This window comes from Rhodococcus sp. KRD175, from assembly GCF_017168275.1.
Classification (GTDB): Bacteria; Actinomycetota; Actinomycetes; order Mycobacteriales; family Mycobacteriaceae; genus Rhodococcoides; species Rhodococcoides fascians.
In genome coordinates, this window is the sequence record NZ_JABFAQ010000009.1 from 1 (window position 1) to 46,771 (window position 46,771).

Consider the following 46,771-nt stretch of genomic DNA (forward strand, 5'->3'; position numbering starts at 1 on the left):
CAACACTCGTACGATGATTCTTCACTGGGGCCTCCCACATCTGTGGCTCTACCGGCCAGGACCCACTCCTGTCGGCAACCCACGCTTACATGCGGAGGGGCCCCAGCCAAGACCTCCATACCGTCTAGCGGTTCCAGTCTCCCAGGCCGTCGGATCCGCTGAGGGTGCCGCCGTCGGTGTTGACGACGATGACGGGGTCACCCTTCTGGGCGTTCTCGAAGAACCACTTGCCGTCTTCGGTGCTGACGTTGAGGCAGCCGTGCGAGGAGTTGGAGTAGCCCTGCTGCGACTCGGACCACGGCGCGGCGTGGACGAAGATGCCGCTGTAGGAGATACGCGTGGCGTACTCGACGTACGTGCGGTAGCCCTCTTCGGAATCCACCGGCACCCCGTAGGTGGAGGAGTCCATGTACATGTCGCGGAAGCGCTCGCCGACGATGTAGGTGCCGTTCGGGGTTTCGTGGCCGACCTTGCCCATGGAGGTGGGCATCGTGCGAACGACCTCGCCGTTGCGGGTGACGGTGATCTGCTTGGTGTTGTCGTCGGCCGTGGTGATGATCGAGTCGCCGGTGGAGAACTCGGCTTTCGCGCCGCCTGCTTCGACGGTCACCTGGGTGTGCGCCGGGTAGAACTCGTTGGGCAGCCACCGCACCTGGGTGTCGTTGATCCAGTAGAAGTGGCCTTCGACGGACGGGTTCGTGGTGACGCGGATGGCGCGTAGTGCGGCGTCGCGATCTCCGATGGCCTCGTCGAAGCGGATCGCGATGGGTTGCGCCACTCCGACGACCTCGCCGCCGGACGGGCTGATGCTGGGATCGGCGAAGTTCGCGGGTGCCAACGGGGCCACCCGCTGCTGCGGGGCGGGTGCCGGTGCCGCCGGGTCCGAGGATCCGGGCACGCCGGGGATCGACACGTCGGGGCCGCCCGGCCACAGCGGAGCCGCCTGGGCAGACCCGAATGCTGCAGAGGCTGCGAGCGCCGTACCTGCGAGAATTGCCCCGATGCGGGCGAACCTGCGTGTGCGAACCTGTGTTGCCATGTGACCCGACCATCCTTCGTACTGCGTCGTGATGCCCAGTAGCAGTGCTGCCGCGGGGCAACGCCCATTAACACATACCACCCGGACTTTTGCTAATCGGATATTGCCGAAAAACGACGACGGAATCCACGGATACGAGTAGCTTCCCGCCACCCGAGCCCCTTCTTCGAGCCGTAGGTGTCGATCGTCTGCGAACGGGTATGTCGCATGCAACGTACTCCGTCCAGCCACCGGCGGTTCCGCAACGGGCTCGAGGCCCGGTGTCCGAAAGGGTGGCTCGTGACTGTCGATACCAGCACTCCAGTCCGTCGCATCGTCGTCGTCGTGCCCGCACACGACGAACAGGATCTGCTCGACGCCTGCTTGGATGCCCTGGCGAAGGCCGCACGTCGGGTCGCCGACGTCGCCCCGGTGACGGTATCCACGACGGTCGTTCTCGACGCGTGCACGGACGGTTCGGCGCGTGTCGCGGCGCGTCACCCGTCGGTCTCGGTCGTGACGGTGGCCCATCGCAACGTGGGAGCCGCGCGGGCGGCCGGATTCGCAGCGGACCTCAACGGCGGTCTGGGCCGCGCCGACACGTGGTACGCCACCACCGACGCCGACTCGACGGTGGGCGAGCAGTGGCTGGTGGGGCATCTGCGGCACGCCGCCGAGGGTGCCCGGGCCGTGGTCGGGACGGTGTCGGTGCGATTCGAGGACCACATCGTCGACAACGAAGCACTGCGCTCCTCCTATGACGCTCAGTACGTCGACGAGGCGGGCCATCCCCACGTCCACGGCGCCAACCTGGGTGTTGGCGCGACGGACTACTGGGCGGTCGGCGGGTTCGCGCCGCTCGCCACCGGCGAGGATCACGACCTGGTCCGTCGTCTGGAGCTCGGCGGCACCGTGTGCCGCAGGGTGTGTGACATTCCGGTCGATACTTCGGGCCGCCTGCGCGGCAGAGCCCCCGACGGTATGGCCGGCTTCCTTCGTTCTCTGGAGCCTTCTGCATGACCGACACCGGATTCGTCGACACCCCCGATCGCACCACCGATCTCGAGTCGGCGTTGCGCGCGCAGTTTCTCGCGTTCGAGGCGGATGGGCGGTTGGATCTGGCTCTCCCCGGCTCGGGAAACACAGACCACCGGTGGCAGTCGCTGGCTGCGCTGGGTCGGCACGACACCGTTCTGGGCCGCTGGGCCGAGGCACACACCGATGCGATCGCGATTCTGCACGAGCTCGACGGCCCGACGCCCGAGCGCGGCCAGATCTGGGGCGTGTGGGCTGCGGAACCCCCGGCTCCGATTCTCGAAGCGGTACGCAGCGATTCGGGGTGGCTCCTGTCCGGGACCAAGCCGTGGTGTTCGGGGGCGTCCGTCTGCACCCACGCACTCGTGACCGCTCGCGTCGACGGCGAGCCGCGATTGTTCGCAGTGGATCTGACGCATCCGGGTGCTGCCCCGGTGCCGAACACGTGGCATGCCGTCGGAATGCGCGAGAGCGACTCGGGCTCGGTGGCATTCGATCGTGTCCCCGCGGTCGTGGTCGGTGGTCCGACGGACTACCTGACCAGGCCGGGCTTCTGGCATGGCGCGATCGGAGTGTCGGCCGTCTGGTTCGGTAGCGCCTGCGCGGTGGCCGACACCCTGCATGCGGCCGTGCGCTCGCGCCCCGACCCACATCGCGCAGCTCACCTCGGTGCCATCGCATCGGCTCTCGGAGCCGCGTCGAGTGCCCTGACGACCGCGGCGGCCGAGGTCGACGCAGATCCGTTCGACCGCTCCGGCCGCGCTCGGATCCGTGCTCGCATCGTGCGCGCCGTCGTCGAGGATGCCGCAACGCAGTGCATCGACCGCGTCGGGCGAGCGCTCGGTGCCGGCCCGCTGTGCGCAGATGCGGAGCATGCTCGACGCGTTGCCGACCTCACCGTCTATCTGCGACAGAGCCACGCCGAACGCGACCTCGAAGCCCTCGGACACGACATCGCACAGGAAGACAACCCTTGGTAGAGAACGTATTCGACGCCGAAGTCGACCTCGGTACCGCCGAATCGGACTGGCTGTCCGCAGATTGGTCCATTCCCGGTCTGCACTGGAGCGACGTCGTCACCATGGTCGTCGTGGCACCCCATCCCGACGACGAAGTACTGGGCGTCGGCGGGTTGCTGTCGATGGCCGCAGCTGCGGGCGTCGACGTGCGGGTCGTCGCGGTCACCGACGGCGACGGTTCGCATCCGGGATCTCCGACGGTGTCGGCCGAGGACCTGCGCGCCCTGCGGCCCGTCGAGTCCGAGCGTGCCCTCGCCGAACTGGGCATCGTTCAGCCGCCGACGCGGCTGCAGTTCACCGACGGCGAGGTCGAAAAGCACGAGGACGCTCTGGCCCGCGCGCTGGTACCGCTGCTCGACGCCACTCCGGGTACCTGGTGCCTGACGCCGTGGCGCGGGGACGGCCACCCCGATCACGAAGCCACGGCGCGTGCCTGCCTCACCGCGGCCGCCGTCGTGGGGATACCGGTGGTGGAATATCCGATCTGGATGTGGCACTGGGCAACTCCCGAACACCGGGCGGTGCCGTGGTCACGCAGTCGCCGCATCGATCTGCCCGCGCACGCCGTCGAGGCGAAACGGGCGTCGATCGAGCGTTTCGAATCTCAGATTCGACCGCTGTCCGATCACCCGGCGGATCGCGCAGTGTTGCCACCGCACATCCTGACGCGGTTCCGACGTCCGTTCGAAGTCGTCTTCGCATGAGTAGGCTGTCCGCATGAGCTTGAGTCCGGAATACTTCCGCGATGTGTATGCCGCGCACGAGGATCCGTTCATGCTCGACAGCAAGTGGTACGAGCGTCGCAAGTATGCCCTCACCCTGGCATCGCTGCCCAAGCCGCACTATCGACGCGGCCTCGAACCCGGTTGCTCCATCGGTGTGCTCACCGAACAGCTCGCTGCCCGCTGCGAGCATCTGGTGTCGACCGACGTGGTGCAGAGCGCACTGGATACGGCTCGCGCGCGCGTAGGCGAGAGTGCTGCAGTCGATTTCGCACTGTGGTCCCTCTCCGACGACGTATCTGCGTTACCGAATCCCCACGAGAAGTTCGATCTGATCGTCGTCAGCGAGGTGGGCTATTACCTCGACGACGACGACCTGGCGGCCGCCATGAGCCGCATCGTCGGGCAGCTGGAGGCCGGAGGCACACTGGTGGCCGCGCATTGGCGTCACGACGTGGACGACTATCCCATCTCGGGCGACCGGGTTCACGAGATCATCGCTGCCACAACCGGACTGGCTGCACTGAGCCGCTATCTGGACGAGGACGTGCGGATCGAGGTGTTCATCGCCACCGATGTTCCCGCCGTATCGGTTGCCAGCACCGACGGACTCGACGTGCGATGAGGCCCGAGGCTCCGGTCGCTATTCGGTGGACTTCGCCGCGTCGTCGACCAACTGCACGGCGAGATCGGCCAGTTTGACGTTGGTGTCCTGAGAGAGCTTGGCCAGCAACGCGAATGCCGCCTGCGAATTGAGGTTGTAGCGTTCCATCAGCATGCCCTTGGCCTGCCCGATCAGATCCCGGCTGGTCAGCGCGGCCCTGATCTGCTGTTCTTCCCGGGCGCTGGAGAACGCGATGGCCGCGTGCGCAGCGAACAACGAACCAATGGATTCGGCCTCGGCCGAGAACGCGCCGGTTCGCGTCGAATGCAGGTTGAGTGCGCCGAAGTTGAACCCTTCGACGTAGAGCTGAAAGCAGATCATGCTCTTGACCCCGAGCGCAGACGCTGCATCGGTGAACTGTGGCCAGCGGGTCTCGCCGTCCATGTCGTCGATACGGATGGTCGTCTGTTCGATCGCCGACTCGAGGCACGGCCCCTCGCCCAGCTGCTCCTGAATCTTGTCGCAGTGCCCGGCAATTTCTCCCGACAGAGCGGCGCTGTGCACGAACTTGCCCTGCATGACCGTCGTGATGGATGCGTACTCGGCATTGGGGACCTGAGCGACCGCGGCCTCGGTGATCATGGCCAGGACGCGATCGGGATCGGAATGCTGACGCCGCAGCTTCTCGGCCACCTCGGCCAGCCGGCGACTCAGCTGGAAGTCGGTAACCCGCGGGAGGGCGCCCGACGCGTTCAGTGTCTGCTCGCTGATGGTGGTCACCTCGTCCTACTGCTGCACTCTGCCCGCGACTGCACTCTGCCCACTATTGCGCAGGGGGCGTACCCGGTATCGGCGGATGCCGACAACACAGGATACGCCCCTGGGCGCTGAGCTCAACGACCGTAAGCGAGGCTCACAGAGCGCTGGGTGCCACCAGAGAGTGCACGAAGCCGATCTTCTTCACGACGGTCGCCGGCAGCACGAACGGGTACAGGTCCTGGTGACCCATCGATCGGTTGATCTGGTTGAGTGCCCACGACAACGGCAGCCACCAGTCGATGATCTGATCGAAGCCGACCTCGCCGGGCAGCGGGCTTTCGAGGGTCGATCCGGCCGGTGCCATCCCGAATGCCGCGGCCGTGTCGAGGGTGTCGCGGATGTGCAGGTAGTGGGCGAAGGTCTCGGCCCAGTCCTCGGCGGGGTGCATGGTGGCGTAGGACGAGACGTAGGTGTCCTCCCAGCCCTCCGGTGCGCCCTCGCTGTAGTGGCGATCGAGCGCATCCTGGTAGCTCGAATCCGGATCGCCGAACAGTTCCTCGAACGCCGCGCGGTGTTCACCGTCTCCGACCAGCACCATCTGGTAGTAATGGCCGATCTCGTGACGGAAGTGCCCGACCAGCGTGCGGTAGGGCTCCGACATCTCCACGCGGAGCTGCTCGCGGTGCACGTCGTCGCCCTCGGCGAGGTCCAGGGTGATCAGACCGTTGTTGTGCCCGGTCATCACCTGCTGGTTGGCGCTGGAGAGCAGATCGAACATCAGACCCGTGGACGCGTCCTCGTCCCGGCCGACGATCGGGAGGCCCAGCTCGGTGAGCTCGAGGATGACGCGACGCTTGTTGGTCTCCGCGTCCGCGTAGGCGGCCATCGCGTCCAGGTCGTCGTCGGCCGGGCGAGTCCGCGTCAGCCGGCAGGACAGGCAGAGGTCGTCGGAATCGGATGCGTCGACCAGCCAGTTGCAGCGCGCGGTGTTGAGATTGGCACACGTCTTCCAGACGGCACCGTCCACCTCGGCCTCGGAGATGCCGTCTTCCTTGTCCGGGAGCACCAGGAGGGCTCTGCTCGGCAGATGGAAGCCGAGTGCGCTCGAGCAGCTCAGACACAGTGAGTTCTCGAACGACAGCTTCTGTCCGCACTTGCGGCAGATGAAATCACGCATGGATGTTCCTTAGTGGCTGTCAGTTTCAGAAGACGACTGCACAATGTCAGAAGTGCACTGCACTAGCCAACTTTACCCACTGCTCGACCGCGCACAAGGCTAGGCGCAGAGCAAGCGCACGCTTAGAACATTACGAGCCCAACTGCTACGAGGTGGCAGATCGCTGCTAGCACAGTGGCAGCGTGAAAGAACTCATGGTGGCCAAATGTGTTGGGCCATGGGTTGGGCCATTTAGTCGCGTACAGGATTGCGCCCGCGCTATAGAGCATGCCGCTCACGAGAAGTAACAGGAACGGCGCATGGCCAACGTGCTCGATGAGCGTCGGCGCGACGGGGACTACGGCGCTGCCGAGAATCATGTACAGCGGCACGCCGACCCAACTCGGTGACTGCGGCCAGAGCATTTTGAGGGCGACGCCGCCGAGCGCGCCGAGCCAGACGACGATCAGCAGTGTGCGTCCGGTGTCGGAGGGGAGTCCGAGTACCACGAGCGGTGTGTAACTGCCGGCAATGAATAAAAAAATCATCGAATGGTCGGCGCGCTTCATCCATGTGCGGCTTGTCGTCGTGGCCCAGTGGATTCGATGGTATGCAGCGCTCACGCCGAACACCCCGCACACGGAGACGGCATACACGGCGCTTGCCACACCGGCGGTGCCGGACACCAGGCTGAACGCCACTGTGACGAGAATGATTGCGACCACGACCGCGACGCCGAACGCGTAGAGATGGATCCATCCGCGCATGCGAGGCTTGACCGGTAGCTCGTCGATGCCGAACATCGTCATTCGATGACCTCCGTCGCTGGGTAACCTACGTGACCGTAGGTTCACGTATTGTACCGATGAGTAGCTTTCGGCGTGAACCTCGCTGGATCGGTTCGCCGCCAGGTCATGTCGGGTTCGAAAGAAGCCCCGGAGGTCGGTCAGCAGCTTGTGGCGCGCGGGGTCGGGCGTCGAGCACGTCGAGCACGTCGACCACACGCGAGCGATCGTGACCCATGTACGGCTCCGGCAAGGGCGAACCGTGGTCGATGTGGAGCATGCGGATCGAGGGCCTCTTGGTAGGACTATGGACTGGGTAGTGGGCAGTGGGCAGTGGCGGATATCGACGTAGTCGTCTGAATGCAGCAGTGAATCACCAACTCGGTCGACGGTCGACCAGCGAGACACAAGAGCGACAACGGAGACGGTGTCGCTCTTAGACAACGTCTCGCGCCGCCGCGAGTGACGTCGGCCTGCGCCTAGGCTTCCCTGTCGTTACCTCATCCAGCGACTCACAGCCGAGCACGTCCGATTGCTGAACTCGCTCGTGCAAGGTGAGTCGTCGAGGTCAAGCACGCGAGGCCCGGCGCAGGACGGCGCTGACTTCGTCCGGCTGCTCGACGTTCGGCGAATGACCAGCGTTGTCTATGAGGACTGTGTGAGCACCGGCAGTGGAATACCGCGCCAGCGTCGGTTCCCAATCGTAGAATTTGTCGCCGCGACCGTGAATCACCGTTACCGGTTTGTCGATGGTCCGGACAAGGGAGTCGAGTGGCTTGTTCTGCAGGCGTCGGCGGCGATCGATCAACACGGTTCGATACATGGCCGCGCTTGTGGCTGTGAAGTCGTGGAACGATTGTTGTGGGTTGTTGAATCCCGTGCGGGCGTCGAAGCCGTCGGCGAATGCGTGGTGCCCGATCCGGGATACGAGCGCAGGGACCGCGCACACACGTGCAAGTTGCGCGAACCATCGGATGGTCATGACCGCGTTCCCGGCGGGAAAGTGGCCGGATTCCAGGTCGGGGGCCTGGTTGATCAGGACCACCCGAGTGATGCGGGACGACGATTCAGCCGCTTCCAGTGCGACGTCACTGCCGAAGGAGTGCCCCACGATTGTGGCGTCCGTCAGGCCGAGAGCCTCGAGAATGTCGATCACCGCCCGTGCTTGGAAGTTCGCGTCGAGAAATCGATCTCCACCCGTGCAGCCGTGTCCGAACAGATCCACTCGAATGAGGCGGTAGTCGGACGCGAGAGAGGCCACGACGCGGTCGAACCAGTGAACGGATCCGGCGAATCCATGGATCAGAACGATTGCCGGTCCGTGAGTCGGCCCGTCGACTCGAGCGTGCATCGGACCCATGGTCGTCAAAAACATCCGGCCGGAAACTTGACGCGCTCTCACATGACCTCCGTTGTAAATTCGTTCAGTACTGCGCCTGCCGATTAGTTCACGTCCAGGCGGCCGGGCGATCGTAAAAAGTGTCGGAACGCGCTGTCCGACTGGACTGCCGCGCCTTGTTCGACGGCACTTGCCCGGCCCGGGATGGCAGGCGAACGGATTGCAATTAGTCCGGGTCCGCAAGCTCACGCATCGACACGTCAGCGGCAACTCCTCTGCAGCGGTGCAGGTCGTTGCGGCGGCTTGTCAGCGCGATGCGTGTTGTTGAGGTGCCAGTGAGTTTCCGGGGGCGATGCGCCCGCAATTCGTCGGTGCCGGCTTGTCGGAGAAGCGGTCGATCAGCCATTCGACGGCACCCGGGAGCCACAGTGCGGCTCCAAGAATGTGGCTGATGGTGTCGTATTCGTCGTATTGCACGCTCACACCTGCGGCGCAGTACTTGTTCATCAAGGCGCGAACGTCGCCGGCGACCATGATGCCGTCGCCGGGCCCGGTGCCGATCGGGCCCGGTTGGGTGCCTTCGAGAATTCCGTTGGATGCTTGCGCGACGAACATCGGGACGGTCGGGACGGCGGCTTGACCCATGTTGATCTTGTTGACCACGTCGACGTACTCGGGGATTGTGTTCGGGTCAGCGTATTGCGGCTTGACCAGGTCGGTCCACCGCAATCCGGGGTACTGCAGAAGGACGTTGAGGATGGAAGCATCGTTGAGCTTTGCCATGATCTCGCGGCCGTAGTCGTTGATGTACGGGTCGAAGTCGATACCGTATGCACGTCCGATGCCGACGATGGCCATTCCGACCACTCCGCCCCAGCTGATGCTGCCGCTGGCGTATCGAAGATTGTTCGCTGGGTTGACCAGCAAGCCGCCCTGGGCTGCGCCGAGCAAGTTGTCCGCGATTTCGGGTGCGTAGTCGGCCGCCATGATCGACGCCCAATTAGTGGCGATGGCGCCACCCGAGTATCCGAGCAGTCCGATACGGGAATTGTCGGTGACGCCGCTGCCCGGCACCTGTTGGGCGGCTCGCAACGAGTCCAGAGTCATCATTCCGTATTCGGGCCCTGCTGCGAAGTCTGCTGTGGGGCCTTGGGTATCGGCGAGGACGACGGTGTAACCGAGAGCCAGAAAGGGTGCGATGACAGCGCCCTCCCCGGATGCGGCAGCGCCGCCGACGTCTACGTTCCGCCCGCTCGGTGTCAGCGACAGCAGGGGCGTGTTGCCGGCGATAGCTCGGGATGGGCCGTCGTCGGGGTTGAGTGAGTCGTATGCCGATTGGTAGGAGATGACCTTGTCGGGTTGGTCGTTCGGGGGCCGCAGCACCGAGGTGACGTTGGCGGACGGTCGCCCCTGCGCATCGGTGGACCGATACAGGATCTGCATTGCATCAAGAGGCGTAGCTACGTTGAGCAGGTGGTACGGGAGAGTGCGCACACCGAGTACGGAGCCGGGCGGGTAACTCTCGAGTGGGGCCGCACCGGTGTAGCGGAAGAATGCATCATCGACCGGCTGCGCGGACACCGCCGCTGCGCCGTGGGTGAGGGCGGCGGCGGCGAGGCTGACGATCAGGAGCGAACGAGTTCTGCGGAGCACGGTGTCACCTGTCTGTTGAGCTGGTAGTGGACGGCGCACTGCGTTGTCGTGGCCGGGGAGGGTTGTCGAACACACGATGCGGTTCGCGTGCGCCGCTGGATCTATCGAGTGGCCCACGGGTCCGTTCGCCGCCACAGGGTGGGTAGTTCGACGAGGTGTACACCGTCACGCCGGGCGCAATCGGACAGTGTCCTCAACGAGGCGTCGAGGTCATCGAACGTGTACGGAAGCGCCCGCAGTGGTGCGGTCAAGGGTCTGAAGAAGTCGTCCCAGTGGGTGAGGACCACAGTGTGTGCGCCCACTGCTGCGACCGTCTCGGACCAGTATTTTTCGATGAAGTTGCGAGACTGGTGACCGAGTTGCCCGACGGCCAGGTATGCGACGTCGGCTGTGCGACCCGCGAGCATGTTCGACCGGAAGCCTGCACTGCTGTGCACGAGCGCGGTCTGACCGCTTCTGTTGTGGGCGACGAGGATCGACCATGCCGCACCGCACTTGTACGCTTTGACCCGAACGGGTTGAACGAGAGCGCGATCTACCGCCCCGTGCATCCGGTTCGGGGTCGAGTGCTCTGATTCGACGAACGTCAGCGTGTAATGCCCCAGCTCCAGTTCATCGCCTGGTTGAGCCGTTGCTATCCGGCTCGGATGTAGCTCGGCTCCGCGACCGATCAGTGCGGTCGACTCATCCCCGACAAGTACAGCGTCGGTGCGTTGCGCGACGAGGGCCGAATCGAGAGCGTGGTCGTAGTGGCAATGTGCGCAAACCACTGCATCGAGAGTGTCGATACCTGCTCGTCTCAGGGCGTGGTCAATCCGCGCGGGATTTGTTCGCAGCGGTGTCAGCAGCGTCCGCGTCATCGATGGCCGGGAGAAGAATCCGTCGGTCAGGATGGCTGACTCGCCGTCGTCGAAGAGCAGGGTGGTGACGCCGAGGAACGACACGGTGACCGCCGAGGCGGGTGACGCCGATGCCGTCTTCGACATTGCCTCGTGTGCGCGCAGGTTGGGTCGACCCCATCGCAGTCGCATCGTCATGCCTGCTTGGCGAGGGCTCGGCCGGCTTGCCGTCCGCTGAAGATACAGCCGCCGAGAAAGGTGCCTTCGAGGGAGCGGTAGCCGTGTACACCGCCGCCGCCGAAGCCGGCGATTTCCCCTGCTGCCCACAATCCCGGCACTGCCGTACCGCCGGTACTCAACACGCGCCCATCGAGGTCGGTTTGTATGCCGCCCAGTGTTTTTCGGGTGATGATGTTAAGTCGCACCGCGATCAACGGCCCGGACTTGGGGTCGAGGATCTTGTGCAGGGACGCTGTTCGCGCGAGTCGTTCACCACGCGAGCGACGCGAGTTGTGGATTGCAGATATCTGCAAATCCTTGGTGAACGGGTTCTCGGTTTCGCGGTCGCGGGCCACGATCTGACGTTCCAGCTCGACTCGGTCGATCAGATCGTCCCCGGTAATCTTGTTGATCCCGTCGACGAGTTCGGCGAGGGTATCGGCGACGACGAAGTCCTCACCGTGCTTCTTGAACGCCTCCACCGGTCCACTTGCGCCCGGCAGGACCCGCCCGAGCACCAACTTGAGGTTTTTGCCGGTGATGTCAGGGTTCTGCTCAGATCCCGACAGGGCGAACTCTTTCTCGATGATCTTCTGGGTGAGCACGAACCACGAGTAGTCGAATCCACTGTCCTGAATGGCTTTCAAGGTTCCGAGGGTGTCGAATCCTGGGAAGTTCGGTACGGGAAACCGCTGGCCGCGGGCATCGAACCACATTGACGACGGACCGGGAATGATCCGAATCCCGTGATTTTTCCAGATGGAATCCCAATTCTTGATGCCCTCGGTGTAGTGCCACATTCGGTCCTTGTTGACCAGGCGCCCACCGGAGCGTTCGGTGATGCCGAGCATGCGGCCGTCGACGTGCTCGGGGACTCCGGAAATCATCGACGCCGGGGCCGCACCGAGCCGCGCAGGCCAGTTCTCCCGCACCAGATCGTGATTTCCGCCGATACCACCCGCAGTGACCAGCACCGTTCCTGCATGTAGTTCGAAATCGTCGACTCCGGCGCGGCTGCTGCCTGCGCCGCGCTCGGATGCGCTGGGTTCGAGAATTGCGCCCCGGACTCCGTCGACGACGCCATTGGTCGTAGCCAACTCGTCGACGCGGTGACGGAACCCGAACTGCACCACACCCTTGTCTGCGGCCTCGCGAACACGTTTCTCGAAAGGCGCGAGGACACCGGGACCGGTTCCCCAGGTCAGGTGGAATCGTGGAACCGAATTACCATGACCCTCGGCCAAATAACCTCCGCGCTCGGCCCAGCCCACGATCGGAACCCACCGCACGCCTTGGGCGTGCAGCCAGGATCGTTTCTCGCCCGCCGCGAAGTCCACATACGCCCGTGCCCACTGGCCGCCCCAATAGTCTTCACCAGCGGGATCGTCGATACCGCGATCGAACGTGGCACTGCCCATCCAGTCCTGCCACGCCAACTCCGCGGAGTCCTTGATACCCATTCGCCGCTGCTCGGGGGTATCGACCATGAACAGACCTCCGAGGGACCAAAATGCCTGCCCCCCCAGGTTCTGCTCGGGCTCTTGATCGAGTAGCAACACCCGCTTGCCTGCATCGGCTAGTTCCGCTGTCGCCACCAGGCCTGCCAGTCCTGCTCCGACCACGATTACATCGGCGTCCATCATCTGCGTTCTTGTCCTTCTCACGGTCCTGGGATGCGAGTCAGGCAACAACTCGGCTACAACGTTTCGTCCATTACGGGTTGCCCAGCTCGCGCGCAGGCTTCACTCGAAGCCCTCGCCCGTGGGCGTGGTGCTGCGAGCGGCGACCCCGTTCGATACAGTAACGCATTCAATACATGAACGTACGGAAAACAGAGATGCATCGCGTTCGCTACGCTGCCTACATGGCCCTCACCACCGGACCGGTGAAACGACGGCGACCTCAGACCCGCCAGCGGCTACTCGATGCCGCATTGGAGGTGTATGCGGAACGAGGATTCGGTAACAGCAGTGTCGAACATGTGTGCGAGCGTGCTGGCTTCACCCGGGGTGCTTTCTATTCCAATTTCACCTCCCTGGAGGAGCTGTTCCTTGCGATGTGGGAGCAGCGGTCGACTCAAATGCTGGCCGACGTCGAGGCGTTGCTCTCCTCCCCCGGTAAGCAACCACGGGTCGACTCACTAGGCGACATCGTCGAATGCGTTTTAGCGGTGGTGCCAATTGACGACAAGTGGTATCGGGTCAACGCCGAGTTCACCGCCCACGCGCTGCGCAACCCCTCACTCAAACGGGTGATTATCGCGCGGGAGCAAGGGATTCTCGCCACACTGATGCCATTACTCGACCAGTTACTCGACCAGCTCGGGCTCGTGATCACCGACCGAGCGGCGTTGGGACCAGCTTTGGTCGCTGCACACGACGGCACCCTGGTGCAGTGTCTGATCGAAGACGATGCCAAGGCGGCCTGCGTGCGGCGTGCAGAGTTGTTCACCGTACTGGTCGGGCATTACACAGCCCAGGTTCAAGAGGAATAAGTCGGTCAGCGTTTCTGTGGCCGAAAACCGTGCTGCGCGTCCAGAACACACAGATTGTGGACGTCGTTTCACTGCAACTGCAGTCGGCCGTGGTGATGAGAGGCACCACAGCGGGGGCTCCACCTTCGGGTCGACGTATTCGAAGATGAGGGGAGAACGATCGCGGCCAAAACGGACCTGAGATCGGTCGATTCGGCGATTATGCTGAGCAATACGCCGCAGGCACGTACCGTGGCCCCTGCCTCGCACCCGATCAGGGTCCGGCATTCCAGTTCCGACCAGGAACAGCCATTCCACAACAGCCGCGCCGCGCCCCGCCCCGCCGAGGGCGGCCACGCAGCGGGCCGCATACCGAACAAGGACACACAGTGATCATTCGAATTGTGCGGACGTCGAACGTAAGTCGCCGCCTCATGATATTCGGCCTAACGATACTCATGGCACTTGCCTCGACCGCGCTGTGGGGGACCGCCCATGCCGGTGCCGATGCGCCGCCGCCGGAATTCTACGTTCCGCCTGCAGGTTTCGAAGACTCAGCGCCCGGAACAGTGCTCCGATCCAGAGCAACCCCGGTCGCCCTGTTCGGACTCCCCGTACCGGTGGGGGTCACGGCGTGGCAGCTTCTGTACCGCACCACCGACGAACAGGGGGCACCCAGCACCACGGTCACCACCGTCCTGGCTCCGCCCGAAGGGACCTCGACGCATCGACTGTTGTCCTACCAGGTGTTCGAGGACGCCACCGCACCGCAGTGTGCACCGTCGAGGAACCTGTCCACTAACCCCGCCCTGGACGGGGTCACGGCGATCTCGGCGGGCCTCGCCCTGGTGCAGTCCGCTCTGTATCGGGGCTGGACGGTGTCGATACCCGACCACGGCGGGCCACTGTCCGAATTCGGAGCCGCGGTCGAGCCGGGTCGTGCAGTGCTCGACGGTATTCGAGCAGCGCGGGACTTCGCCCCACTGGGTCTCCCCGAATCGGTACCCGTGGGCGCCGCCGGATACTCCGGCGGCGCGCTCGCCACAGGATGGGCCACTGAGGAACACGCGACGTACGCCCCGGAGATCAACCTCGTCGGCGCAGCAATGGGCGGTACACCAGTCGATCTCGCCGAATCGCCGTACAACCTCGACGGTTCCGCCCAGGCAGGAACGGGACTGTTCATCGTCTCCGGACTTCGCAACACCTACCCCGATCTGAAAGCACGACTGGACCCGTACCTCACACCGCTGGGCCGCACGACCCTCGATGCCATGGCCACTGCATGCTCGACATCGAACCAGCTCACGAACATCGCCCGACAGTACGACACCTTGTTCACCGAACCTTTCGCATCGGTGTGGGGCAAACCTGAGATTCGCACCGTACTGGACCGCGCCCGCCTCGGTACCACGGCCACTGATGTCCCCCGTCTGCTCTATCACAGCGTGAACGACGAAGCGGTACCCGTGACCGACCTCGACTCGTACGTGCGCGCCGAGTGCGAACGCAGTGCGCGTCTGACCGTCCGACGAGAAGAGCTGGGGCTGCATCTCACCACCGCCGTGTCCGGGCTCGCGCTGAGCATGGACTGGCTCGACACCGTGTCGAGCGAACCCGCACCCGAGCGACCGTATTGCGACATCAGCACTGTTCCCAGTTTCGTGGGAGCTGACCCGGCCGCGACTGTGCAAAGCGTCGACGAGACCGTGCGGAGCCTGCTAGGACTTCCCCGAAAGTGAGCAGACGCCGTACGGCGGTGACGACGATTGGCGCGCTACATCTTCTGCACTGAGAATGCCGGAAGACGACTGCACCGGAGGTCAAACCCCAGAAAAATCATGACGCCCACGTCTGAAATCGATAGGCAGTCCGCGCCGTCACCACCGCAACCCGGGCGCACTGGCATCATTGAGACTGGACGCCTTCGCCCCGTGTCATGTCCGCGAAGCCCTCCCATGAACATGCACAGCAGGCAGCGTAGTCATTGGTAACCTGTTCGTGGTTGGACAGAGTGCGCCGGACCCTTTCTGCGGTGCATTTATTGCCGCAGGCCGGGCATCGTCTCCAGAAGTCGCTGGTTGGAATCGTCCAGTACTCGAGCACGGCACTTCACCTCCACTGTCAATCAAAACGTTTGCGTACAGCAGTACGGCTCATGCTCAGCCGCTGGCAGGCGCGCTGATGTGGGCCTCGAATGCTGCGAACCGGAGGCGTGCGGCCACTCAGGCCCGATCGGCGAGCCAAAGAACGTGCCACACGAGCCGGAAGATTCGACGGGTCGGCGGCGCGCACGACCCCCGAAACGACGGGCCCGTCGGCCGAGGTGTGACAACGGGGCCCGTCGATTCGGGTGCGCTCTCGATGCTTGCTACTCGACTACCTCCGAACGCGCCGCTTCCCGCTCGATATCTTCCTGCTCGCGTTCGCGAATTGTTTTGTCTGCGTTGCCTTTGCTGTAGGTGAAGTAGATGACCACACCGATTGCCATCCAGATCACGAACCGCAGCCAGGTCTCGACGGACAGGTTGACCATCAACCACAGGCACGCGATGACAGCAACGATAGGAATCCACGGCATCAGCGGTACTTTGAACCCGCGCTTCAAGTCGGGGCGGGTTCGCCGGAGGACGATGACGCCGATCGAGACCAGCACGAAGGCGAACAGCGTTCCGATGTTGACCATCTCTTCGAGTACGCCGATCGGGAAGAACGCGGACAGAACTGCGATAACGAATCCCACGATCAGCGTGATGCGTAGCGGCGTGCCGCGCTTGCCGGTACGGGCCAGACTGCGGGGCGCCAAGCCGTCGCGCGACATCGCGAACAACACGCGAGTCTGGCCCAGCATCATCACCATCACCACGGTCGTCAGGCCGGCCAGTGCGCCGAACGAAATGACGTTCTTCACCCACGTCAAGCCGTTCAGCTCGAACGCCGTCGCCAATGTGGAGTCGTCTCCGGCCAGTTCGGTGTAGTTCACCATTCCGGTCAGCACGAGGGTGACGGCGACGTAGGGGACCGTCACGATCGCCAGCGAGCCCAGGATCGCGCGGGGTAGAGCCTTTTGCGGCTCCTTGGTTTCTTCGGCCGTGGTCGCCACGACATCGAACCCGATGAACGCGAAGAACACCAGGCTCGCTGCGGCTAGGAGGCCGTACCACCCGAATGTGCTGCCGCCTGCACCTGTAACGAAGGAAAAGAGCGACTGGTGAACGCCTTCCGTCGTCGTCCCCCCCTCAGCGGGCGGAATATACGGGGAGTAGTTCTCGGCTTTGATGTAGAACGCGCCGACGACGACGACCAGTATCACTACCGCGACCTTGATGGCGGTGATGATCAGCGACACGCGGGAGGACAGTTTGGTACCGCTGGCCAGAAGGCCGGTGATGATGACGACGATGAGTAAGGCACCCCAGTCGATGTCGACACCACCGATCGTCACGATCGGCGACGCGGAGCCGAGAACTTCACCGAGATACAACGACCAACCCTTCGCCACGACGGACGACGCGAGGGCGAACTCCAGAATGAGATCCCATCCGATGATCCAGGCGACGAACTCACCGAATGTCGCGTAGGAGAACGTGTATGCGCTGCCGGCCACCGGAACGGTGGAAGCGAACTCGGCATAGCACAACGCGGCGAGTCCGCACGCTATCGCGGCAAGGACGAATGCGAGAGATACCGACGGACCCGCCACGTTGCCTGCGGTTCTCGCGGTGAGCGTGAAAATGCCCGCTCCGACGACCACGGCTACGCCGAACACCGTGAGGTCCCAGGACGACAGGTCCTTGCGGAGCTTGGTGTCGGGTTCGTCGGTCTCCCGAATGGACTGCTCGACCGATTTGGTTCGAAAGATCCCGGTCTTTCGGGCATAGCTCGACGGACGCTTCTCATCCACTGTTGTGTTCTACCTGTCGACTTCGAGTTGTTCGAGCACCTGGTCCACGCGGGTCTCGCACGGCATCCACTCGAACTGTGTTGGTAATCACATTCTATCCGACTTCCGTTCTGATGCAATGCTTTTCGAAGAAACCAATAGATTTCAGCGGGCGGCGAGGCGCTCCTGGACGATGCTGTGCGCAGCATGACCCGCCAGCACTCCCTGATCGCGCTGGCGACGCAGAATTTCGGCGACCGTCGACCCGACACGTTCGACCCGGGCCGTGATCTCGGAGCGCGAGCTACCGTCGATCTCGCCCGCTACCTGAATGAGACCACCGCTGTTCGCGACGTAGTCGGGAACCCACACGACCCCACGCTGACGCAGTGTCTCCTCGACGCCTGGCTGTATGAGTTGGTTGTTCGCTGCGCCGCATACGATTACAGCGTTCAGGGCGCGGACACTCTCGTCCGTCAGCGTCGCTCCCATCGCACAGGGTGCGTAGATCTCGATATCGGTGTCGATGACCCGATCGGCGATACGCACGTCGGTGAATTCTGCTTGCACATGCTGCAGCACAGCGGCATTCACGTCGGTCGCAGTGACGGTCGCACCGGCCTCGACCAGTAGCTTGATGAGGTTGTAGCCGACCTTCCCGGTGCCTTCGACGCCCACGCGGCGGCCCCCGAGATCCGTCGATCCCCAGTTGGCCTGGGCGGCCGCACGCATGGAATGAAACACACCGAGTGCGGTCAACGGTGCGCTGTCGCCCGATCCCCCCGCTGCCGTCGTCCGAGACACCACGTGATCGGTCGAGCGTCCGATGACATCCATATCGTCGGAGGTGGTTCCCACATCACCTGCCGTGATGTACCGGCCGCCGAGCGTCTCGACGAATCGGCCGTACGCTTCGAGCAGCTCGGGCGTCTTGACGGTCGCGGGGTCGCCGATGATGACTGCTTTGCCGCCGCCGAGATGAAGGCCGGCAGCAGCCGCCTTGTACGTCATGCCGCGCGAGAGCCGCAGCACATCGGTCAGAGCCGACTGCTCGTCCCGGTACGGGAAGAACCTCGTCCCACCCAGGGCATTGCCGAGTGCCGTCGAGTGAATGGCAATGATGGCCTTCAAGCCGGTTGCGGCGTCCTGACAGAACACCACCTGCTCGTGCGGCGAATCGTCGGCGAAATCGGGACGACCGAATACTCCCGTCGATCCGAAGGTATTCGTGCGGTGATCGTCGATCAGTGTCATGATTCCTGTCCTGTGTCGGTGTACTAGCGGGTCGTCGGGAGAGCTGTTGTATCGATGGACAATTCGGTGAGGCGGGCGCGGTAACGATCGACGTTCCCGAGCTTGACGTCCTCGTAGCCGCGCACGATGTCCGCTGCCGCCGCGGCCTGGGTTGCCGCGTCGTAGTTCTGTTCGGTGAGATGATCGGCGGCGTCGAGCACCATCGACTCGTAGTGGTCGATCAGTGCTCGTTCCAGCCGCCGAACGTGTGCGTACCCGAACGGGTCGAAGACCGTGCCGCGCAGCTTCTTCCCCTTGGCGAGAACGCGCATGGGTAGATGCAGGTTGGGGCCGAGCCCGATCTTCTTGGTGCGTCCAAGGGCCTTCAGCGCAGGTGGATGCAGCTTGTAGGTGAGCTTCTCTCCCCCGGGCACCTCCGACGACACCGACGCGAGGAACGCCGGGTCGGTCAGCAGCCGGGCCACCTCGTACTCGTCCTTGTAGGCCATGAACTTGAACAATCCCTGTGCCACGGCCTCGCTGAACTCGGTGCGGTCACCGACCGTGCGCTCCTTGGCCCATACCTGCTCGACGACGGCCAGATACCTGGAGGCAATTTTCTCGCTCTGGTAGGCGACGAGCTCGCCGGCGCGGCGCTCGACGAGTTCGCGAACCACACCGTCGACAGTGATCGAGTTCAGTAGCCGCTCCGGCGCCGGTGTGATCGTCCGAGTGGCCAGGGGAGCCGCCTGCGTCATCGCGGCTCGGAACGCTGCAGGATCGTCGGCGGCGACGCGACCCCAACGGAACGCAGCGTGGTTCGCCTGCACCGCAACACCGTTGATCGCAATGGCTTCTTCGATAGCGTCGGCCGGGATCGGCAGTCCGCCGACCTGGTAGGCCGCTCCGACGAGGAGGAAGTTCGCTGCGGCGGTATTGCCGAACAGCGTCTCCGCAGCCGCCAGCGCATCGAAGCTCACGAGCTGCTTGGACAGCACGTCCAGTCGGTCGAGCAGACCGCTCTCGTCCGGGTACGAGACGGACGGGTCGTAGACCATCTCGCCCGTCGCCGTCCGGCTGGTCGATGCAACCGTGACCGTCCGTGCGGGATCGGCGACGCCTGCGTTCTTGCCATCGGCCGCGGTGAGCAGATCGAACGCCAGGATGCAGTCCGCCGAGGCGGGGCTGATGCGATTGGACGGTTCGGCGCGGTGTGGACTCAGTCGCAGGTGCGAGGTGACCGGACCTGCCTTCTGGCTCAACCCGGTCTGGTCCAGCCCCTCGACGTGCAGACCCGAGCGCAAGCCTGCCATGCCCAGCACCTGGTTGACGGTGACGATGCCGGTCCCGCCGATGCCGGCGAGGAAGATGTTGTGCGTCGCCTCGACTGTCGGGAGCACGACGTCCGATACCGACGGCGGCTGTGCCACAGCCTTCTTCACCGTCGCCACCGGCGACTCGGGGAGCTCGACGGTGACGAACGACGGGCAATCGCCATCGAGGCAGGAGTAGTCGGTGTTGCAACTGCCCTGATCGATACGGGTCTTGCGGCCGAACTCGGTGTCGACGGGTTGCACCGAGAGGCAGTTGCTCTTGACACCGCAGTCGCCGCAGCCCTCACACACGGCCTCGTTGATCACCACGCGCGTCCGTCGCGCCGGCAACGTGCCCCGCTTGCGTTTACGACGCGCCTCCGCGGCGCACTGCTGGTCGTAGATCAGGACGGTGACACCCGTGGTGTCCCGCAGGAGCCGTTGCGCCTCGTCGAGCCGGTCCCGATCCCACAGCACGGTCCCGACGGAGAACGACGCACCCCGGTGGCGCTCGGGTTCGTCGGCGCAGACGATGATCTTCGCGACGCCCTCGGCGGCGAGTTTGTGGGTCAGGTCGGGCACGCTCAGACCCGCCTCCGCGTCCTGAGCGCCGGTCATGGCGACGGCGGAGTTGAACAAGATCTTGTAGGTGATGTTCACCCCGGCGGCGATGCAGGCCTGCACAGCAAGCTGCCCGGAGTGGAAATACGTTCCGTCACCGACATTCTGAAAGATGTGCCCGACGTCGGTGAACGGGGATTGTCCGATCCACTGCGCCCCTTCGCCGCCCATCTGCGTCAGACCTGTCACCTGAGAGTCGGTACGCGAAGACATCGTGACCAAGGTGTGGCAACCGATTCCGCCGCCTGCCAGGGAGCCTTCCGGAACAGCCGTCGATCGGTTGTGCGGGCACCCCGAACAGAAGTACGGGGTCCGCTTCGAAGACAGAACGGTCAGCTCGAGCGGCGGCGGCGGTGGAACGATGATCTCCACACGACCGGACAGCAGCGTGCGCAACGGCTTTCGCAGCCGCGCAGCGGTCAGCTCCCCGTCCGCGGGGATCAATACGGTGCCGGAGGACGCGCGTTTGCCGACGACTGCCGGGGCATGGCCTGAGCCGTACAGCGCATCCTTGACCTGTGCCTCGACGAAGGACGTCTTGTCCTCGACGACGAGCACGGTCTCGACGCCACGTGCGAGCTGCCGGACTTTCGCCGAACCCAGCGGGTACGGCATTCCGACACGCAGAATGCGGATCCCGGCGTCGACGAGCTTGTCGTCGTCGAGACCAAGTTCGCGCAGGGCCTGTCGAACCGAATCGTAGGCGGTTCCCACGGCAACGATGCCCAGCCACGCGTTGTCCGGATCGATCTCGATCGAGTCGACGTCGTTGGCGGCGTTGAATGCTTCGACCATCGCCCACCGCGGGCCGTAGAGGTCGGCTTCTGCGAGAACGCTGTCCGGCGGCGGACCGGGAACACGTTGACGGTAGGTCCACGGCCGCCCTTCCCACTCGATCGACGGGGAGACGATCTCGAAGTCGGAGAAGTTGCGATCGAGCGTCCACAACCCGTCGGCGACGTCGGCGTTGATCTTCATGGCCGACCAGCAACCGGACAGCCGGGACAGGGCGACGCCGTACAACCCGAAGGCGATGATCTCTTCGGCGTTGCGCGGGAAAAAGATCGGCATGGACAGTGCAGCGAGCGAGCGTTCACTGGCAGCGGGGACGGTCGACGACTTGGCCGCCGGGTCGTCGCCCACCAGTACCAACGCACCTCCGGCCGGGTGTGCGCCGTACATCGCGCCGTGGCGCAGTGCGTCGCTGGCGCGGTCGAGGCCAGGGCCTTTGCCGTACCAGACGCCGACGACGCCGTCGTGGGTCGCGGTTCCGCTGGGGAGCTCGAGTTGGCTGCCCCACACCGACGTCGCGGCGAGCTCTTCGTTCATGCCGGGTACGAGCCGGACGTCGTGGACCGAGCCGAGCTCGGGGATGCCGGCGAGCAGTCGATCCAGGCCGGCCAGCGGACTGCCCTGGTAGCCGGAGACGAACGTCGCTACCTTGCGGCCGGCCCGCTGGTCGCGGGCGTGCTGCTCCACCAGCTGCCGGGCGATGGCCTGAACACCGGTCATGAGTGTGGGCCCGGAATCGGTCCGGTAGCGATCCGTGGGATCGAAATCAGGCTGGACCGTCGTTACGTCGTCGAGCTGGGTCATCGAACGGTTACCTCACATCTGGCACAAGAAGCTGCTCTAGTTGACCTATCGGTCCCGCAACCATGTACCTGCCCAGCACCACGGTCAACTGATGCGAGTACAACTAAGCAGAACGTGCAGACAGTGATCTGGAACACCTTTGGAGGTCTACGAAATGCTCACCATCGACCAGTTGGACGCCAAGCTCATCGGGCTTCTGACGACGGACGCCCGCGCCGGGATCGTGGAGCTCGCGGCGACCCTCGGAATCACGCGCAACACCGTTCAGTCCCGAATCAAACGGTTGGAGGACACCGGGCTGATCCGGAGCTTTCGGCCCGAGCTAAATCTGGCTCTGGCCGGAATCGACGTTCAGGCCTTCCTCGCGCTCGAACTCGAACAGGGGTATCTCAGTTCCGTCGTAGCGGCGCTGAGGGATATCCCCGAAGTGCTCGAGATCCACGCGACAACCGGGAGGGAAGATCTGCTCGTTCGCGTCGCAACGCAGGATCACGCGAGTCTGCAGGAGCTTATCGAGAAGGTGCTCGGCATAGTCGGGGTGTGGCACTCGAGCACCACCGTGGCGTTGACGACGCCCCTCCCCTACCGCACTCAGCCACTGCTGCAGGCGATCACGAGCGACGCCGGGTGGGGGCGATCGACACCGCGGGCATAAGACTATGCAAGGGATCCCCAGATAAAGGCTTACCGACATGCTCTGGCGAATTGGGTGCGGCCTTGTACCCCAGGCCGGGGTGTAGCTCCCCCGCGTAATCTGTCGCTTCCACCGACCGCGAAATCGAACAGCAGGATGGGCAGAATCCCGGCGTTCGAAGACCCCGTCGGCCCATTCCGAGTCCCAGCGGCGCGCTCGCGTCGTCTGCCAAAGCCGAAGTCGTTCCCCGGAAGCAGGCCGCGCGGCGATACTCGGACAACGGCGTCGTCGGACAGCTGAATATGAACGACCCCGCGCCGCGTGTTTCGACTGAGAGACTCTCTTTATGTCGTACGTAAGTGGCTCATCCCAATCGGGGGTGTAGGAGTTGGGGTCTGAATCCGCCGGTCTCGAGCAGGCTTCGGGCGATGTAGTTGGTCAGGTTGCGGAACCCGAGTGCGGAGCCGCGCAGGTGTTCGAGCCGTCCGTTGAGCGCCTCGGTCGGCCCGTTGCTGGTGCCGGGTCGTTCGAAGTAGGCGAGCACGTCGGCGGCTCGCTTCTTCAGGGTCCGGCCCAGGGTGGTGAGCTCGGTGAGCACCTTGGGGACGCCGGCGCTGAGGTCGGTGATCAGCTTCTCCATGAGCTCGCGGCCACGTTGCCGGTCCTCGTGGCGATAGGCGGCGATCATGCGCTGGTAGACACCCCAGGTCGCCTCGACCTCGACGTGAGCGTCATCAACGAACAGCGCGCGTAGCCTGTCGCTCTGCTTGTCGGTAAGCAGGTCCGCGCCGGTGTGCAGCGTGCGCCGCGACTTGTAGAGCGGGTCGTCCCTGAACCCACGGTGCCCGTGGATCGCGAGTTGGACCCGGCGCCGACACCTGTCGAGGGCGTCACCGGCCAGGCGCACGACGTGGAAGGGATCCATCACCGTGACCGCGTCCGGGATCTCCTCCGCAGCGGCGGTCTTGAACCCGGTGAAGCCGTCCATCGCGACCACCTCGACCGCGTCACGGAAGGCGTCGTCGCGGTCGGCGAGCCAGGTCTTGAACGCCGCCTTCGACCGGCCCTCGACCATGTCCAGCAGCCTTGCTGGGCCGGCGCCATCGCGGACCGGGGTGAGGTCGATGATCACGGTGACGTACTTGTCGCCACGCCTGGTGTGGCGCCAGACGTGCTCATCGACGCCAATGACCTTCACGCCCTCGAACCGCGTGGGGTCGTTGATCAGCAGCCGATTGCCTTCGGCCAGGACCGCGTTGTTGGCGGTGTCCCACGCGACCCCGAGTCCCTCGGCGACACGGGCGACGGTGAGGTGTGCGACCACGATCCCTTCCAGCGCCCACCGCAACCCGGTGCGCGAGAGCTTCGCGCGTGGCTCCGCCGCGGCGCTGGTGTCTTGGCGCCACACGTGTCCGCAGTCGGCACAGCGGTAGCGGCGCACTACAACTTCCAGCACGGTCGGTCGCCAGCCCAGCGGCTCGTGGGCCAACCGCCGGATCACGGTGTCACGAGCAGCGCCTTCGCTGCCGCACCGTCGGCACCACTGATCTGGTTCCACCACGCGGCACGCGAGGACCGCACGATCCGGTTCAAGTCGTTGCCCGGTCACGCTCAGACCGAGGCCGTCGAGTCGAGCGAAGGCGGTCAGGTCAGGGCGGCCGAAGCCGGCCGGCGGGGTAGCGTCGGACACGTCGAGGTCTTTCGGATGGATGGCGTAGGAACCTCCATCGTCGGGAGACCTCGACGTCTATCTGCGGACCGACGCGCCCGGCCGACCCACACCCTCACCTGGGAAGAGCCCTGAGAGACGTCTTCGACGACGACGGGACCGGCGAGGAGCAAGGCGCGGTGAGCTAAAGAATGGAGCTTGCTCGGCTTCGACGCCGCCGCGAGCTCCGGTGAAACTCCGGTAGAAGGCTGGGATCAATGTGGGTTTCAGTCAGTTGGACTGCAACAAAGGCGCATTGATCCCAACCCGGCGGCAGTGCAGTGGTCCATTCACGCGTTCGGGAGGTCTACAGCGGCATGGCCCAGATAGGGCTCGAGCGTTCGTTCAGCTCGGTGCACGTCGCGTGTTGTCGGCTGGCTCGTTGGTAGAACGTCTGCAACGGTTCGGTCGGCTCCACGTCCGGCGGTGTGGGTACGACGGGCAGTTCGCCGAGTTCGAGCGCCAATTGATAGATGCTGGGGCGTTCGAGTTCGGCGTCGACCAGTGCCGGCGCGGCAGCGTTGTGCGGCTTCGCTGTTCGCGGTACACGCGGCGTACTCGGTTCGGGCTTGGCTGCCGACGGGCGTTCGAGTAGCTGCTCGAGCTCGGCGACCTCACGGACAGCCGCTGCGCTCGTGGCCGGCGGCGCAACGAAGGGCACGATCGGCTCGAACGCGATCATGTCCGACGACGACGCGAGCGCCTTGTTCTTGGCCGGGATGAGGAACGCCACGATCACGGTTCCGGTGCCGAACACCACGGCCGCAACGACACTGGTGTGCACGACGGCACTGCCGAAGGCAGAGATGGCATTCGCTTCGAGATTGTCTGCGAAGCCGCTCAGAAATGCATTCTGCTCGCGAATGATGTCCGAGACGATCACCGCACCGGCCAGCGAATCCTGCGATGCCGCAAGCCCTTCTGCGGCCTGACCGGTGTACTGGCCATTGGGTTGCTTACCGGGGAAGGTCTGCAGAAACCCCTCGATTCCCTGTCGATACGACGCCGCCAGAACCGAACCCAATACAGCGATGCCGAGAGACCCGCCCAGTTCGAGTGCAGTGTCGTTCAGGCCGCCGCCGACACCGAGCTTGTCGTCCGGGAACTCACCCATGATGGCATCGGTGCAGGGCGAGACGGACAGTCCGATGGCGAGTCCGAGCAGTGTCAGTACGGGCAGGAAATCGACATACGTTGCTGCCGAATCGATTCCGACGAGGGAGACGACAGACAGCGTGCCCACGATCATGCCCGCGGTGACGGTGACACGCGGCCCCATCTTGGGGGTCAGCCACATCGTGATTCCCGAGCCGACGAACACTGCACCGGCCAGCGGCAGCAGATGCACTCCGGTGGAGACCGGGCCGTACCCGAGAGCGAACTGGAGGTACTGCGCCACGAGGTAAATCGCCCCGAACGTCACCAGGAAGAACACCAATACCGCAAGGGTGGCACCCCCGAGGACACGCGAGGAGAACATCCGCACGTCCAGCAACGGATTGGGGTGTCGTAGTTCCCAGCCCACGAAACCCAACACCGACAGCAGTCCGACGAGGCCGAAGTACAGCGGCCCGACGGTCCAGCCGAAGTGCATGCCCTCGATGATGGAGTAGACGACGGTCGAGACAGCCAGTACCGAGAGCAACCCGCCGATCCAGTCGATCGCACCGGCATCGACGGCTCGCGACGGCGGGACGAGTACGACGGCTCCGGCTATGGCGGCCAGCGCAATCGGGACGTTGATCAGGAACGTCGAGCTCCAGGTGAAGCTTTCGAGTAGCCACCCGGCCAGCAGCGGTCCGGCGGCGATGGCGAGGCCGGACGTCGCCGCCCACACGGTGACGGCGGTGGCCCGCTCACGCTTGGGGAACGTGGCAACAAGTAGAGACAACGTCGCAGGCATGACGATCGCGGCTGCGACACCCATGACGATTCGGGCCAGGATCACGCCGAGCGTGGCATCGGTCAACGCCCCCGCCACCGACCCCGCCACGAATATGATCAACCCGATGATCAGCGCGCCTCGCCTGCTGTAGCGGTCGCCGATCACTCCGCACAACAGCATCAACGACGCGTACGGGACGGTGTATCCGTCTATCACCCATTGAAGATCACTGCTGGTCAGGCCCAGATCCATCGTCATCGACGGCGCGGCGACGAGCAATGACGTGTTCGCCATGACCACGATCAGCAGGCTCAGGCACAACACCACCAACGCCGACCAGCGTCGAGCATAGGGTTTGTGCATTTCTTGGACAGGTGTCATCGCAAGCAGTGTCATGTGTTCCCCCCGTTGGCAAAGTGCGACACACCTTGCACAGTGCTGTGCAGCTTAAGAACTTCCGGCTAAGATCGGCAATCTTTTGTGGCGGCAACCACACTGCGTCGACGCGATCGTGCTAGAAGTGGACGTGTGCCGAAGACGACGGAGTCGAGACCGAGCGTACGGACAGACCGATCGCCCGTGCAGCGAAGTGACGCCCGCTCGAACAGAGCGCGAATTCTCGATGTCGCGCAGGGGGTACTGGCGAACAATCCGGACGCGACTATCAACGACGTTGCGTCCGCGGCCGGGGTGGTCCGACGAACGGTCTACTCGCACTTCGCCTCTCGCGAAGCCCTGATCGACGGCATCGCACTCGAAGCCGCAGAACGCATCTCCGCCGCGCTCGAACGTGATCCGGCCGTCGACGAATCTGCTGTCACCGTGTTCGTGCGCCAGACGCTGGCACTGGCACGCGTCGGAGATCAGTACCGGCTCCTACTGGCGGTTGCGCGTACCGACCTGGGACACAACGGTCTTCACGACCTGCTGGGACCGATGCGGGAGTCGGCTGCGGCTGTCATTCGACGTGGACAGCGCGAGGGTGTGTTCTCCACCTATCTGCCGGCCGAGGTGCTGATCCTCAACATCGAAGCCATCGCGCTGTCGATCCTCGAGGCCACCAATGCCGGGCTGCTCACCGACCCCACAGGTGCGGCCACCACGTCGAGTCTGGTCCTGCTCGGAATCGCACCGGACGAAGCCGAACGCATCGTGAGCGGTGTCCGTGCCGCGGACGCGCCAGCCGGAGCCCACCCCTGAAACGACGAATGCCCCGCCTGCGCAATGTGATTGCGCCGACGGGGCATCGGTCTACGAGTGCGGGTCAGGGAGCGGGGACGAATCCTGCGCCGAGGCCGTTGCCCTGATCGACGTTGCGAAGGATCGCGTCGAAGTTGGTGCCGACCTCGGGGCCGAAGCACGCGACGCCGAGGTAGGCGTTGACCATGCCGACGAGGGTGTTGCCGACGACGACCGGGCTACCCGAGTCGCCTTCGACGACGCACAGCTGCGCCCAGGTCTCCTGCGACTGCAGAACGTCTCCGTACGCGAGGCCGCAGGTGTTGCCGGTCGTGCGGCCTTCCTTGCAGACGATGTTCGGGAACGCCGTCGGCGGGCCGACCTGAGAGATGGTCACGTTGCCCACGCGGCTGATCGGGGCAACCTTGTCACGCTGAAATTCGATGAGGGCGTAGTCGTACTCCGGGTTGGAGAATGCGATGCGGCCCACCTCACCGAGAGAGGTGTCGTACTCCGGGACGATGGAGGCACCCGCTTGGCCACAGTGACCGGCGGTGAAGCCCACGAGATTTCCGTTGCGGTCGTTGCCGATCGTCGTCAGCGTGCACTCCGCCTGGCCTCCGACGATGATTCCGGACCCACCGCCGAGAGCTGCAGGAGCGGCCGCGGATGCGGTCCCCACGCCGACGCTGGCTACGATTGCAGCCGCCCCCACGACGACGAGCATGAATTTCTTGAACATGTACTCCCTCTCAGCGGTGTCGGCAGAACCCTAGCAACAGAACGTGTCGTAACACGAGCTAGTCGCTCATACGTCCTGCTCGAGGGCCGCAAGAGTCGTCCGAGCTTCGTCGAGTTGACGACTCAGTTCGGCCACGCGGCGTGCCGCCTCTTCACGTGCATGGGAGATCACAGCCTCGACGGCATCGCGTGCAGTGACATCGCCCAGTTCACGAACGGCCCGACCGACCGCTTCCGGACTCACCGGCTGCGCCTTGGTCGGCCTCTTCGCGCCCTGCGTGACGGTGACCGACCAATCGTTGTCGGCACCGGCATGAATGGTCACGCTCACTCCGCCCGGCGCCTTCTTCGGACGACGTGGGGCCGAGCCGGTCGACGCAGACGCCGCACCGGCGGACTTGCCGGCCACGTCGGTCGCCGGTACCGACTTAGGAGCAGCGCTCGATGTAGAAGCCGTGACCGATGTAGAAGTAGGGCTCGTTTTCGAGACAGCGACCGGCTCGGAGGCAGCGACCGGCTTCGATACCGGCGCGGCCGATGCCGTCTTCTTTGCGGGGATGCGCTTGGCAGGCGCGGGTGGGGTCGCCGGGTTGCGGGTGATGCGCAGTTCCTCGGCCTCGTAGGGCAGTTCGTCGTTGACGCCCTTCGGGCTGATGGTGACGGTGTTGCCGTCGATGGACACCACCTTGGCCGACGTACCGTCGGGCAGGCCGAGGCTTGGATTCGGCTCGCGGAGATACACGGTGGCGCGACGTCCCTCGGCGAGCGCTGCTGCCAGCGTCGTCAGGTTCTCGGGAGTCAGCGAATCGTTCACGGCGCGCCCACGGGGTGGCATCGACTACCGGCCTTTCTCGAAAGTGTTTGCGAATACTGTCGCACAGATTCACGTGCGCAGGCAGCACGGCATCGAGTATCGGTCGCGAGGATGACGTCGATCCCAAGTATGTGTAACCCCGAGTAACTGTAACCGCAAGTAACAGTTACTGCGATTAACACTCGAGAGGCTTGGCCAGAGAAGGCCGATGACACGACTCTAACCGACAGGCCGTTCGAGCGCCCGTCGAGTGCCGTCGACCACCTCGCCGAACCGCCCTCGCGCCGGGATTCTCCCGCGTAGCCTGACGGCGTACCTTCTTGCGCAGGTACGGAACAGGAGCTTCGATGTACCACCTCGACGCGGACCAGCAATCGCTCAGCGACGGTCCGCACGTGTACTTGCTCGATGCCAGAAGCACTCTCGAGGTTCAGGCCCTGAATCAGTGGATCGACGCCACCACCCCGGACGGAGAACGTCGGCCTCCGTCGGTCGTTCTGTCCGGTGAGGCCAGGACATCACTGTCGGACACCGTCCGCGGGTACGCCGACGATCCGCTGCTCATTCCGCTGCGGGTCACGTTGACCGATCGAAGCACCGGCATTCTGCACCGCATCTTCGCCCCGAGAGGCCGCTCGAAGCCGACACGGGTGTGGCAGCGGTGGGTGGCCAACGACGATCCCGATCACTCCGCAGTGCTGGTCGGTGAACCCGCAACCCTGAGCGATCTGCAGGATCGGTTCGAGCGCGGCGGCGGGACGTCGTTGTCGTCGTTCATCCTGCGGCAGGCGAGTCTCGCACTGGACAAGGCCGAACGCGGAGTCATCGGCTCGGAGTACAAGATTCCGCGCTTCGTCGTCGAGGACATGACGGAGCAGAAGAAGTTCAGGGACGGCATCACCGAGCTCGCAGACCACGTCGGCCAGGATCGCGACACCGTCGACAAGAGGGTTCAGGACATCCTCGGCGAGATGGTGGCGACCGAGACCAGGCGCGCCGTCGAGATGTGGGGCACCCTCGGCGCGTACTTCTCACGGGCGTACAAGGTCGACGTCGATCGCGATCAGCTGCAGAAGGTTCGCGAACTCAACAAGAACTATCCGTTGGTGTTCCTGCCCAATCACCGTTCCTACCTCGACCCACTCGTGCTGCGTCCCGCGCTTCTCGCCGAGGGACTGCCGCTCAATCACGTCATGGGCGGCATCAATGTCGGCTTCTGGCCGTTGGGCCCGATAGCCAAACGCAGTGGCGTGGTGCTCATTCAGCGCAAATTCTCGGACGCGATCTACAAATGGACGCTGCGTCAGTACATGAGTTTTCTGCTCAGCAAGCGGTTCAACCTCGAGTGGTACATCGAGGGCGGACGCAGCCGCACCGGAAAGCTCCGCCCGCCGCGGTTCGGTCTGCTGACCTACCTCGTCGACGCCCTCGAGTCGAGCGACGCGGAGGACGTCTATCTGATTCCGACGTCCATCACCTACGACCGACTGCACGAGGTCGGCGCGATGGCCGAAGAATCGCACGGGGCGAAGAAGCAAGCCGAAGGCATTCGCATGGCCATCGGGTACATCCGCGCTCAGGGCACGTTGCGCGGCAACGTCTATCTGAACTTCGGAGAGCCGATGTCGGTGGCGGCGATCGTCGCCGAGAACACCGACAAGCGCGTCGCGGTGCAGAAGATCGCGCTCGGTGTCTCCCATGCGATCAACGATGCGACGCCGGTGACCCCGGCAGCACTGGTCACGATGGCGCTGTTGGGTATCGAGGATCGCGCACTCAACGTCAACGAAATGTGGGCCATCATCTCGCCGTTGGCCGGCTACATCAAACGCAGAAACCTACCCACTGCGGGCGGGGTGGACATCGCCGACGTCGACGTCGTCCGCTCGGCCGTCATCGCACAGGTCAACGCCAACGTCGTCAAGCGTTTCGACGACGGCCCCGATCCGCTGTTCTACCTGGCGCAGGACAAGCATCTGGTGGCAGCGTTCTTCCGCAACAACGCCATTCACTTCTTCGTGATGCGCGCCATCGGCGAACTGGTGGTGCTACCGACCGAGGGTGACTCGACGCCGCTGACTCAGGAATCGTTGTGGACATCGGCCCTGCAATTGCGAGATCTACTCAAGTTCGAGTTCTTCTTCGGCGACAAGAAGGACTTCGGGGAGCGTCTCGAATCCGAGGTCGATCTCATCGACCCGGAATGGCGCACCAGCATCAGCGACCCCGATTATGCTGCGCGACAGCTTGAATCGCAGGATCTGCACCTGGCGCACCGCGTACTGCAGCCGATCTTCGAGGCCTACCAGGTAGTGGCCGACCAGCTGATGCTGCTGCCGCAGAGCGGAGAATTCGACAAACCGAAGTTCATCTCGGAATGCCTCGGCGCTGCCCAGGCCAGGCGGCTCCGCCAGCAGCTCGATCACAGTGAGTCCATCTCGGGCGAACTGTTCGACACTGCACTGCAACTGGCCGAGAACCGCGACCTGATCGATTCCAGCTCGGACGGCATCGCCCGCCGCCGCAGGGACTTCGCGCTGGAGATCGACGAATGGGCCCGCAAGGTACGTACCATCCGGGATATGGCGCACCGAATGCTCCGTGAGGTGGAACCGATCTCTGCCCCCGAGGAGAACAATCCATGACCGACTTCGACGATCGACTGATAGCGATCGCCGCCGCCCCACCCGGCCGAGACACCATCGCCTTCTTCGATCTCGACGGCACCCTCATCAACGGATTCTCTGCTCGCGCAGTGTTTCTCGAACGCCTCAAGACCCTCGACGTCACGGTCAAGGAACTGTGGGAGATCTCCAGTGCCGTCGTCGAGATGCGGATGCGCAACTCCCCCGTCGACAATCTGATGGGCAAGGCCGTCCGCGGCCTCGAAGGCCGTCGCGAAGAGGACCTGATGGAACAGGCATACACCCTCTTCCGCAACGAGATCGCGCCGATGATCTACCCGCAGGCCCGGGCCCTCGTCGAGGCTCACCGGCACGCAGGGCATCGCCTGGTGATGGCTACCTCGGCCACGCCGTACCAGGCACTGCCGGTGCAGCAGGACATGATGTTCGAGGAGTTGCTGTGCACGACTCCGGTGGTCACCGACGGGATTCTCACCGGTGAGCTCGTCGGCGATTCGCTCTGGGGACCCCGCAAAGCACAGGCGGCAATCGACTACGCCGAACGTGAAGGCATTGCTCTGGCAGGCTGTTTCGCATACTCGAACGGCGGTGAGGACGTGCCGCTGCTCGAGGCCGTGGGCCGTCCCATCGCCCTCAACCCCGATCCTGATCTCGCGCGCTATGCCGCCAAGAAGAACTGGCCGGCCCTGACGCTGGACAGCCCGAAGCGTGGCACGGATATCACGTCGGCCGTACGCAGCACGGCGGCGCTCGGATCGGTGCTCGCGAGTGCGTCGATCGGGCTCGGTCTGGGGTTGCTCACCCGCAGTCGCCGTACCGGTGCCAATATCACCAGCACCATCGCCCCGGACATCGCGCTGACCCTCGCCGGGGTCAAGCTCGACGTCACCGGAACCGAAAATGCCTGGTCGGCCCGGCCCGCCGTCTTCATGTTCAACCATCAGAGCACCGCCGACTCGATCATCGTCACTTCCATCCTGCGACGCGACATCACCGCCGTCGCGAAGCGGGAACTCGAACGCGATCCGCGCTTCGCATTGCTGGGCAGAATTTTCGACGTCGCCTATGTCGACCGCGGCGATCCTGCGCAAGCGCGAGAGGCCATGCGGCCTGCGATCGAGAAGCTGCACAGCGGCATCTCCGTCGCCATCGCCCCCGAGGGCACTCGCATGCCGACGTCCCGTCTCGGCCGATTCAAGAAAGGCGGTTTTCACCTGGCGATGCAGGCCGGCGTGCCGATTGTTCCGATCGTCATTCACAACGCCGGTGACGTGATGTGGAAGAAGGACTTCACCGTTCACTCCGGTACGGTCAAGGTCACCGTCGGCGAGCCCATACCCACCACGGATTGGGATCCCGACAAGATCGACGAGTACGTGGACGCCGTCCGTTCCTATTTCGACAGAACGTTGGGATATGCCTGAGAATCAGATCAACTCGGTAGTACAGACGGAGATCGAGCGGAATCTATTGGGCGGCGAGCCCAAGTACAACCGCGCCGACATCGTCGAGAAGTCCGGGATTCCGCTCGAGCGGGTCATCGCCCTGTGGATCGGCATGGGCTTCCCCGTCCACACCGATACCGACGCACTCGTCTACACCGACGCCGATCTCGAAGCTCTGAAGCTGATCACCGCACTGACCGCGCAGAAGGTGATCAAGCCCGAGATGGAGGTTGCGATCGCACGCACCCTTGGGCAGTCGATGTCCCGGCTCGCGGAATGGCAAGTGGGCGTTGTGAACTCTCACATACTCGAACGCATCATCGACAGCCAAGAAGGCACGAACGACATCGACGCGATTCGACGGAACGCCCGTGCCATCGCCGCCGAAACCGTCCCCACCCTCGAAGCGCTCCAGGGATACACCTGGCGACGCCACCTGGCAGCAGCGGCCGGTCGATCCATCGCCGCTCCCGACGACGCCGCCGACAGTCCCACGATGGCCGTCGGGTTCGCCGACATGGTCGGCTACACGAGCCTGACGCGTCGACTCGATATCGGCGAGTTGACGACGCTACTCGAGGAATTCGAGTCATTGGCCACCAATATCATTGCGCGAGGGCGCGGTTCGGTGATCAAGAACGTCGGCGACGAGGTGATGTTCAGCGCGCAGACCCCCGAGGATGCCGCCCACATCGCCCTCGACCTCCAGGACGCCTTCGACGAGCAGGAGGACATGCCGGATCTGCGGGTCGGGCTGGCGTGGGGCCCGGTACTGGCCCGGTACGGTGACCTGTACGGGTCGGTGGTCAATATTGCTGCGCGCCTAACCAGTTCGGCCAATCCCGGAACGATCCTGGTCGATACCGTCATGACGGATGAACTGCGTCACGACTCGGAGTTCTACCTCAAATCGGTCCGTTCACTACGGGTCAAAGGGTTCCACAAGCTCAAGCCTCACCGGCTCAAACGCAACAAGCGAACCGGTCAGCGTAGCGAGGAGTAGAACTCCAAGTGTCGACGCGCAGCCTCGTCCCAGGTGAGGCTGTGCGCCAGCGCCAGCCCCGGTGACGGATCCTGCGGCTCGTGCAACGCACGGTCCAATTCGCTGGCCATGGTCTCCACCGACGATGCGTAGGTGACGCTGTCTCCGAACACCTCTCGCAGTACCGGCAGATCACGCGCCACCACCGGAGTCGATGCGGCGAGCGCCTCCATCGCGGCCAGGCCGAAGCCTTCCTTGGTGGAGAAGAACGGCAGCGCCGCAGCCTGCGCCACGAGATGCGGCAGCTCGTCGTCGTCGAAGGTTCCGAGTATCACCGGCTCCATGCCCAGTTCTACTGCTCGACGGTCGAATTCGGCTCGATAGTCACGGTAGTCGAACAGGGTCTCGCCGCCGGCGAACACCAGTTGCACGTGGCGATCGGACAGCCCGGCGAAGGCGTCGAGTAGATCGAGACTGCCCTTGCGTGGCTCGATGCCGCCGACTGCGAGCACGTACCTGCCGAGCTTGTCCCGCCAGTGCGTTCTGCCCGATGCTGCAGCTGCCGAGAACCTTTCGGCATCGACCCCGTTGGGGATGACCGTGGGTTCGAGTCCCCAACCGCGATTCACATCGCTCGCCACCGCTGTCGATACACAGATTCGCGCGTACGGCGCGGTGATCGCTCGTTCGTGACATGCCGCGAGCTCGGGTGTGGTGAACTCGTCCAAATGATGGATGGTCCTGATGCACCGGCCGACGGCGTTGGCCGAGATACAGTCCTGAGCATGGACGATGTCGTACTCGTCGGGCGTGAAGGCCTGCCGCAGAACGCCTATCGATCGCAGAATCCGCGCGCCGACGCTCTCGTTCTCGCGGTGGGAAAACGGGACCATCCGCACGGTGACAGCCGGGTCGACCTTGCGGAAGAACTCACTGTCGCCCCCGCGGCCCAGCGACCACACCGACACATCCTGGCCGGCGCGTGCCAGCGCTTCGGCCAGAGCCAACGTATGCACCACGCCTCCGCGCGGTTTGGACGAATAGGTCAACAGCGCGATCTTCATCGATCCGGCTTCTCCTGCAACAAGTCCGGATAGGCATCGACGCGTCGCTCGGCCAGGTGATGCAGACCTCTCCGGGCCCGATCCACCTCGGCATCGACGTCGATCTCGTGCACGGCCAAACCGCCTTTGGACCACGTCTTGGCCAACACGTCTCCGCCGGGCCCGACAATTTTTGCCTGGCCGAGGAACCGCAGGGATCCCATCACCCCGGTCTGGTTGGACGAGACGAGCACCACCTGGTTCTCGGCGGCGCGCGCAGCGTCGTACAGATCGAACAGTCGCGACTGTCGATCGTTGGGTAGCGACGACGCTCGATCGGTGACGCTGGCCGGCCACGCGGACAGCGCCGCAATGATTCTCGCGCCGTCCAATGCAAGCGTCCGGGCCGACTCCGGGAACGTCTTGTCGTAGTCGATCAGCATGCCCATCCGTCCGACCGGAGTATCGAAGGCCTCGAACCGATCTCCGGCGGCGTAGGCCAAGGATTCCCCGAGCGGCTGATGCACCTTACGGTGACTGCCGAGGATCCCGTCGCCCGTCAGGCACGCAGCCGCGTTGTACCGCAGCCCCTTCGACAGTTCGGTGTACCCGATACACACCGTCATCGCACCCGCCGCCGCGATGATGGCGGCCAACTCCGGACCGTCCGGATCGAGAGTGGGCGGCAACTCGGACGGATCCGGATTGCTCAGGCTGTTGATGTAACCCCCGAGGGATGCGTCGGGCAGCACCAAGAGATCGATTCCCTCGCGGGCCGCACTGGAGATGATCGTCGTGATCTTCAGTACGGCCCGATCGACATCTCTACCGAAATGTGCTGCCAATGCACCGATCTTGATGGGAGCCACGTCGAGATCAGACCATCTGACTCTGCGACTGCGCTGGGTCTCGGGACTGCGTCGAGTTTCGGGACTGCGTCGAGTTTCGGGACTGCGCAGCACTGATCTCGAGGCCGATTTGATCGGCCAGGAATGCGGCGTCGCGGGCCACCGAGGCGAAGCGTCCCGAACCCCAGGTGTGCTGCCAGGGCAGGCCCAGGAAGTACAGGCCAGGAACCGATGTGACGCCGCGGTTGTGCGTCGGGTGGCCCTCGCCGTCGAACGCCCCGACCTTCAGCCAGCGGTAGTCGGTACGGAACCCGACCGACCAGACGACGGCCTTAATGTCGGTGGTGGCGAGATCGAGTTCGGTGGTCTCGGACTCCGGACGCCACACCGGCACGTAGCGGTCCTCGGTGGGCGCATTGATGCCCTCGCGCTCGATGTACGCGTCGATGTTGTCCTTGATGCTCTCGGCCACCCGATCCGCAGCGTCGAGGGACGCTTCGAGGGTCGGGGCGAACTGCAGGACGCCGTCCTCCACGCCCAGCAGACGGCCGTACAGCTGCATGCCCTCGGTGGCGAACGCGCGCAGGTCGATGTCTCGACCACCGTCACGGCCGGTGACGTAGTGGTTCGTGTTCTCGCGTTTGCCGACGCCACCGGGTTGATCTTCGATGGAGACATCGTAGACGCCCATGTCGTGCAGCCAGGCGACACAGTCACGCCCCCGATAGAAGCGTGCGACGCGAGGTGCGGTGCCGGCGACGAGATGAACCCGGCGGCCGTCGAGGTGGAGATCCTCTGCGATCTGCGCTCCGGACTGGCCGGTGCCGACGACCAGTACGTCGCCGTTCGGGAACTGCTGCGAGCCGCGGTATTCGGACGAGTGGATCTGGACGATGTCGCGGGGAAGCTTCTCGGCGAAGCGCGGAATGGTGGGGATGTGGTAACCGCCGACGGCAACGACGATCTGATCGGCGTGCATGGGGCCGGCGGAGGTCTGTAGGTCGAAGCCGCCTGCCGCGGATTGCAAGGCCTGATTCACCGAAACATACTCTCGGACCGGTGCATCGAAGCTCTCGGCGTAGCGTCGGACAAAGGCGTAGACCTCGTCGCGCTGCATGAACCCGTCGGGATCGTCACCGTCGTAGGAGTATCCGGGGAGCGCACACTGCCAGTTGGGGGTGACGAGGGTGAAGTTGTCCCAGCGCGAGTCCTTCCATTCGTGCGCGATGGTGTCGCGTTCGAGGACGACGTGGTCGATGCCTCGCTGCGTCAGATGCCAGCTGATGGACAGTCCGGCCTGCCCGCCGCCGATGACGATTACGGAATGGTTCTCTCTTGCTCTGTGGCTCTCTGTCATAGCAATTCAGCTCCCGACATACTCAGTACGCGAACGGCACCGGCCTGATACGACGCGCTGACACCGTGAATCTCTTCCATCTGCTGCGCGGCCGACGTGCACCGCATCCCGAACTTGGCGAGAACTCGATCGCTCGCCACGGTCAATGCCTCGGACGTTCGCTGAACGAACTCGGCCACCGGGTATTCCTGCCCGGGGCTCAGATAGTCGTGCATCACCAAAGAGGGCGAGTAGCAGGACTGTTCGCGTCCGTCGGGCCACCGCACCACGAACGACATCTCAGGCATGAACGGTCTCCTTGGTGATGGTGCGATAGACCGAGGGCCGTCGGTCGCGCAGGTTGTACATGCCACCGCCACGTGCCGCGCCGATGAGCGCCTCGACATCGACGGTGGCTGTGGCCAAGCCCGGCTCGACGCCTGTGCCCGCGAGGATCTCACCGCCGGGCCCGACGATCTTGGCGCTGCAGACGAACCTCAGAGACCCGAACGTGCCGGCCTGATTCGCCGCGACCCAGATGATCTGATTCTCCAGTGCACGAGCGCGATCGTAGATGTCGAAGCGTTGCTTCCACCGATCTTCTTCCATGTTCGGGGTCGTCGCGGTACGTGCCGTGGGCCACGCGGAGATGGACGCGACGATCTCGGCTCCGTCGAGCGCGAGTTCGCGGGCCGCCTCGGGGAACCCCTTGTCGTAGCAGATCTGCATGCCCATCCGGCCGACCGGAGTGTCGAAGGCGGAGTAGCTCTCTCCCGCTGCGTAGCAGAGGTTTTCGCCGAGTGGCTGGTGCACCTTGCGATACGAACCGAGGATGCCGCTGCCGTCGACCGTCACCGCGGCGTTGTAGCGGGTATCGCCGTCCTTCTCGCAGAATCCGAACGTGACGACGGTATCGCCCGCCATGTCGATGACCCGCTTGATCTCGGGGCCGTCCAGTTCCAGAGCGGGTGGAAGTGCCTTCAGTCGACGCTGTCTCGATTCTTCGGTCTCGTCACCGCCACCGAGGCTGGGCAGGTACCCACCCAGGCACGCTTCCGGTAGCACCAGCAGTTGGCTACCGCGATTACGCGATTCCTCGAGCAGGGCGGCGATGGTGGCGTAACCCTGTTCCATGTCACGGCCGAATTCGGCTGCGGCCACGGAGATCGTGATGTCGTTCATGCTTCTCCCAATCCGGTCACCGTCGAAGTGACCGCGCGCGTGGTGATTCCATCGGGCCATCGCAAGGCGACGCCCGGAATGTCGGTGAGCTCTCCGCATTCTGCGGACAGTGCAGGTCCGGACGGTGCAGTCGGTGCACCGGGACGGTCCGCGGTGATCATCGCGAACCCGGGAAAACACGTGATCCATTCGCCCATCGACGCCGAGTCGGGCTTCGGAATCGAGGAGATGTCCAATACCGCACCGGTTCCGCTTGCCTCGGCCAGCATCCCGGTGGTCCCGGCCAGTCCCGCCATCGAGACGTCCTTGGCGGCCTTGGGCGCGGTGCGGGCGACGAACGATGCCATGGTCGTCAGTTCGGCGGAGTTGCGCCGTGACGTCGAATCCCATTGCTGGCCCTGATATCCACGACGCCAGCCACCCCCGACGTCCGCCGTCAGTGTCAACCGATCGCCGACGCTTCCCCCGCCGGCCCGTACCGGGTTCGTCGTGCGGCCCAGCGCAGTGACCGACAGCGACGACGGCACCCCGGCCTGGGTGTGGCCACCGAGTACCGGAACCTGCCAGGCCGCAGACGCATTGGCGAGGCCGCGGATGATGCGGGTCAGTCGAGATTGCGTGGGTGCACCGACGGAGTCGAGCATGCCGACTGCGTAGGCACCCATCGCCGAGAGGTCGTTGAGGTTGACCAGGGCCGCGCACCAGCCGGCCCACTCCGGGTCGCGGTCGACCATCGAGGGAATGATCGCATCGCAGGCGGCGATCATGTCGCTCCCCGGAACCGGGACCCCGTCGTCACCTCGAAATTCTTTGGCACCGAGCCCGAGTGGCTGCGCCTTCAGCGGCGCGAGGACGCCGGCGAGCATCGCCTTGGTCGACGACACCAGCCGTTCGATCCTGTCGATCGGCCAATACATCGCCACGTGTGGAGTATTCGCCACCTCGACGTCTCCACGCCTGATCCAGCCGAGACGGGTGAACAGTGTCTCGTTGCGCTTCTGCACCGTCGCGTCGAAGCGCAAAACGCCACGACTTTCGGCATGAGCACAGGCCGCACGAACCAGCGCTGGGCCCACACCGGAAGTGCGCGCAGAGGTGGTGACCACCAGGCGACTGCCGGCCCACCACCCCAGATCCGTTGCCGTGCAGGGTGCCAGGCGCACCCCACCGAGCACGGTGCCGTCTCGATCGGTGGCCACGAGAACGACGCAGCGAGGATCGTCGTCGACGTCGTCGTGATCGGTGCCGGCGAACAAGCCCTGTTCGGCGACAAACGTCTCTCTGCGCAGTGCCCGATACGCGTTCAGTTCTGCTGTGCCGCTGCACGGCTGGACGATGAACTCCGGTTGCACGACAGCGATTGCAGCGCCGGATAATCCGGCGAGATCGTTACCCTCCACGACGCCGTACATATCACCCTCCCGCGTTCTGCAGAACGCTGCACGCACCGCAGGCCGCGCAGCCTGCTTTCTGATCGGACCCGAGCATCGCCGCTGCCTGAAGTTCCTTGGCGACGCGTCGGGTGACGCTTTCGAGGACGTCGGCAGCGGGAGCCGTCGCCCGGTCGACATCCACCGCCAACGTGCCTGCGAGCGGCCGAAACGGAACGACGAAGGGATACACACCCATCTCGATCAGTTCCGCTGCACCCGAGACCAATTCGTCGGGATCCTCGCCGAGACCGACCAGTATGTACGTCGAAACCTGGTTGCGCCCGAAAACCCGGACCGCTTCTTTCCATGCCGCGCGGTACTCGTCCATCGAGACCGATGCCTTGCCCGGCATCCATCGGCGGCGCACGTCGTCGTCGAGCGATTCGACGTGAATTCCGATGGACTCGGCTCCGGCGTCGTACAGGTCCTGGATGGCCTGCAGGTCACCCGGAGGTTCGCACTGCACCTGGATCGGCAGTTCCGGGACCACGGCCTTGATGGCACGTACGCACCGGGCCAGATGACGGGCACCGCGATCCTTCGCGGCCGAAGTGCCCGTCGTCATGACCATCTGCGTCACCCCGTCCAGCCGGACAGCGGCCTCCGCCACCTCCGCAAGTTGCGCGGGCGTCTTGACAGCGATGGTGTCGCCCGCGTCCAGAGACGCTTCGATGGAACAGAAGCGGCACCGTTGATCGGCGTCGTAGCGAATGCACGTCTGGACCACGGTCGTGGCCAGAACACTGGTGCCGTGCAGCTTGGCGATCTTCTCGTAGGCGACGCCGTCGGCGGTGGAGAGGTCGTAGAACTTCGGGCGATCGACGGCCTGAACATCGAGGCCGATGTCGTTGCCGTCGAACAGAACTCGCCCTTCTTCGAGTACGTACGGACTGAGCGGGTTGCGCGGGATTGCTGCGCCGAGACCATCGATGCGGACATGTCCATCGTCACTCGGGCCGGCACCGGCAGTTCTGGACACCGGCGTTGCTCCTCGAATCCCGAGCAACGCCAGATCCACACGTGTAGAGATGGACATAACCGTCCCCTAGACCATGTAGGTCGAATTGATGATGGCACCCTTGCGCGCGTAATGGATCAATGCGTCCTGCACGTCCAGGGGGTGGGCCGGGATGACACCCTCGATGAGGTCTTCTTCGCGACCCCCGTGCAGGGCCAGCCCGAAGCGGCAGCAGAACACGGTGCCACCCTCGGCGATGAACGTCGCGAGGGAGTCGTTGATGTTCTGCTCACCCGGGAAGCCCGAGTCTCCCGTCGTCGGGAAGCCGCGCGTGGCAAGGCAATTGATAGCGCCTGGCCCATAGAAGTACATCGCCGACTCGAAGCCCTTCCGCAGAGCGCGGGTGGCCTGTAGCACCGCGACGAACGATACCGACGACTCGTGGGCGATGCCGTGCACCAGCGTGAAGTAGCTTTCGCCGTTCTCTGCCTTGTAGTCGGGGAAGATCTTGGTGGACCCGTAGATGTTGCTGCCCTTGGGAAGTGAGGGATGCGGAATCTCCTCGAGGGACTTCTTGATGTTCTCGGCGATGGACTGGTCGAGATCTGACACGTGCGTCTCCTGAGGTTCGCAGAGCGGGCTGGATGCGGTGGACACCGATGTCCACCCGAGAAAACCGTCATGTCCGACGAGAGGGCAGATCCTCTGCGGCCATGGAACAAGTACAGGCCTCGTCGATTTCCGATTGGTCACGCTCGGAACAACGTCGTGTTTCAAGGGCCTCACAGTGTTGACGTGGTGTTACGCGGTTACTGTGAAGGGAAGTCCATCCACCCACCGCAGCATGACGAGGAACTCGATGATCGGCGCCGTCACCGGCTTGTTGTACGTGTTGTCCCTGGTAGTGGGGATCTGGGTGCTCGTGAAGCTCGCCACGAACAGGCCCGTTCTGTTGAAGAACAAGGCCGACCGCGCGCTGTTCTGGACGATCGCGGCTACCGAAGGCGTCGTTGCACTGCAGGCCGTGATCGGGTTCGTGATGATGTTCGCCTCCGATCGCGACATTCACCGCCTCACGTTCGGGTCGTACCTCGTCGGACTGCTGTTCCTGCTCCCACTCGGAACGTGGTGGTCTCTGGGCGACCGTTCCCGCGGCGGCACCGCAGTGCTCCTCGTAGCCGTCCTCACCCTCGCAGCCATGGTGTTGCGACTGAGCCAGATTTGGGCCGGATATGCCTGACAAACTTCAGCAAGCCACGCGCACCGGATTCGGACGCTTCCTCATCGCCGTCTACGCCGTGTTCGCCGTTGCCGCGACATCGCGATCGATCGTGCAACTCACCACCCGATTCGACAACGCCCCGGTCGCGTACCTGCTGTCGGCATTTGCAGCCGTGGTCTACATCATCGCGACGGTCGGCCTGGCACGAGCAACCGAGGCATCGCGACGAGTGGTGACAGTCTCCTGCATCATCGAACTCGTCGGAGTCCTCGGCATCGGCACCCTCAGCTACATCCAGCCACAGGACTTCCCGGAGCCGACGGTGTGGTCGCACTTCGGATCCGGTTACGTCTTCATCCCGGTCGTGCTACCCATCGCAGGACTGTGGTGGTTGCGAAAGACACGCCAGCAGTAGAGGTCTGCTCTACATCTCGTGCATTGCAGTCCGACCCCTACATCGAAGCCACTGCGCGCCGCCCCGTTCGAGTTCAGCGGTCCCGGGCGATCCTCACTCGACTGACGTTGCGGCCATATCACGGGCCACCGACAGGTTCCGCATCCCGAATCCTTGTGCACAGCAATAGTTTTCGATTGCACCATCATTGCGCATCGAACACCCGTTCGATACACTTGGTCCATGACCACGGAGATCTGGCAACTGAGCGAAAGCGAACTCCTCGCCGACGCTGCTGATGTCTCCCACAAGATCCAACTGTTGGAGGCCCGGCGGATCGCCCTCGTTGCCGAGATCGACACCCGCGTGAGCCGGGAGAAGCTCGGCTTCCCCGGACCCGCAGGGTGGCTCACCTCCACCACCCTCCTCACCCCGAGCAAAGCGAACAAGATCGTGGCCCTCGCTCGCGGGTTGAAGAACTTCCCCGACATCGCCGACGCCGTCAACACCGGCGTCATGTCCGTCGACCACGCCGCCCTGATTCTCACCTTCGCCGAAACACCACCGAAGAACCTCCCCCAAGAGGGTCGCGACATCGCCCGCAAAGCCATGATCACCGCCGCAACCGGGCCCGGCGCACGCACCGACATCATCCGAGAAGCGATCACCAAACTCGAAGACACCTACGGCAGCGACAAGCCACCACCGGAAGACACCGACCGCAACGAACTCTTCGCCTCGAAAACCCTCAACGGACGTCTCGTGGCGAAGATGGATTTCGATGCGATCACCGGAGAAAAGCTGCTCACCGCGCTTTCGCCGTTGACCGAACCCCGACCCGCCGCAGACGGCACCCCAGACGACCGCAGCCCCGCCAAGCGCAGAGCCGACGCCTTCGGGCACATCCTCGACCGCTACCTCGCCTCCAGTGACCGCCCCACCGAGGGCGGTGAGAAGCCGCACGTCAACCTGCACATCCGGTTGCAGGACCTCCAGAGCCTGGCCAGCCAGAGCAGTGACGACATCACCGATGACGAAACCACACGCGCTACAACAGAATTCGACTCAGACCTGGTCGACCCGGTCGACATCGACACCACAGCAGAAACCAACAACGAGGCCGGTTCAGTGACTGCGGATCGTGGCGCATATCGGGACCTGTTCGGCGACGGCACCACCGTCGGCTGGCTGCCGTGGATGGGCCCGCTCTCCCGCAACACCTCTCGCCAACTCGCCTGCGATTGTCTTCTCACCGCCATCGTCATGGACGAGAACGGCAACCCACTCAACCTCGCCCGCACCGCCCGCACCGTCACCGCGAAACAGAAACGAGCATTGACCGCCCGCGATCACGGGTGCGCGTTCCCCGGCTGCGGAAGACCCGCCGCCTGGACCGAAGGTCACCACATCTGGCACTGGACCGACGGCGGACCCACTGACATGAACAACCTCGTCCTCCTGTGCGGATTCCACCACCGACTCATCCACCACAGCGACTGGGAAGTATTCATCGGCACCGATCAACACCCCTGGTTCGTACCCCCGGCATCCGTCGACCCCTACCGACAACCGAGACAATCCCACGCCCGAGCAGGCCCCCACATCGCATAGGCCCCTCGAACGCACACCAGCCCCGCACCGAGAACACGTTGCGGGGCTGGAAGAGATTGTCCGACAGCTGCTTCAGGAATCCCGAGATGCCGTCACTTCAATGCAGCCAGGTTCGCCACCGACTGCTTCACATCGGTATCGAGTGCACGGGCGACCACCGAACCCACCGGGCCGAACAGCACGCCCCCACCGAATTTCGCGTCGAGTGTCAGCTCCGAACCGCCCTCGGCCTCACGCACGTGGACGGTCAGCGAGATCCTCACTCCACCCTTGCCGCGGCCCGACATCTCGATCAGCTTCGGCTCTTCGTACTCGGTGAACTCCCAGTTGATCGTGTTCTTGAAACCCTTCACCTTCACCAGCGACTCGACCTTTGTGCCCTTGCCGACCTTGTTCGGCGGCGGACTGCACCAACCACCGTGGATGGTCATCCACTCGTCGAACCGGTCGAGCGCGGAAGCCTTGTCCCACGCGCCCTGAGGGTTCTCGGGCATCTGTACCGAGACACTGATCGTTGCCATGCATTCGAGCCTGTCACAACTTGCTCGCAGGTTCAGACGGCGAGCACTAACCTGAGACGATGGCCACGCTCGAGATCGAAGGCCGAAAGGTCTCCGTCACCAACCTCGACAAGGTGCTGTTCCCAGAAACCAGCACCACCAAAAGCGACATCATCGAGTACTACGCTGCCATCGCCCCGGCGATGCTGCCGCACGTCGCAGGACGCGCCGTGACCCGCAAGCGGTGGCCGAACGGCGTCGAACAATCCTCGTTCTTCGAGAAGAATCTCGCCGCATCCGCACCCGACTGGCTCGACCGCCGATCCATGCAGCATTCCGACCGAGTCGTCACCTACCCGTTGTTCTCCACCGCAGCGGATCTGGTGTGGCTCGGGCAGCAGGCGGCCATCGAAGCGCACGTGCCGCAATGGCGTTTCGACGGCACCGAACCCGGCCCTGCCACCCGCATGGTCTTCGACCTAGATCCCGGCGACGACGTCGACCTCGCCCGATGCGCTGAGGTGGCCTGCGAAATACGTGACCTCATTGCAGACATCGGCATGACCGCGTACCCGGTCACCAGCGGCAGCAAGGGAATTCACCTGTACGTACCGCTGGACAAACCGCTGTTGACGTCCGGCGCATCCACCGTCGCCAAACGCGTCGCCACCCTGCTCGAAGAACGGTCACCGGATCGGGTGACCGCCACGATGGCGAAAGCGAAGCGCACGGGTCGAGTGTTCGTCGACTGGAGTCAGAACAACGGAAAGAAGACAACCGTTGCGCCGTACTCACTTCGGGGCCGTTCCCTACCCACCGTCGCGGCCCCCCGAACCTGGGAGGAGCTCGAATCGCCGGGACTGCAACAACTTCGATTCCAGGAAGTTCTGGAACGGTTCCACGACACCGGAGACCTATTGGCTGACCTCGATCCGAAGCCGGCAGCGGACGAACACGACACCTCCGGCACGGACAAGCTCGGCAAGTACCGCAGCATGCGTAGCTCGGACCGAACTCCGGAGCCCATCCCGAAAGCCGCCGAGCCCCAGGGTAACGACGATACGTTCGTGATTCAGGAACACCATGCCCGACGCCTGCACTACGACTTCAGGCTCGAGCACGATGGAGTCTTGGTGTCGTGGGCCGTCCCCAAGAACATCCCGGTCGAGAGCGGGCAGAACCGTCTGGCCGTCCACACCGAGGACCACCCGCTGGAATATGCGACGTTCTCCGGACGAATCCCCAAGGGCGAGTACGGCGGCGGAGACGTCTCGATCTGGGACAGCGGAACCTACGAACTCGAGAAGTGGAGAGACGACGAAGTCATCGTCGTTCTGCACGGAGCCAAAGCACGCGGCAGGTTCGCCCTCATCCGCACCAAGGGCAACCAGTGGCTCATGCACCTGATGAAGGACCAACCCGGAGAGCACTCGACAAAAATGGACAGCCCGCCGACGGACAAGCCGGTGCTGAAGAACATCTCACCGATGCTTGCAACAGTGGGCGACATACTCGATCTACCCGAGGACGAGTGGTCGTTCGAGGGTAAATGGGACGGCTTCCGCATCGTCGCGGAATTGACTCACGGTTCGATGACCCTGCGCACCCGAAGCGGAAACGACTACACCGAGAAGTTCGGAGCCATCGGGTCTCTCGCCGAGGACCTGGCCGATCACGACGCCGTCATCGACGGTGAAGTGGTCGTCTTCGACAGCAACGGCATCAGCAGCTTCGAGAAGCTGCAGAACGCCGCCCGCGACGACATCCGGTTCATCGCCTTCGACCTGCTCCATCTCGACGGCACTTCCCTCGTGCGCAAGAAGTACTCCGACCGGAGACGATTGTTGGAATTGCTCACCACCGGCCTCGACTCGGTTCTGGTGCCGCCGTTGCTGACGGGTTCGGCTGCCGACGCCATCGCCGAGAGCCGGGAACGGGGGTGGG

The 46,771-nt window shown here is 64.1% G+C and carries 39 protein-coding genes; 15 read left to right on the top strand and 24 right to left on the bottom strand.

The window, feature by feature from the left end; all coding sequences use genetic code 11:
* Nucleotides 1-124: 124 nt before the first annotated feature.
* Nucleotides 125-1,039, bottom strand: coding sequence for a L,D-transpeptidase (locus J1M81_RS15915; protein ID WP_206498334.1), 915 nt, complete (start codon nt 1,037-1,039; stop codon nt 125-127).
* A gap of 279 nt (nt 1,040-1,318) precedes the next feature.
* Here J1M81_RS15915 and J1M81_RS15920 point away from each other — a divergent pair, with 279 nt between their 5' ends.
* The 4 genes from J1M81_RS15920 to J1M81_RS15935 are packed head-to-tail and all read left to right on the top strand — an operon-like array spanning nt 1,319 to nt 4,419.
* Entirely contained in the window at nt 1,319-2,038 is a 720-nt protein-coding gene (locus J1M81_RS15920) for a glycosyltransferase family 2 protein (protein ID WP_032375657.1), read from the top strand.
* Nucleotides 2,035-3,033 (top strand): acyl-CoA dehydrogenase family protein, encoded by a 999-nt coding sequence (locus J1M81_RS15925; RefSeq protein WP_052061719.1) that lies wholly within the window; start codon nt 2,035-2,037, stop codon nt 3,031-3,033. Before J1M81_RS15920 ends, J1M81_RS15925 begins: the two co-directional genes overlap by 4 nt.
* Nucleotides 3,027-3,776, top strand: a complete 750-nt coding sequence (locus tag J1M81_RS15930; protein WP_032375658.1) for a PIG-L deacetylase family protein — start codon at nt 3,027-3,029, stop codon at nt 3,774-3,776. The genes J1M81_RS15925 and J1M81_RS15930 overlap by 7 nt, the downstream gene beginning before the upstream one ends.
* A gap of 13 nt (nt 3,777-3,789) precedes the next feature.
* Nucleotides 3,790-4,419, top strand: coding sequence for a class I SAM-dependent methyltransferase (locus tag J1M81_RS15935; protein WP_032375659.1), 630 nt, complete (start codon nt 3,790-3,792; stop codon nt 4,417-4,419).
* Nucleotides 4,420-4,437: 18 nt separating this feature from the next.
* On the opposite strand, the gene J1M81_RS15940 is transcribed toward J1M81_RS15935, so the two are convergent.
* From J1M81_RS15940 to J1M81_RS15970, 7 genes are all read right to left on the bottom strand, one after another.
* Nucleotides 4,438-5,178, bottom strand: coding sequence for a GAF and ANTAR domain-containing protein (locus tag J1M81_RS15940; protein WP_206498335.1), 741 nt, complete (start codon nt 5,176-5,178; stop codon nt 4,438-4,440).
* Nucleotides 5,179-5,311: 133 nt separating this feature from the next.
* A complete protein-coding gene (locus J1M81_RS15945) occupies nt 5,312-6,334 on the bottom strand; it encodes a putative zinc-binding metallopeptidase (protein ID WP_032375660.1) in 1,023 nt (340 codons plus the stop codon).
* A 122-nt stretch (nt 6,335-6,456) separates the two neighbouring features.
* The gene (locus J1M81_RS15950; protein WP_032375661.1) at nt 6,457-7,122 is read right to left on the bottom strand and encodes a hemolysin III family protein; all 666 of its coding nucleotides are present in this window, start codon (nt 7,120-7,122) and stop codon (nt 6,457-6,459) included.
* A 544-nt stretch (nt 7,123-7,666) separates the two neighbouring features.
* Nucleotides 7,667-8,449, bottom strand: a complete 783-nt coding sequence (locus tag J1M81_RS15955) for an alpha/beta fold hydrolase (protein ID WP_196249617.1) — start codon at nt 8,447-8,449, stop codon at nt 7,667-7,669.
* A gap of 294 nt (nt 8,450-8,743) precedes the next feature.
* On the bottom strand, nt 8,744-10,090 hold the full coding sequence (locus tag J1M81_RS15960; protein ID WP_308051281.1) for a lipase family protein: 1,347 nt from the start codon (nt 10,088-10,090) through the stop codon (nt 8,744-8,746).
* Between the two features lie 101 nt (nt 10,091-10,191).
* The gene (locus tag J1M81_RS15965; protein ID WP_206498349.1) at nt 10,192-11,121 is read right to left on the bottom strand and encodes an MBL fold metallo-hydrolase; all 930 of its coding nucleotides are present in this window, start codon (nt 11,119-11,121) and stop codon (nt 10,192-10,194) included.
* A gap of 2 nt (nt 11,122-11,123) precedes the next feature.
* Nucleotides 11,124-12,788, bottom strand: a complete 1,665-nt coding sequence (locus tag J1M81_RS15970; protein ID WP_206498350.1) for an FAD-binding dehydrogenase — start codon at nt 12,786-12,788, stop codon at nt 11,124-11,126.
* Nucleotides 12,789-13,012: 224 nt separating this feature from the next.
* On the opposite strand from J1M81_RS15970, the gene J1M81_RS15975 reads away from it, so the two are divergent.
* Both J1M81_RS15975 and J1M81_RS15980 read left to right on the top strand, forming a co-directional pair.
* Complete coding sequence (locus J1M81_RS15975) at nt 13,013-13,642, top strand: TetR/AcrR family transcriptional regulator (protein ID WP_032375683.1); 630 nt, start codon at nt 13,013-13,015, stop codon at nt 13,640-13,642.
* Nucleotides 13,643-14,079: 437 nt separating this feature from the next.
* On the top strand, nt 14,080-15,363 hold the full coding sequence (locus tag J1M81_RS15980) for a lipase family protein (RefSeq protein WP_206498336.1): 1,284 nt from the start codon (nt 14,080-14,082) through the stop codon (nt 15,361-15,363).
* Between the two features lie 629 nt (nt 15,364-15,992).
* On the opposite strand, the gene J1M81_RS15985 is transcribed toward J1M81_RS15980, so the two are convergent.
* The 3 genes from J1M81_RS15985 to J1M81_RS15995 all read right to left on the bottom strand — a co-directional run bounded on the left by J1M81_RS15985 (nt 15,993) and on the right by J1M81_RS15995 (nt 22,267).
* A complete protein-coding gene (locus tag J1M81_RS15985; RefSeq protein ID WP_206498337.1) occupies nt 15,993-17,525 on the bottom strand; it encodes an amino acid permease in 1,533 nt (510 codons plus the stop codon).
* Between the two features lie 144 nt (nt 17,526-17,669).
* A complete protein-coding gene (locus J1M81_RS15990) occupies nt 17,670-18,758 on the bottom strand; it encodes a Glu/Leu/Phe/Val dehydrogenase (RefSeq protein ID WP_032375664.1) in 1,089 nt (362 codons plus the stop codon).
* A gap of 23 nt (nt 18,759-18,781) precedes the next feature.
* Nucleotides 18,782-22,267 (bottom strand): indolepyruvate ferredoxin oxidoreductase family protein, encoded by a 3,486-nt coding sequence (locus J1M81_RS15995; RefSeq protein WP_206498338.1) that lies wholly within the window; start codon nt 22,265-22,267, stop codon nt 18,782-18,784.
* Between the two features lie 154 nt (nt 22,268-22,421).
* Between J1M81_RS15995 and J1M81_RS16000 the strand changes: the two genes are divergently transcribed.
* Entirely contained in the window at nt 22,422-22,922 is a 501-nt protein-coding gene (locus J1M81_RS16000) for an Lrp/AsnC family transcriptional regulator (protein WP_206498339.1), read from the top strand.
* Nucleotides 22,923-23,265: 343 nt separating this feature from the next.
* Here the strand turns inward: J1M81_RS16000 and J1M81_RS16005 are convergent, their stop codons facing one another.
* Together J1M81_RS16005 and J1M81_RS16010 are read right to left on the bottom strand one after the other, a co-directional pair.
* Complete coding sequence (locus J1M81_RS16005; RefSeq protein WP_032401348.1) at nt 23,266-24,591, bottom strand: ISL3-like element ISPfr2 family transposase; 1,326 nt, start codon at nt 24,589-24,591, stop codon at nt 23,266-23,268.
* A gap of 325 nt (nt 24,592-24,916) precedes the next feature.
* On the bottom strand, nt 24,917-26,890 hold the full coding sequence (locus J1M81_RS16010) for an MFS transporter (RefSeq protein ID WP_206498340.1): 1,974 nt from the start codon (nt 26,888-26,890) through the stop codon (nt 24,917-24,919).
* A gap of 183 nt (nt 26,891-27,073) precedes the next feature.
* On the opposite strand from J1M81_RS16010, the gene J1M81_RS16015 reads away from it, so the two are divergent.
* Complete coding sequence (locus J1M81_RS16015; protein WP_032372816.1) at nt 27,074-27,694, top strand: TetR/AcrR family transcriptional regulator; 621 nt, start codon at nt 27,074-27,076, stop codon at nt 27,692-27,694.
* A 64-nt stretch (nt 27,695-27,758) separates the two neighbouring features.
* On the opposite strand, the gene J1M81_RS16020 is transcribed toward J1M81_RS16015, so the two are convergent.
* A complete protein-coding gene (locus J1M81_RS16020) occupies nt 27,759-28,415 on the bottom strand; it encodes a hypothetical protein (RefSeq protein WP_027495249.1) in 657 nt (218 codons plus the stop codon).
* 66 nt (nt 28,416-28,481) lie between these two features.
* Entirely contained in the window at nt 28,482-29,249 is a 768-nt protein-coding gene (locus J1M81_RS16025) for a DUF6319 family protein (protein WP_206498341.1), read from the bottom strand.
* Between the two features lie 326 nt (nt 29,250-29,575).
* Here J1M81_RS16025 and J1M81_RS16030 point away from each other — a divergent pair, with 326 nt between their 5' ends.
* From J1M81_RS16030 to J1M81_RS16040, 3 genes are read left to right on the top strand one after another with little or no spacing between them, the layout of a single operon-like run.
* Nucleotides 29,576-31,873, top strand: coding sequence for a glycerol-3-phosphate 1-O-acyltransferase (locus J1M81_RS16030; RefSeq protein WP_206498342.1), 2,298 nt, complete (start codon nt 29,576-29,578; stop codon nt 31,871-31,873).
* The gene (locus tag J1M81_RS16035; RefSeq protein WP_032372538.1) at nt 31,870-33,297 is read left to right on the top strand and encodes an HAD-IB family hydrolase; all 1,428 of its coding nucleotides are present in this window, start codon (nt 31,870-31,872) and stop codon (nt 33,295-33,297) included. The genes J1M81_RS16030 and J1M81_RS16035 overlap by 4 nt, the downstream gene beginning before the upstream one ends.
* Nucleotides 33,290-34,321, top strand: coding sequence for an adenylate/guanylate cyclase domain-containing protein (locus J1M81_RS16040; protein ID WP_206498343.1), 1,032 nt, complete (start codon nt 33,290-33,292; stop codon nt 34,319-34,321). The genes J1M81_RS16035 and J1M81_RS16040 overlap by 8 nt, the downstream gene beginning before the upstream one ends.
* Here J1M81_RS16040 and J1M81_RS16045 read toward each other — a convergent pair.
* From J1M81_RS16045 to J1M81_RS16080, 8 genes are read right to left on the bottom strand one after another with little or no spacing between them, the layout of a single operon-like run.
* A complete protein-coding gene (locus J1M81_RS16045) occupies nt 34,303-35,364 on the bottom strand; it encodes an MSMEG_0565 family glycosyltransferase (protein ID WP_206498344.1) in 1,062 nt (353 codons plus the stop codon). The two genes, J1M81_RS16040 and J1M81_RS16045, sit on opposite strands and share 19 nt — an antisense overlap.
* A complete protein-coding gene (locus J1M81_RS16050; RefSeq protein WP_206498345.1) occupies nt 35,361-36,212 on the bottom strand; it encodes a carbon-nitrogen hydrolase family protein in 852 nt (283 codons plus the stop codon). Before J1M81_RS16050 ends, J1M81_RS16045 begins: the two co-directional genes overlap by 4 nt.
* Before the next feature lie 7 nt (nt 36,213-36,219).
* A complete protein-coding gene (locus J1M81_RS16055; RefSeq protein ID WP_241258169.1) occupies nt 36,220-37,548 on the bottom strand; it encodes an MSMEG_0569 family flavin-dependent oxidoreductase in 1,329 nt (442 codons plus the stop codon).
* Nucleotides 37,545-37,835, bottom strand: a complete 291-nt coding sequence (locus J1M81_RS16060; protein ID WP_027495242.1) for an MSMEG_0570 family nitrogen starvation response protein — start codon at nt 37,833-37,835, stop codon at nt 37,545-37,547. The genes J1M81_RS16055 and J1M81_RS16060 overlap by 4 nt, the downstream gene beginning before the upstream one ends.
* On the bottom strand, nt 37,828-38,709 hold the full coding sequence (locus J1M81_RS16065) for a carbon-nitrogen hydrolase family protein (RefSeq protein ID WP_032372540.1): 882 nt from the start codon (nt 38,707-38,709) through the stop codon (nt 37,828-37,830). Before J1M81_RS16065 ends, J1M81_RS16060 begins: the two co-directional genes overlap by 8 nt.
* Nucleotides 38,706-40,121, bottom strand: coding sequence for an MSMEG_0567/sll0787 family protein (locus J1M81_RS16070; protein ID WP_032372541.1), 1,416 nt, complete (start codon nt 40,119-40,121; stop codon nt 38,706-38,708). Before J1M81_RS16070 ends, J1M81_RS16065 begins: the two co-directional genes overlap by 4 nt.
* A gap of 1 nt (nt 40,122) precedes the next feature.
* The gene (locus tag J1M81_RS16075; protein ID WP_032372542.1) at nt 40,123-41,178 is read right to left on the bottom strand and encodes an MSMEG_0568 family radical SAM protein; all 1,056 of its coding nucleotides are present in this window, start codon (nt 41,176-41,178) and stop codon (nt 40,123-40,125) included.
* Nucleotides 41,179-41,187: 9 nt separating this feature from the next.
* Nucleotides 41,188-41,712: an MSMEG_0572/Sll0783 family nitrogen starvation response protein gene (locus tag J1M81_RS16080; RefSeq protein WP_027495238.1), complete on the bottom strand. Its 525-nt coding sequence runs from the start codon at nt 41,710-41,712 to the stop codon at nt 41,188-41,190.
* Between the two features lie 232 nt (nt 41,713-41,944).
* Between J1M81_RS16080 and J1M81_RS16085 the strand changes: the two genes are divergently transcribed.
* The 3 genes from J1M81_RS16085 (at nt 41,945) to J1M81_RS16095 (ending at nt 44,327) form a co-directional block, all read left to right on the top strand.
* On the top strand, nt 41,945-42,340 hold the full coding sequence (locus J1M81_RS16085; protein WP_230074147.1) for a hypothetical protein: 396 nt from the start codon (nt 41,945-41,947) through the stop codon (nt 42,338-42,340).
* A complete protein-coding gene (locus J1M81_RS16090; protein ID WP_027495236.1) occupies nt 42,333-42,737 on the top strand; it encodes a hypothetical protein in 405 nt (134 codons plus the stop codon). The genes J1M81_RS16085 and J1M81_RS16090 overlap by 8 nt, the downstream gene beginning before the upstream one ends.
* A 222-nt stretch (nt 42,738-42,959) precedes the next feature.
* Complete coding sequence (locus J1M81_RS16095; RefSeq protein ID WP_206498346.1) at nt 42,960-44,327, top strand: HNH endonuclease signature motif containing protein; 1,368 nt, start codon at nt 42,960-42,962, stop codon at nt 44,325-44,327.
* 92 nt (nt 44,328-44,419) lie between these two features.
* On the opposite strand, the gene J1M81_RS16100 is transcribed toward J1M81_RS16095, so the two are convergent.
* Nucleotides 44,420-44,848 carry an SRPBCC family protein gene (locus J1M81_RS16100; protein ID WP_027495234.1) on the bottom strand — a complete coding sequence of 143 codons (429 nt, stop codon included), beginning with the start codon at nt 44,846-44,848 and terminating at the stop codon, nt 44,420-44,422.
* A gap of 59 nt (nt 44,849-44,907) precedes the next feature.
* Here J1M81_RS16100 and ligD point away from each other — a divergent pair.
* Nucleotides 44,908-46,771 (top strand): non-homologous end-joining DNA ligase (gene ligD / locus J1M81_RS16105; RefSeq protein ID WP_206498347.1); only part of this gene is annotated, 1,864 nt, incomplete at its 3' end.

What these genes read in the sequence shown, in the direction of transcription:
- J1M81_RS15915 (WP_206498334.1), bottom strand. Translation starts at nt 1,039, where the DNA reads ATGGCAACACAGGTTCGCACACGCAGGTTCGCCCGCATCGGGGCAATT.
- J1M81_RS15925 (WP_052061719.1), top strand. Translation starts at nt 2,035, where the DNA reads ATGACCGACACCGGATTCGTCGACACCCCCGATCGCACCACCGATCTC.
- J1M81_RS15935 (WP_032375659.1), top strand. Translation starts at nt 3,790, where the DNA reads ATGAGCTTGAGTCCGGAATACTTCCGCGATGTGTATGCCGCGCACGAG.
- J1M81_RS15945 (WP_032375660.1), bottom strand. Translation starts at nt 6,334, where the DNA reads ATGCGTGATTTCATCTGCCGCAAGTGCGGACAGAAGCTGTCGTTCGAG.
- J1M81_RS15950 (WP_032375661.1), bottom strand. Translation starts at nt 7,122, where the DNA reads ATGACGATGTTCGGCATCGACGAGCTACCGGTCAAGCCTCGCATGCGC.
- J1M81_RS15955 (WP_196249617.1), bottom strand. Translation starts at nt 8,449, where the DNA reads ATGCACGCTCGAGTCGACGGGCCGACTCACGGACCGGCAATCGTTCTG.
- J1M81_RS15965 (WP_206498349.1), bottom strand. Translation starts at nt 11,121, where the DNA reads ATGCGACTGCGATGGGGTCGACCCAACCTGCGCGCACACGAGGCAATG.
- J1M81_RS15970 (WP_206498350.1), bottom strand. Translation starts at nt 12,788, where the DNA reads ATGGACGCCGATGTAATCGTGGTCGGAGCAGGACTGGCAGGCCTGGTG.
- J1M81_RS15975 (WP_032375683.1), top strand. Translation starts at nt 13,013, where the DNA reads ATGGCCCTCACCACCGGACCGGTGAAACGACGGCGACCTCAGACCCGC.
- J1M81_RS15980 (WP_206498336.1), top strand. Translation starts at nt 14,080, where the DNA reads ATGGCACTTGCCTCGACCGCGCTGTGGGGGACCGCCCATGCCGGTGCC.
- J1M81_RS15990 (WP_032375664.1), bottom strand. Translation starts at nt 18,758, where the DNA reads ATGACACTGATCGACGATCACCGCACGAATACCTTCGGATCGACGGGA.
- J1M81_RS15995 (WP_206498338.1), bottom strand. Translation starts at nt 22,267, where the DNA reads ATGACCCAGCTCGACGACGTAACGACGGTCCAGCCTGATTTCGATCCC.
- J1M81_RS16000 (WP_206498339.1), top strand. Translation starts at nt 22,422, where the DNA reads ATGCTCACCATCGACCAGTTGGACGCCAAGCTCATCGGGCTTCTGACG.
- J1M81_RS16010 (WP_206498340.1), bottom strand. Translation starts at nt 26,890, where the DNA reads ATGACACTGCTTGCGATGACACCTGTCCAAGAAATGCACAAACCCTAT.
- J1M81_RS16020 (WP_027495249.1), bottom strand. Translation starts at nt 28,415, where the DNA reads ATGTTCAAGAAATTCATGCTCGTCGTCGTGGGGGCGGCTGCAATCGTA.
- J1M81_RS16025 (WP_206498341.1), bottom strand. Translation starts at nt 29,249, where the DNA reads ATGCCACCCCGTGGGCGCGCCGTGAACGATTCGCTGACTCCCGAGAAC.
- J1M81_RS16030 (WP_206498342.1), top strand. Translation starts at nt 29,576, where the DNA reads ATGTACCACCTCGACGCGGACCAGCAATCGCTCAGCGACGGTCCGCAC.
- J1M81_RS16035 (WP_032372538.1), top strand. Translation starts at nt 31,870, where the DNA reads ATGACCGACTTCGACGATCGACTGATAGCGATCGCCGCCGCCCCACCC.
- J1M81_RS16040 (WP_206498343.1), top strand. Translation starts at nt 33,290, where the DNA reads ATGCCTGAGAATCAGATCAACTCGGTAGTACAGACGGAGATCGAGCGG.
- J1M81_RS16045 (WP_206498344.1), bottom strand. Translation starts at nt 35,364, where the DNA reads ATGAAGATCGCGCTGTTGACCTATTCGTCCAAACCGCGCGGAGGCGTG.
- J1M81_RS16055 (WP_241258169.1), bottom strand. Translation starts at nt 37,548, where the DNA reads ATGACAGAGAGCCACAGAGCAAGAGAGAACCATTCCGTAATCGTCATC.
- J1M81_RS16060 (WP_027495242.1), bottom strand. Translation starts at nt 37,835, where the DNA reads ATGCCTGAGATGTCGTTCGTGGTGCGGTGGCCCGACGGACGCGAACAG.
- J1M81_RS16065 (WP_032372540.1), bottom strand. Translation starts at nt 38,709, where the DNA reads ATGAACGACATCACGATCTCCGTGGCCGCAGCCGAATTCGGCCGTGAC.
- J1M81_RS16070 (WP_032372541.1), bottom strand. Translation starts at nt 40,121, where the DNA reads ATGTACGGCGTCGTGGAGGGTAACGATCTCGCCGGATTATCCGGCGCT.
- J1M81_RS16075 (WP_032372542.1), bottom strand. Translation starts at nt 41,178, where the DNA reads ATGTCCATCTCTACACGTGTGGATCTGGCGTTGCTCGGGATTCGAGGA.
- J1M81_RS16085 (WP_230074147.1), top strand. Translation starts at nt 41,945, where the DNA reads ATGACGAGGAACTCGATGATCGGCGCCGTCACCGGCTTGTTGTACGTG.
- J1M81_RS16090 (WP_027495236.1), top strand. Translation starts at nt 42,333, where the DNA reads ATGCCTGACAAACTTCAGCAAGCCACGCGCACCGGATTCGGACGCTTC.
- J1M81_RS16095 (WP_206498346.1), top strand. Translation starts at nt 42,960, where the DNA reads ATGACCACGGAGATCTGGCAACTGAGCGAAAGCGAACTCCTCGCCGAC.
- J1M81_RS16100 (WP_027495234.1), bottom strand. Translation starts at nt 44,848, where the DNA reads ATGGCAACGATCAGTGTCTCGGTACAGATGCCCGAGAACCCTCAGGGC.